Raw genomic sequence first — 57,671 nt, forward strand, 5'->3', positions numbered from 1 at the left:
TACATATCCATTCGGTGCTATCGTTTCTTTATACGTGTACTTTCCGTATGGTAGTTTAAATTTCGCTACACCTTTTTCATCCGTTTTTCCTTTTACTACTTCTTTCCCTTGTTCGTTGTAGATTGTAAATTCTGTGTTCGGCAGTTTCGTATTCCCATCCGCTACATCTACTTTCGTTATTTCTAATTCACCTTTTATATTTTCATTTTTCAACTCTAATACAGCAGTTTCACCAGTTTTCACTTCAATTTTTTTAACACTTCCGTCTAACACATATCCAGCTGGCGCTTGAATTTCTTTGACGCTATATATACCGATTGGAAGATTACCTAACTCCGCAACCCCCTTATCATTAGTCGTAACATTTTGTTTAAAGTTTTCATTAGAAACTTCAAACACCGCTCCTTTTAATAATTCCTTTTTTTCTCCTAATTTCATAATCTTTAAAGAGCCTACTGATTCCCAATTTACAACTAAATCTGTACTGATTTTCTCACTATTTCTTTGTAACAATACCGTTGTATTTTGAACCTTTTCTGATCCTTTAAAAGCTATTGCTTGTAAATTTGTTAAAGTAGACTTCACTTTCATTTTAAAATTACCACTACTCGTATCTTTAGGGATTAAGATTCTGAATTTTTCGTTAATTGATAATGTAGTTTTCTCTTCCCCTTGTTCATTTACAATTCGAATCCCTTTAGGAGCACCTTCAGGAAGAATTGTATAAGAGCCAGAAACTGAATTCGTTTGAATCGCATAAAATCCTGTTTCTAAATACTCTCCTTTTTGTGTAGCAGTTTGTGTGTCTACAGGATTAACTTTAAAGAATACATCTTGTGATCCAGTTTCTTTTTTTGAAGCCTCTACTAAACGCTTCATAAGATTATGTACTCGTTCATTTTTTGCAACTAAATCTTCTTCCGTTAATTCATTCGCTGCAATCCATACTGCTAATTGTGTAGCATAATGCGCTTCTTCCGTTGTCGCTACACCTAATTCAGATGGACTTTTTTGAGGATATCCATTTAATAAAATACGATATACGGCATCAGATGTTTTCCCCATCTCAGGCAAATCATCCCCATTGGGTGAACGTAAATCAGGCGTTAAACAATACCCAATACTACCCGAAGCCGTTTTAATTATTTCGGTCTTTATGTCACGCTGTTTCGAATTACTATAGCTCCAATCCATCTTATATGTTTCTCTGTTCATTACTTCTGCCTTTACTTGTGGCATTGCAATTCCTAATAAAATAATAAGAGCACTTAAAAAACTAAACCATTTTCCTACCATCTTTCGTTTCATTCTCTCCACCACCATATATAAATTTCTACATGAAGCAATCTTACTGTTTCATTGTACTTATAGTGAAAAAAAGAGAATAGGTGGTTTTTTTGTAGTATCTTGTCGAATTGTTGAGAAAGTTCCAAAGTAATAAGCAACTTTAAAATTATTTGTTCTCATGCTGCTATTGACAAATGAATATCACATGTTTTACATTTTCAAAAATAATAATAAGGCACTTTATAAGTGCCTTCTTAACTTACGAGAAACAAATTTCAAACGAATACATATTACTTATCTTTTTCCTCTATCTCCATCAAAAGTTCAATGATTTTCTCATTCTGCTCCACTTGTTTCTCTGAATTTTGATAGATGAAACGAACCCATCTAAGTGCAAGAATAATAAGAAACAACGGAAGCATTGAAATTAGAAGACCAATAATTGAAAAATTCGTATACATACCCATCACCTCGCTACATACAAATTCTCCACCTTTTCACTAAAACCTTCCATTTTTTACAAATAAAAAAGAACCTATCAAACGATAGATTCTTCCTTCGCAAACTGAGTAGAACGTCCTCTCGTAATCGAAAAAATTGCACAAAGCAGCGCTAATATAATAAAGCCGCCACCTACCCAAGCATTGTATATAACAGATGATTTTTCAATAACAACTCCACCTACTGTTGAACCGAGTGCGATCCCTAAGTGAAGAGCAGAGTTATTTAAACTTTGCTGAATACCAGCTGATTCTGGTGCAATTTCAATTAAATAATTTTGTTGTGCTGGCGAAATAGCCCAGCTCAGCATACTCCAAAGTCCCATCATAATAATGAAAAGCGGGAATGAGAATGTCATTAATGGCAATAGGAAGATCGCACATGCAAATACGATAATGATGGAAATAATACTTTTCTTCGATCCCCATTTATCAGCAAGAAAGCCCCCTAGGCCACCTCCAAGTACCGCCGCAATTCCGAAAATGAAGTAAAATACACTAATCCAATTCGCTTCCACATGCATCACATCTTTTAAAAATGGTGTTAAATATGCATATAGCGTTAAATGACCCGTTAAAAATAAAAATGATGTTAACTGTGCACTGACAATTTTCTTATCTTTTAACGTAGCAATTTGCTCTCTTATCGATAACACTGATGTCGGTGGTACTTTCGTTAAGAATAATGAAATACAAGAAATTTCCATAACTGTTAAGATCGAAATGAGTACAAATGGTGCACGCCATCCATATGCATTTCCGAGTACAAGACCAAGCGGTACTCCAAGTACGAGCGATCCACTGATCCCCATAAAAATGATTCCAATTGCTCGCGCACGAAAATGCGGTTCTACAACGCTAGAAGCAAGTGTTACTGACAGTGCAATAATAAGCGAACCACTCGCTGCACAAACAACCCTTGAGAACATTAACATTCCATAATTCACGCTAAATGCTGAAATGATATTTCCGATTAAGAAAATTGATAATGCCCCAACATATAATCTTTTTCTCTCAAACTTCCCTGTTAACGCTAATAAAACCGGACCTGATAAAGCAAATACTACTGAAAATATTGTTATAAGCTGACCAGCTGCACTAATAGATACTCCTAAATCATTGGCAACTAAATCAAGCGTTCCTCCTATAATTAGCTCAACCGTTCCGACTACGAAAGCCGCGATAGCTAAAATGTACACACGAAAATTCAAGTCTTTCCCCACGCTTTCTATTTTGGTTACTACGACTATAGTAACCAAAATAGAAATTGAATACAAGTACAATTTTTTTACAGTAAAAAAGGTAGGCGTATTATACGCCTACCCTTCAATCATGACACTTCATTTTTATTCTTCTTATTTAAATACCAATATACCGGAAGTCCAGTAAATACCATTCCAATGGATAAGAAACAACTTACCGGATCATTAATAATCGCACTACCAATTACAAAGAACGAACCTAAAATCGCGACGATTGGTACGATTGGGAATAACGGTACACTGTATGCACGCTCTTTATTCTTATTACGTTTTCTTAAAATGAAGACACCAATAAACGTCATTACATAGAAAATATAAATAATGAATACGGAAATCTCAGATAGCTTATTCGGATCACTAATAATCATTAAAATAATTCCTAAAATGATTTCAACAGTAATCGCATTTGCTGGTGTTTTAAATCTTGGACTTTCCTTTGCAATAAACTTAGCAAATGGGAGTTGTCCACGTTCTGCCATCGACATCGGGATACGTGGGAACGTTAAAATCTTTCCATTTAAACAACCGAAAATAGAAACGATAATACCGATACTAATAATTTTCCCACCATATTCTCCAAGTAGCATGCCCGCAGCTGTCGCTGTTGCATTTTCTCCAAGTTCTACAATTTGCGTTGCTGGTAATACATTTAATAAAGCTAAGTTAATTAACACGTAAGCAGCCGTTACAATTAAAATCCCAACTGTCATTGCTTTCGGTAATAACTTTGTTGGATTCTTCATTTCTCCGCCAATCGAAGCGAGTAAAATCCAGCCGTCATAAGCAAATAACGTTGCTAAAATTGCCATCCCGATACTTTGATTTTCTGATATCGGTACAACTACGTTAAAGATATCGCTATTTCCTTTCCAAAAACCTAACACAACAATTAATACGATTGGAATCATCTTCCCAATTGTCGTAACCGTTTGGACGATACCTCCGTATTTTGTTCCCATACTATTTACAACGCCAAGGAACACAACTGTTCCAATTGCGATTGGTAAATTCCATACTTTATCTAAATAGAAAAAATTAATCATTAAAGAACTAAAGTACAACCCTAATGTTCCAATAATAGCTGGTCCATACACAATCGTTTGCATCCAGCCTGATAAATATCCCCAAAAACTTCCGTAAATCTCCTCTAAATACGTATACAACCCACCATTTTTCGGGATTTGCGCTCCAATTTCAGCTACTGTTAAACCACTCGCTAACGTCAACAGACCACCAATTACCCAAGCAAGAATGGCCATATTAGAACTCCCTGAGTAATCTAATACGCTCCCTGGTTTCATAAACACACCAGATCCAATAATCGTTCCTACTACGATAGAAAGTGCTACCGTTAAACCAATTTTGTTTTTCTCATCATGATGCATGCTGCGTATCCTCCTTCCAATCCTAGTGTGATGCAAAAATGAAATAAAAAAACACTCCTCCCTAAAAAAGGGACGAGTGCTGTATTCGTGGTTCCACCCTTGTTTCAATTCGTAAAGTAACACACTTCACCAATTTCTCAAGTCCAAATAACGGTTTTTGCCGGCAAGCAATTACTAGATGTTCGTTCACTGCTGCAGTTCAGAGGTGGTAATCCATTTTTCCGTATTAGGAAGCTCACAGCCAAAGGCTTCCCTCTCTGAGAATCGTAAAAAATTGATCGTGTCCTCATCATCACTTCTTGATGTCGAATTTTGTAGTTATTGTTCATTATATTGAATTGTTAGAAAAAATCAATATATTTTTTTATATAACATAGGAAATATTTCTCTTCTTATATTATAACAGAAGCTGTAATATTTCTCTAACTCCCCCGTATCTTTGGAGCAGTGTAGCTGTAAAAATTATATCAGCGATTTTCAAAATATATCGACCACAACTCAAATTATATCAGCGATTTTTCAAATATATCGATTTACCAACAAAAAACGCCAACAGTAAAAGGAGGTCTTTCAAAAGAAAGCCCCCTCACGCCTGTACCTTCCGGTTGCCCACACGAAAGCTACGTAATTCAATTATTTTTCATCTTTTTTCATAAAAAACTTATGGTTCGGTAAATCAACATTCAATGCCTCTAATTGTTTCTTTTCATTGTCTAAAATCGCTTTTGCTTTTGTTTTTGTTGCCTCATCTAATCCTGCAAATATATCTTCATGCTTCTTTTTCTCTGGGAGTTTCACGCCTAACTTCGTTAATTCTTCTTCTGCTTGATCATGCGTTAATTTTCCGGATTTTTCTTGTTCAAAAATTGACTTCACTTTTTCTTTCGTCTGTTCATCTAAATTAGCAAGCATATCTTTACGCTTACCTTTCTCTGGGAATTTCACACCTAGTTTCGTTAATTCCTCTTGCGCTTGTTCACGTGTTAATTTCCCAGACTTCTCTTGCTCTAAAATGGATTTCGCTTTTTCTTTCGTTTGTTCATCTAATCCCGCAAACATTTCTTTGTGTTTACCCTTTTCCGACAACTTTAATCCTAGTTTTGTTAATTCTTCTTTTGCTTGTTCTCTTGTTAATTTACCAGAATTTTCTTGCTCTAAAATCGACTTCGCTTTCTCTTTTGTTGCTTCATCTAATCCCACAAACATTTCTTTACGTTGCTCTTTCTCAGGAAGCTTTACACCAAGTTCCTCTAACTGTTTCTTTGTATCGTTCATAATTGTTTTTACTTTTTGTTTTGTAGCGTCATCTAAATCTTTTTTCACCGTTTTTGTAGCTTGTTCAGTTGCTGGGGTATTCGTTGCCGCGAATGCCGGAATACCGACTCCTCCAATGATTCCGAATGATAAAGCACCTGCAATCGCTAAATATCCAACTGTTTTCTTCTTCATAGGAAATTTCCTCCTTCATTGTTCTAAAGCATGTACACTTCCGTATACAATGCCTATCGTAATGTTGGTTTCTTAAAATTTCCTTAACACCTTAACAAAAAAACACCGCTCATCACGAGCGGTGTTTCTCTATGCATCTTGTAATTGTAACTCTTCACGTTCCATTACTTTTCTTAATACAATTGTTTGCATCATTGTAAATAAGTTACCTGTTATCCAGTACAACACAAGTCCGGATGGCGCCGCAAATCCCATAAATAGAATCATTGCCGGCATCATAATTTGCTGTATTTTTAGCATTTGTACTTGTTCTCCAGGCGTACTATTTGATTGGAAAACTTTCATTTGAATAAATGTCGTTAGCGCTGCAATAATCGGTAATATATGATTAGGATCTGCATGTCCTAAGTTCACCCATAAAAATGAAGATGTGCGAATCTCTTCTGTTCGGCTAATCGCATAATACAAAGCAGAGAAAATCGGCATTTGTATTAATAGTGGCCAGCAACCAGCAAGTGGATTCCAACCGCCTGATTTCATTAGTTCTGACATTTCTTTTTGATACTGTTTTTGTTTTTCAAGGTCTTTGCTTACATCACCGTGTTTTTTCTTTAGCTTCTGTAATTCAGGTTGCATTTTTTTCATTTTCGCTTGGCCACGATATTGCGAAACAGCTAATGGAATCATTGCTGAACGAATAACGAGCGTCATAATAATGATGGCAATCCCGAAGCTTCCACTCGGTATATGATGAGCAACAAATTGAATCATATACGAGATTGGATATACGAAATAATGATCCCAAATCCCAGTACTATGTGCATCAATTGGGGCCGCATTACTGCAACCAGATAAAACAAAAACAAGTAATAATGATAAACTAACGAGCACAGCTCGGTATGATTTTAACATGTTCATTCCTCCAATGTTTCGTAATTATTTAGCGAAACATTGGTGTATACGGACCGACCTCGTCATTCTCTTCACTTGATTCTTGTCTGCGTACAGAACGAATCATTCCATATTTATAAAAAATTGAAAATAGCGGTACATTCCCTGCACTATCTTCACATGTATCAACTAACGCAAAAGCTCTTTGTCTACCGCTCGATGCTTGCTGACGCACAAAGCGAGAAACATTAGCGAGAAAGAAAACTTCTAATAAACAAAGTGCTGTCGTTACAAACGATATATATAGAATTGCATCCTGCAATAAAAATTCCATCGCTTCACATCCTTAATAAGGTCATTTTAGCACATTCGGCAAACATTCTCTATTTCCTTTTATCGTCAAAAAAAGCATTTTGCATATTTTCTCAAGAAAACAATAATTAAGAAACATTGTATTCGCTTTCTTTAGTATATTCACACACATCAATGAATAGGCTTGATTTATTAGAAATTTATAAAATTTTTGTATTATAATAAAACTATTGCCAGTTTTTGAAAAAACCTTTATTCTCTTCATGTAATCAAAAATGAATATGGAGATGAAACATACTATGGGTCAACTAGGAGACGCCGATTACGTTCCCGACACCGCCTTTTTATCCTTCCCAGCAGCTAAAACATTTCACTTAGAATTTATCATACAGTTGGTTGTTATTTTCGTAGCTTCTGTTTTGTATGCAATTTCTATGAATATGTTCTTTATCCCGCATAATATGATTAGCGGTGGATTCGCTGGTGTAGGGATGATTATCGGTTATTTAATGCACTACAATATCGGTGCACTTATCTTTTTACTAAACATTCCTCTTCTTATTTTAAGTCACTTTTACTTAGGAAAGAAGACAACCTTTTTAACAGCGTACTTTGTAGCTGTATCATCTTTAGCGATGAACATTATCCCGGTACACCAAGTTTCAGACGATATTTTACTTTCTTCTGTATTCGGTGGTGTCATCTGCGGAGCAGCTTCAGGAATTATATTCCGATTTGCTTCGTCAACAGGTGGTTTTGATGTCGTTGGATTGATTGTAGCAAAACATCGAGATATTTCGATTGGAGCAATCATCTTTGGATTCAACTTAATCTTACTTGTTGCAGCAGGATTTATTTTCGGATGGGATATTACGCTTTATACGTTAATTAGCCGGTTTGTAGTCAGCAAAGTAATTGATGCCGTGCATACAAAACATATTAAATTAACGATAATGACAGTTACAGAAAAAGGTGAGGAAATAAAAAGCGCACTATTACATCACGGCATACGCGGGGTGACAATGGTAGACGCTGTCGGCGGCTATACAAACCATAAGAAAAAAATGATTTACACTGTCGTGACTCGATATGAGTTAGGCGAAATGAAACGTATTATCCGTCAAGTGGATAACAAAGCATTTATGAACATTACTGAAACAGTTGAAATTGTCGGCCGTTTCAAACGCATATAAAAAAGGTTAATACATTAAAGGGCATAACATATTAGTCATATATAATATGTTATGCCCTTTGTTATTCAACTAACGCACCCTTTAGCATAATAAAATCACGAAGTTTATTACTACAAATCAGAGGATAGCATTCCATATACAAAACTATCTGTCCATTCATTTTTATTCCAAAAATCTTGTATGAAATGAGCTTCCTTTCTCATGCCTATTCGTTCACACAATTTTTTTGAAGCTGTATTACGTGCATCAAGATTAGCTTGTATACGATGTACACTACATTCATTAAATAATTTAAATACCAAACTACTTACTGCTTCTGTTGCCAAACCTCTCCCAGCTACTTCATTTGAAAAACTATAACCAATCTCAACAGTATCTTTCATATTTGTGTACCATACGGATAAATCACCAACTACTTTAGTCTTGTATATAACTGCCAAACTTAATATTGATTCTTCAGTAAGTACATTGTTTGCTAGCTTCTTATTAAATCTTTTCTGCATGTCTTCATGAGTCCACTTATTATGTAATAGGAACTTACATGTATCATCATTATTATAAATAGCAAATACATCCTGTAAATCAGTACTCTTAAAAGGTCTAATTATTAATCTTTCTGTTGTGATCTCCAAGTTAGCTCTCCTCCCTTACATTCATGCTACAAAACATTTTTTATAGTATTTAAGCCTCCTTCTTAGATCTCACCTTGATTACATATTTCATCATAATAAATTAAAATCCTTCTTCCACTAAACTGCATTGTTAGTGGTATTTCCTTGCGATTTTTATTTTTTACACTTATTACAAAATCAGATAATTCTATTATTGTGGCCCTAAATGTGTTATAATGAAAGCAGACTCACAAAAAAGTATATAGACTTGGAAGTTTCTCATATTTTCCAAACAAAAAGAAACGAGAAGTCGGGTATATTTCAATCACCATACACGTAACGGTTTAAAAGCCGATCATCTTAGTTATTCTTCACTGATCTTTTTATAAAAAGATCCTTACAACTAAAATTCACTTCAATATACTATACCTACCTTTTTGACTTCCAAATCATCTTATTACATAAGGAGATGAACATATGAATCAATATATAAGATACACAATAGCTGTCCTGTTTGCTATTATCGGCGGAACAATCTGCTTCTGGACAAACACTCAGCTTGGAGAGAATATCATTTTTAATGGAATCGAAACCCTTGTAAGCGCTTCAATTTTAGGCGGATATATTTACTTCCTCTTCAATCCAGAAGAGAATGCGCAAAAAACAATGTTATTAACAATGATCGGAATCGTTGGTGGATGTATTTCCTACTCAATGACAAACTATACATTACCACTTCAATTAAGCTCAGCTTTCTTCCACGGTCTATGGACTTGGTTCATTGCCTTCTGCCTAGCAGACGTATTCAACCTATTACAAGACAATGAAGAAGAAAACGGTCGCCAAATTGAAAGTAACTCGTAAGCTGGAAGATATTCTTCCAGCTTTTTTTATTTTGTTTTGCAGATCCGGTCACCACAATAAAAAGAAGCTACCCCCGTGGCAACCCCTTCCCCATATACCCCACTTAGTATCCACCGAAATATATCAGCGATTTTTTCATTATATCGACGGTTCGACACAACATATCGACTTACCGATATTCTTCGACAACCTATTCATCCTCTATACCCCGGCACCACAATAAAAAGAAGCTACCCTCAGGGCAACTCCTTTTCCATATACCCCATCCAGTATCCACTGGAATATATCAGCGATTTTTCAAATATATCGACGATTTCTCCACTTATATCGGCGATTTTTTCATTATATCGACGGTTCGACATAGGATATCGACTTACCGACATTCTTCGACACTCAAAACGCACAACATACCCTATCCCCCAAGCAATTTACTGCCGAACTCTACGATTAAAAAGATAATTAATAAGATCGCGAGTATTTTTAATGCTACATACGCTACTTTAAAAACAGCATAAATGAGCAAGACTATTAAAATAATTGTTAAAATTTCCATGTAGAATTCCTCCAAGCTTTGCTCTTCATATCTTATTTTACTTGTCCCAGACTTTTTATGGAACGGCATAAGACGACATAGAAAAAAGAGGATACCTCACCCATCGTAAGATACCCTCTTCTTTAGCTGCTCAAACCATTCTCCCTCCAATTGTAAATATCCCATCTCACTCTTCTCGGCACTCGTTAAGTCTTTATCAGCTTTCCTCATATAAATGTGTGAGGCTTCCATATTGCCCTCTAAATATTTAATAATTCCTTGTGTGCGATAATATCCATGTAAGTCTATTTTTGTAATGGTCTTCCCATGTTTCTTCGCTTCTTGCAAAGAAAGACTATCCATCTGATAAAGAGCTTTATATAAAAGATACCAACTATGAAAACTACTAACGAAAAATTTATTTTCCTTCGTTACAGGTATTCGAATAATTTGTTCTATATACGGTATCGCTCTTTCCATTCCCTTTTGATCAGCTCTGGCACAAAAGACGAGCATAAGTCCGCTCATTATCTCTCTTATTTCTTTATCCTCTTTTATTTTTTCCTCACTAAGTTCTATTAATCTCTCATCCCAGTCTTTCGGCCTTTTATAACTAAATAACTCACTCGATACTTGAATATTATATAAATGCTGCTTCGCCTTTTCATCATCTTTAATTAAAATAAGAAATTGCATACCATCACTCAAAAACGTTCCTTTTATCGGTACGATTGTAGCTGCAAAAATCACAAAGTGTAAAACAGAAAAATATAAAAGATATTGATAATAACTCACCATGTATATGTAACCGAAAGTAATACCAAATAGTAAACTCGTAATCGGTCCACCTAAAGTGAGCCACGCCCATTTTTTCGAAAGATTCGGTGTCTCTATAGAAGGTGGTACTAGTGTTGCAACGCCTCCAAAGTACGCCCATAATTTATTTTCTCGAATGCGTAATTTTCCTTTTTCTTTTTGAATAGTAATGGGTCCTACTGTCATAAATTTAAATGTCAAACCACCTATTACACCAAATACTACATGTCCTAGCTCATGAATGGCTAACACTAACAATGAAATTCCAACTATTGCCCATAGGTTCAAAATTACTTCTAATTTCTCAGTTCGGATTACTCCGTATAAAATGGACAAAACTAACGCCGCCGTCATAGAACCAGCCGGCCTTCTTAAAATATCCACTTTTTTCTCCCCTTAATAAATCATTTTTCTATGCATTTCGTACATGAACTTTCCGAGATGCAATATCCAAATAAATGAGATTAAGCCGATTAATACAAAATCAATATCGCTAACCGCTGTATATATAACGGCAGCCCACCATAGATATGCCAATACTTTATTCGTAAATTCATACGCTTTATATCCAGCTTCATGCACAATGTGCTTTAATCCTTCATCTGCGTTTTTCGTCCACATTTTCATCGATTCTATATACGTTACACCTTGTTCAGGATATAGCTTGTTATAACGATTTTTTGTTATAATCCCGATAACCACTACAATCGTTAAACAAACAATAGAAGCTACTAAATTCCACACTGCAAATGAAACATTTGTATCCTGCAACAGTGCACGTCTACATGTAATAACTGCATATACAAACCACGCCTGCGTAACTATATCACCTACACGTAAATATATACTTATAATGCCTAATTTCCTGCCTTGTACGCTCTCTTCTTCATCGCGTGCCTCCGCTAACATACGTGTATTCTTCCAAGTGTAATACATCATTATCATTCCAAAAATAGTACATACACCTATTAATATATTGGGTGATAATTTTCTCGGTTCATCCGAGAGTAAATCTAAAGCTATATAAGATGCAAAAAAGCCAGCTACCATACTTAATATGAGTTTGCAAAAACTAAAAAATTGTTCCCCTCGTTTACTCTTCATCATCCTCTTCCCCCTCGATTAGTGTGAATATTTCCTCCACAGGTACATTGAAAATGTGTGCGATTTTTAACGACAATACAATAGATGGTGCATAATCCCCGCGCTCAATTAAACTGATTGTTTGCCTTGATGAGCCAATCGCTTTCCCTAAATCCCCTTGTGATAAACGATGCTTTGCTCGCAATTCTCTCACTCGATTTTGCAGCTTCATGTCTTCCCTCTTTTTCATTTATTTAATTAAAATTGTAAATAATATCCTTATTTTTGTCAATTATAATTGTCATTTTGACGTTAATAATTGACAAGATACTCTATAGAGTTTTAAACAGGTAAACAAAAACTTATTAAAATAGATTGGAAAATAAAAAAGGCAGTGCGTCTGCACTGCCTCCCTAAATTCTGACATAGAATGGATTCCATATTAACTTGCGTTTTGTAATAATGCTTGTTTTAACTGTTTGCGGAAACGAACGCCTAACGTAACTGCTACGATAACGATAACTCCAATAATGATTTTACCGATATGACCTTCTAGCACTCCAAAAATATCATGTAAGTTTCCACCTAACCAGTAACCACCGATTAAGAAGAATGATACCCAAAATAGAGCACCTGAGTAAATTGTAATTGCAAAGCGACGGAATGGTAAGTTAATAATTCCTGCAAAGTACCCTGTAAAATGACGTACACCAGGAATAAAGAAACCGATAAAGATTAGGAAATAGCCATACTTATCAAACCACATTCTTGTTAAGTCGATTTTTCTTTGTGTTAAAAATACGTATTTCCCATACTTTTGAATAAAGGGCATACCTAATTTATTTCCTAAAAAGTATTGAATCGTCATTCCTACACTTGTCCCAATAAAGGATAGAATGATTAAAATCGGTAAGCTTAAATCACCCTTATGTGCTAAAAATCCCGCATATGCTAATGTTGGCTCTCCCGGAAACGGAAGTGCAATATATTCTAACAGCAAACCAACAAGTACAACATAGTACCCGTATTGCTGAAATAATTCATGAATCCATTCCATGTCATCTCTCCTTTCAATCACGTACAACTTCTTACTATTATTGTATAAAAAAATTGTCGAAATAACTATCACAATAGCTTACATTTTTATTACATTTTTGTAAGGCTCACACTAAAACTTTCTGTTCTTTATTTCCTTCTATTTACTTTCATTCAAAAACAATTCAACAAATATATACCGTACGAAACTGAGGGCTTAACATGCAGTTTTTATCCATTTTTTAACACTTAAAAATCGTTATATTTTGTTCTTAATAAAAAACCACTACAAACTCATACTAACTTCATATTAGCTTCATATACGTATTGTAAGATTATATCGGAATTTGTTGAAAAATTTAACCAATAAATGACTAAGCATTAATTTGAATAAATATGAATAGCTTTTCGAAATTGAAAAAAGGGTGAATAAGAAATGGAAGCTTATAAAATGCACGATTTTATTAATACAAATGTTGAATCTCATCAAAATGAAACCGTTTTTAATTTACACATATGTGAAACAAGTGAATTTGACGTAAGTTTAACAAAATCTACTACACTATCTTTTATCGTTTCAAAAAAGAACATTAAAATTGTCACGAAAAAATGGATTAATTCAAATCAAGAAAGCATGATTGGCAAAAGCTATATCATTCCAACGAAAGCTTTTCACTACTTCTTACCAATTATTTCTGAAACTGAAGATGAATTAAATATTCAAGTTCAAAGCTTTGGACTACATGGGGAACTTTTATTAAATGAAAGATTACTTATTGATAAAAACAACAAATACAATGCCAAAATTACTACTTTCTTTGAAACATTAGATGAAAATGTAAATAAAGTATTACGAGGATTGCAAATTCATTGTATGTAAGACTACTACAATAGTAAAAAGGAGAATATAATGAAAAAACTATTATTAAGCGCACTATTATCATTAGGATTTTTAACTATTCCATTCACAAATGCTGAGGCAGCTACAACAAATGATCAGCTTATCGTGAATACACAGTTAAATAAAATGGATTATTATCAAAACGGAAAATTCATAAAGAGTTTTACTGTCGCTACTGGAAAAGCAGCTACTCCTACACCTAAAGGTACTTTTCAAATCGTAAATAAAATTAAAAATCGTCCTTATTATACAGGCAAAATTAAAGGCGGCGATCCACGTAATCCACTTGGTGACCGTTGGCTCGGACTAAACATGGCAGGAACTTACGGAACAACTTATGCGATTCATGGTACGAACAATAATCAGGCAATTGGTAAGTGGACAACACTAGGTTGTATTCGTATGTATAACAATGATATACACTGGTTATTTGAGCGTATTCCCCAGCAAGCTACTGTCACTGTAAAATAACCTCAAAGCGCGATTTACATGTAGCCAAGAATTTTATGTCTTGGCTTATTTTATTTCTTCATTTACAGTAGCAAAACAACTGTATTTACATATATAATAGGAATAGATTGTGTTAAATAACATCCAAACATTGATAAACATGGATATTAAAATTATACAGTTATAATATTTTATAAATTTTACAATACATACTATAATAGAATTACTGTAATTCTTAAATATTCAGTTTCACTAAACAACTCCCCTTGCTACTTTCATGATTATTTTATGGCGGGGGCTTATTATATGTATAAACAATCTGAGTCATCGGAAAAATGATGAATTCGAATATTGCAGTTAAAAGCGTTATTTAGGAGGTGTTACTATGACGCATATACTGGTGATTGAAGACAACCCAGATATACAAGAACTGATTCGTGAATTTCTAATGGCACAAAATTTTACCGTTGATGTTGTTGGCGCTGGAACAGAAGGTATACTTCTTTTCCAAAAAAATTCATACGATCTTGTCCTCCTTGATGTGATGTTACCAGATATAGATGGCTATAGTATTTGTAAAATTATGCGAGGACAATCTGATGTACCAATCATTATGTTAACAGGCTTACATAATGAAGAAAGTGAAATTAAAGGATTTGAGTTAGGTATTGATGACTATATTACGAAACCGTTCCATTACACCGTATTTATTAAACGTGTAGAAGCCGTATTAAGAAGGGCAGCAACGAAGGAAGCCGAAGCTGCAACTATACTACAATTCCATGAATTGATGTTAAATTCTACAGCATATGCCGCTTATGTTCATGGTAATCAAATTGAATTGACAACAAAAGAATTTGAAATTATTTATACTTTACTGCAAAATCGAGGAAAAGTATTATCAAGAAGTGATTTGTTGAATAAGGTATGGGGCTATGAACATTATGGTGATGTAAGAGTTATAGATACACATATTAAAAATTTACGAAAAAAATTAGGAATTCCTTATATTAAAACGGTGAAAGGCATTGGCTACAAAATCGAATCGTAGCAAAGACAACATCACCAAAAATATTTTCATCAAAACCTTATTATTTTGTATTCTTTTATCACTTTGTCTTTATCAAATTATTTACTTCTTAGCTTCAGACTACGATAAAGAACGTTTTGCGAAAGAAACTGGAATGCTGACTACAGAACAAGCGGATTCAGATAAACAAAACGACCAAAGTAAAACGAATCAAAATAAAGCTGTATCACAGGGAGACATTTTTAATTTCCAATCCTCTATTATAGATTATAAATCACTCTCTACAGCTATCAATCACCTTTTGCAGCCTAGCCAAACTGCAAAAGCAAAAGAACATACTCAAAATATTTCGGGGAAAAATAGCGCTTCTGCTCCACTTACAGAAACGGAAAAGCAAGTCGCTACTAATGATGCCTTACATAAACAAAATGCAGCAAGTAAAGCAAATGATGCACAAGATAATCCAAAATTAACAGATGTACTGCAGCAATTAGCTCCACATATTGGCGCAACAATGCTTGTATTATCTCTGCTCGGATCTTTAATTTATGCAAAACTAATTGCTAAACCTTTTCAATATATGAGTGACGCTCTAAAAGATATTATGAATCTTGATTTCTCAGATAAAAAGCTGCTTAACAAAAATACTGATCAAGCAGACTTTAATTTGCAAGTAGCTGCTTCACAAGTACCAAATATTGTGAAGAATTTACATGCAAGCAATCAAGATTTAAGAAATGAACTCAAAAAGGAACAACAATTAGAACAATCTCGTAAAGAATTTATGTCTATGGTTTCCCATGAATTAAAAACACCAATCGCAGCCGTTATGGGACAACTAGATGGCATGATTCACGGAATTGGAGCTTATAAAGATAGAGATAAATATTTAAAACGTTCCTATGAAATGATGCAAGACATTAACATATTAACGGAAAAAATGTCGGAATTATCCAAAATACAAAACCCTCAATTTAAACCTGATTTAAAAGTTATCTCATTAACTAATATTATTGAGGATGTTATGAAGAAAGTAGATTATTTCGTATCTGTAAAGCAGTTAAATGTGCAATCTAACATTAAACAAGATGTACAAGTTTTAGCTGATCCTAAATTTATTCAAACTGCTATTTTTAACATTATTTCAAATGCAATTCATTACACAATTGACCATCAGCATGTATATATAAAGCTTTATGAAAAACCAAACGGTTACGCATTAGAAGTATTAAATACAGGTTCACAAATAGATGAAGATAAACTTGCCCATTTATTTGAGCCATTCTATCGCGCAAATCCTGACAAACATGGCTTAGTACAAGGTAGTGGTCTTGGGTTATACATTGTAAAACAAATACTAGATAAACATCAGTTTCCTTATGGGATACAAAACACACCTCAAGGTGTAAAATGTTCTATTGTATTCCCAAAAGCAATGTAAAAACCTACTACAATTTCATACCCCAAATTCATACTTCGTATGAGTGGCGGAATTTTGTAGAGTATCTTACTCTGTTTCGTTCGCCCGTTATCCTTATTTGGATAGCGGGCGTTTTTTATTATTTAAAAGGAGGATTTTCATGGAGAAATTTAAGTATTCATTACTCGTTTTATTCGGAGCTTGTAGCTACGGTGTACTTTCAACTATTTTCAAACTCGGATTTATTGATGGATTTTCAGCACATCAACTATTAGGAGGACAATATGTCTTCGGATGGATTGGGCTTCTTCTACTCGTTCTTTTCGTTTCACGTCATAAAGTAACAAAAAAACAATTCTTCTCCTTACTAACAGTTGGCACAACAATGAGTATGACTGGTATTTTCTACGCTATTTCTGTAGAAGAACTACCAGCATCTATCGCTGTCGTCCTACTTTTCCAGTTCACATGGATTGGTGTAGTTATTGAAGCAATTGCCAATCGAACATTTCCAAGCCGTGAAAAAGTTATATCTATCATTATTTTATTTACTGGTACATTGTTTGCAGGCGGTGTCTTTGAAGGTCTTGGACAAAACTTTTCCATGAAAGGTATTATCTCTGGTCTATTAGCCGCTGTCTCTTTTTCATTCTATGTTTTTGCAAGTGGGCGCGTTGCTACAGAAGTTCCGCCTTATACGAAAAGCTTTCTTATGACAACAAGCGCTACTCTTATCGTATGCCTATTCTTCCCACCAACCTTTTTAACAGACGGTGCCCTGCAAGCCGGTCTTTGGAAATACGCTTTCTTCCTCGGATTATTCGGTGTTGTCGTACCTGTCATTTGTTTTTCAATTGGCGTACCGAAAGTAGGAACAGGACTTAGTACAATACTAGGAGCAGCTGAATTACCAACGGCCATCATCGCTTCTATTACACTTGTACATGAAGTCGTAACATTCATGCAGTGGATTGGGATAATCTTTATACTACTTGGGATTTTCACTCCTCAGCTACTTACGGCTAGGAAAGGGAAGGAACGGAATAGTATACATACTGCATAACAAAAGACCTTTCATTCACTTGAAAGGTCTTTTTCTCTATCTCACTTTACCGCTCCATATAGTTTCTCTATCTCACACTCAATTTGTTTTACATCGATTCTTTCAAATAATGGCTGCACACTATTAATTTGATTCGGTAACGTATTTTGAGGTTCCCAATTCTTTTTAACAATCGATAATGTGTTTCTAACTCTTTCACTTGAAAATGGTAAAAACGGTTCAAGGAGATTTGCAAAATTAGCGATGAGATACACACAGTTATAAATCGTCTCTTCGCATGAAACTGGATCATCTTCTCGTTGTTTCCACGGTTGTCTCTCATCAAAATATTTATTTGCAAAACGTACTGCATCAAATATTGATTCTAGCGCTACCTTAAATTTAGTTTGCTCAATCGCCTCTCCTACATTTTTATATAATCCTTCTACTTTATCTTTCAGCTCTACATCAATACTTCCCTTTGGTACAATGCCATCATAATATTTTTCAGTAAACTTTAATGTCCGGTTTACAAAGTTCCCGTATGCACCTAACAATTCACTATTATGACTGTAAATAAATTCTCGCCATGAAAAATCAGTATCGCGATTTTCTGGTGCATTGACTGTTAAAAAGTAACGAATAGAATCTGGATTATAGCGTTCTAATATGTCAGGTACCCATACTGCCCAGTTTTTACTTGTCGATAATTTTCTTTTTTCAACTGTTAAATATTCATTCGACACGATATGACGAGGAATTGCCCCTTCTCCTATTCCAAGCAATACCGCTGGCCAAATGATAGAATGAAACGGAATATTATCCTTTCCGTGCACATAATATGTTTTCGCTTCTCTATCCCAAAACTCTTGATCATCTTTCCCTGTTCCTTCAGCCCAATGTTTACTCGCTGAATAATAGCCTGTCACCGCTTCAATCCATACGTAAATTTTTTTATCTTCGTATCCCGATACCGGAATTGGAACTCCGATTGGTAAATCACGTGACACTGCCCTATCTTGTAACCCTTCTTTTACATATCTTTCTGTTAGCTGAATTGCATTGTCACGCCATGTTCTTTTTTGTTTTGCAATTTCTACAGACTCTTTAATTTGGTGCTGAAATGTATGCAATGCGAAATAGAAATGTTCTGTTTCCTGTACTGATGGCGTACTACCACATAACTTACATTTCTTGTCTAACAAATCAAGTGGATCTAAAATAGCAGAACACGCATCACATTGATCTCCTCTCGCTGCTTCATGACAATGTGGACAAATGCCTTCTACATAACGATCAGGTAAAAACTGCGTACACGTTTCGCAATATGCTTGTTCCACTGTTTTTTTATAAATGTAGCCTTCTTCTAATAAACGTAAAAAAACTTTTTGAACCGTTTCATGATGGTGCTCACTATCTGTACGTGTATAGCAATCATACGTAAAACCTAAACCCTGAAAACATCGCTCAAATTCTTCATGATACTTATCAGCAATTTTCTTCGCCGTCACTCCTTCTTGTTTTGCCCTAATTGCAATCGGTGTTCCATTACAATCACTTCCCGAAACATACAACACATTCTCACCTTTTGCCCGGTAATAACGTGCTAAAATATCTCCAGGTAACAAGCTCGCAATATGTCCAAGATGTAACGAACCATTTGCATACGGCCAAGCGCCTCCAATAAAAATACTCATCTTATATTCCTCCTTTAAAATACAAAAAGCCCCGCCCTTATCTTAAAAAAGATAAGGGCGGGGCTGTATAAACAGTCGCGGTACCACCTTATTTCGCTAATTACTCACATAATTAGCCTTAACAAGTACGGAGCTATATGCTCTTATACTGTGGTTTTGATAACGAGTACCAACTCTCGTCGCCGCCTACTATTATCATTTGATAAGTTCAGGACGAAGCTCAAAGGCCATTGTTCAAATGAATATTCTTGCTTCTTCTCAGCTACCGAAGCTCTCTGGAAAGAATGTGTTCATCCTACTTTTCCTTTTCAACACTTTTACGTATAACATGTATTGTACGATTTAATCACAGAAAAATCAAACTTTTATCCAAGAAGAAAAGGAAATCCCATCCCCCTGCCGAATACCTATACGTTCACAAAAGGAGTGATACGATTGAATCAAAAACAACTAAGCACACGTAATGAAAAAAGCTGGAATGCAGCTGCTTATGAAGCTTGGACGAATCGCCACGGGGCGCCAGCTGATTATGCGAAAAAGCTCATAGAAAATCCTATGCGCGAGGTAGATCACTATTTACCTTACATACAATCTCCAAAAGGAAAACGTATTATTAATTTACTCGGGTCAAAAGGAAATAAAGCCGTCTCTCTTGCTCTTTTAGGGGCTGACGTAACGGTTGTTGATATTTCAGCAAGTAATGCAAAATATGCAAACGAACTTGCTGAAGCAGCCGGTGTCTCTATCCAGTATATCGTTTCTGATGTATTAAATGTCCAACTCTCCGAATCATTTGATATCGTATTGCTGGAACTTGGTGTACTCCATTACTTTCTAGATTTAAAACCGCTCTTCCAAAAAATTGCTACCTTACTTAAGCGAGATGGAATGCTTATTCTTCGTGACTATCATCCTGTTTACACTAAATTATTAGGAGTAGACCATCCCTCATTTCAGGCCAATGGGAATTATTTCGATGAAGAATTAATTGAAGATGATGTTGCTTATAGCATCCTTCTTACAGAAGCGCAGAAAGAATCGTTACCTAAAACAACCATCCGTCGTTGGACGCTAGGAGAAATTATTACAACACTTGCAGAAGAACATTTTAAAATTGAAAAACTAGTTGAAGAACACGGTTCCCATCAAAGATGGGTCTTTCCTTCTACTGCACCGGAAGGAATTGAAGAACGAATACCCGGTCTATATACATTAATTGCGACAGCATGCAAAAAAGGATCCCTTCACGGATAGGATCCTTTTTGCATGCTCACGCATATAAGTTGAGGTTGGAGATTACCATAATTCTGTAGAATAGGACACAAGATATTTCAACATTTCGTCTCTGACTTACGTCGTCAAAAAGGGGTATGACCAACATAACGAAGAGTAATGTTCATAGTTGATACTGATAATCGTTATCAACTAATTAGAAGTATACATGATGTTATTTCAAATTACAATAGTATTTCTAATTTTTATTTATGAACTTTTTGATATACAAATGTATACATTTTAAGAACATTTACTCATATCAATCTGCCATCTTCCATTATCTGCTATAATTTTCATTGAACAGATTAATAACTTCATAATGATGTTTTTATTAATTCTGCTCTTAATATTCATAAATTATAATAAACAGTTTTTAAAGGTAGGGGTAACGATGAAATATGTTAGTATTCGAAAAAAACTACTGTTCACACTCTTAAGCATTTCTTCTTTATTTAGCATCGCTCTTATTGTTATTCTTTCATTCGCCATGAGCCAAGCAAGTGAAATTGAAACGTTAAAAAATGATGTATCCAAAAGAGCAACAATTTTAAAAGAACGCGGTGATTGGTTCCAAGCACAAGTTGCTGGTTTACAAGAATATTTACTATCACATGATCAAAAAGGATTAGATAAATTCAACCGAGAAGGAAAAAAACTGGCTGATACTAGAGAAAAAGTAACAAGTGATAAAAAACTTCCAGAAGGAATGAAAGAAGCCATTTTAATGGGAGGAAAATGGCGCAGCGTCATAGATAATGAAGTCCTCCCTCTCGCTCGCGAAGGAAAATGGGAAGAAGCTTCCAAAATCGCTTTAGCTCAAACCGATTATGTAAATGACCTTTTAGGTCGTTTTACGAAATATGCAAATGAAGAAAATGATAAACGTGACACATTAATTGCTGACGTAGAGTCTTCTTCATCTCTTATTCAATATATTATTTTCTTCTCACTCATTACATGTACAATAACTTCTATCTTATTAGCATGGTGGTTCTCTGGTAAACTCGTTAAACCGATACGACAAATTGATGAGAAATTAAAAGAATTAGCTTCTCAAGATGGCGATTTAACTGCTAGATTGCACGTAACGAGTAAAGATGAAATTGGTGATATCGCCAATTCCTTTAATCAAATGCTTGCTAACTTACAACGTATAATAAAACAAGTGCAACAAACATCAACAAGTGTAAAAGAAGCGTCTGAAAATGTGTTTATCGAAACAACTTCTTCTATGGAAAACACAGCAAAAACGCAAGAAACTATGAATGCCCTTGAGCATAATATTCGTTCACAAGTCTCCAGCATCGAGGAAAGTTCAACTGCAATGGATGATATGACAACGAGTGTTCAGCGGATTGCAGAATCTGCCTCTTCTGTTGCTAGCCTAGCTGTTACAACTTCAGAAAAAGCAGATAGTGGTAATAAAGTCATTGAGAAATCTATTACACAAATGCATACCATTAACGAAGCTGTTAACGCTACATCACAAGTAGTAGAGCGGCTCATTACACATACGAATCATATTGATACTGCACTTCAATCCATTTCTAATATCGCGGAACAAACGAATTTGCTCGCTTTAAATGCTTCCATTGAAGCGGCCCGTGCTGGTGAACATGGAAAAGGATTCGCTGTTGTTGCTGATGAAGTTCGAAAACTTGCTGAACAATCCCAGCTAGCAGCAACCGATATTAACCATTTACTTTATCAAATTCAAGCAGATACAAAAATAGCAAATGAAATGATGGCGCAAGGTCAGTCAGAGGCTTCTGAAGGCATTACAGTCATTCGTACCGCTGGATCTTCATTCTCAGAAATTGTTAACCACATTAATAAAGTCTCTACACAAATGCAAGAAATGTCTGCAACTGCCGAAGAGATGGCCGCAAGTTCTGAAGAAATGAACGCTTCACTTAATAACATCGCTTCTATTTCAAATGAAGTTGCCGCCGAAACATCACAAACAGCAACTTCAGCTGGTGACCAAGTAAACAAAATGAGTGTCGTTGCTAAAAAAGCATCTGAAATGAAAACGACTGTACAAGAACTTGAAGTTCTCGTTTCTCATTTCAAAACAAACGTTTAAAGCAAAACTTTCATTTATACTTCTATGAGCTCCAAATTATTTAAAAGAGAGATTTACAGTCTCTCTTTTTTCACTTTAAAATATTTCTTTCTATCTCTCATTCCGTCTGCTATAATTCCTAAAGGAAAGAAGAAAGCTTTGTTCCAGATGGAGTAAAGCTTTCTTTCAATTTTTTAAATTTATTAATTCTAATACTAAGATTTCACAAAGGAGGCTTTTATCATATGAATTTTATTAGCATTCGAAAAAAACTTATGTTCATGATGGGAACGATTTGCGCTTTATTTGGCATCGCCTTAGCTTTTATTCTATTCTTTACCATGGATCAATCTCGTCAAACTGAAGCATTACAAAAAGAAATTTCTCCCCTTGCAACAGAATTGAAAGAGCGCGGAGATGCTTATCAAGTACAGCTCTCTGCTTTAAGAGGTTATTTATTACAACATGATCAAGTCGAATTAGACAAGTTTAATGAGATGAGTAAACGTCTGGAGGATTCAAAAGATAAACTTCTTTCTAATCCAAATATTTCTCAATCCGTGAAAGATACAATGGAATCAGGATCCACTTGGAGAAAATTTATTGAAGAAAAAGTTTTCACTCTTGCAAAAGAACAAAAGTGGGAAGAGGCTCTACAAGTAGCTTATGCAGAAAATGGTACTGTCTATAAAGTAATTGGTGACTTCACAAATTATAGTAATGAACAAGCCAAGTTACGTGATCAATCTATCAAAAAAATTGATCAATCTTCACTACAAATTGAATATGTTGTCTTCTTATCACTTGTTATTTGTATTATCGTAGCTATCATTCTTGCATGGTGGTTCTCTGGTAAACTTGTAAAACCAATTCAACAAATTGATAGTAAGCTAAAAGAATTATCATCTCAAGAAGGTGACTTAACAGCTCGCCTACAAGTAAATAGTAATGATGAACTTGGTACGATCGCAACATCCTTTAATAAAATGTTAGAAAACCTACAACATATCATCAATCGTGTGCAAAAAACATCTGTGGAAGTACAAAACGCTTCTGAAAATATGCTAGAAAAGACGAATATATCACGCGAGGCAACAATAAAAGTTCAAAGTTCGATGTCCAACTTAAATGCGAGTATTCAATCTCAAGCCTCTAGCATGGAAGAAAGCTCAACGGCAATGGACGATATGGCAGTGAGTGTTCAGCGCATTGCTGAATCTGCTTCATCTGTAACTGAGCTTGCTGTAGTTACATCTGAACAAGCTAACGACGGAAGTACTGTTATTCAAAAATCCGTTTCACAAATGACAACGATACACGACGCGGTAAATGCTACATCAGAAGTGGTCGAACGTCTAATCACTCACACGAAATATATTGATACAGCTGTACAATCTATTTCTAATATCGCAGAGCAAACAAACTTACTTGCTTTAAATGCATCTATCGAAGCAGCTCGTGCTGGCGAACAAGGAAAAGGCTTCGCTGTCGTAGCTGACGAAGTTCGAAAACTTGCTGAACAATCTAAAACAGCGGCAACAGATATTAACCAATTACTACATCAAATTCAACAAGACACTGAAACTGCAAGCTCTATGATGTCACAAGGTCGTTCTGAGGCATTTGAAGGCATTCACGTCATTCGTGAAGCTGGCAATTCTTTCACAACGATTGTGGAACAAGTAAATAAAGTATCTACTCAAATGCAAGACATCTCAGCAACTGCTGAAGAAATGGCTGCAAGCGCTGAAGAAATGAACGCTTCACTGAATAACATCGCTTCTATTTCAACTGAAGTATCTAGTGAAACAGCAGCAACAGCACAATCTGCTGAGCAAAAGGTCATTACTATGAATGAGATGACTGTAACTGCTAGACAAATGAAACAAACAGTTGAAGAATTAGATCAACTCGTATCTCATTTCAAAACTGAATAGCTCAAAAAAATATCCCTCTTCCAAAAGGGATATTTTTTTGAGCTCATTTCCTGCACATTATACACATTTCCGTTATAATGAGAATCGATATCATAAATGTGTAGGAGGTGCTATTTATGTCTCAAGAAGCATTTGAAAATAAATTATATGCCAATTTAGAAGCTGTTATTGATCCTGAACTAGGCGTTGACATTGTGAACCTTGGATTAGTTTATGACGTTACAGCAGATGAAAATAATAATGCTGTCATTACGATGACGATGACTTCTATCGGTTGTCCAATGGCTGGGCAAATTGTATCCGACGTAAAAAAAGTATTATCAACGAACGTACCTGAAGTCAATGAAATAGAAGTAAATGTCGTTTGGAATCCACCATGGTCTAAAGAGCGCATGTCACGTATGGCGAAAATCGCATTAGGTATTCGCGACTAAATCAGTGGAACTTTAACCATTCGCAAATAGCTGGATAAAGAAAAGACCTGACATTCTAGTCAGGTCTTTTTCTCTTATTATTTTACGCCTACTGCTTCATAAGCTTTCGCTACAGCTTGTACAGCTTTAGAATCTTTACCATATAAATCTTCAGCTGATTGAAGAGCAGCTTGACGCATCATCTTAAAGTCAGAGTTTGCAGTTAAATATTTCGTAAGAGCACGGTAATAAATTTTTTCTGTCGCTTCACGGCCTACTCCAGTTACTTTCACGCCGTAATGCTCTCCGCCATCAGATACTAAATAGGCAGCTTTATTGTTAATACTACTGTTAATATGAACGCCGCCATTATCAGCTGTTCCAGTGTAGCGTTTATTGTAATGATCTGGGTAACCTTCACCTGGTTTTAATGGATTTGGAATAGATGCTGGATCTTTCAGAGAACGAAGTGCATCACCAGGTTTTCCAGGTGTATAAATATCAGCACCTAAATCCCAGCTCTTCTTCTCAACCATGACACCCATAATATCAGATAACGATTCATTTAACGCACCTGACTCATTTTTATAAACAAGATTTGCTGTATGTTCCGTTACAGCATGCGTTAATTCGTGACCGATAACATCTAGTCCAGCAGATAATGGAATAAATGTTGTACCATCGCCATCACCATACATCATCTGAATACCGTTCCAGGCTGCGTTATTCCAGTTTTCACCTACGTGAACAGAGGAAATAAGTTTCGCACCTTTATCATCGAAAGAGTTACGGTTAAATGTCTTTTTGTAGTAATCATATACTTTTCCTGCATTTACATGCGCATCAACCGCTGCTTTGTCATCAAAGAATTTATTTTTACTTTCTACTTCTAGACCTGTATATCCAAACCATTGCGAGAATATGTTAAATAAATTTTCATCCATATTATCTGCATCAAATGTATGAACACCTTGTCCTCGTTTCCCATCAAATAAGTTGAATGCTCCTGTTTTCTCATCTTGAGCAATTTCAAATGATTGTCTAGCTCCTAGTACTCCGTAACCAAATCCTGTAATGTGATCTACAGCATTATATTTCTCAATCACATTTCCATTCGTTGCATCAACAAAATAATGCCAATATCCTGGAGCTGGCTTTGAAATCGACGCTTTCACTAAATATGCAAGATAGTAATTTCCATCTTTTTCATACACATATAAATCTTTTTTCACACCGTCATAATTCTTTACTTTACCAATTTCTTTCTCAATGCCTGCCTTTGCAATCGTTTCTGCTTGTTCCGCACTAATGCTTGCAAACGTAGGAATATTTTTATCCTCTAAATTCGGAATAACTTGTCCGAAGAATGCTTTTACATTATTCTCTTTATCAAGTGTAACAGTTTGATCTGAACCATACACAGGAATGTTATTATGTTTCTCAACTAACTTCACGTGTGTTGTGCCAGATTCAGCATCTTTTTCTTCCCCAACGACATTGAAATGTTTATCAATATTTCCTGCTAATTTAAACATATCTTTCTTACTCTCTAAATATTGAAAGACTGTCTCTTTTTTATCTAGTCCTTCCGGTGCTTTCCATTCTTCACCTATGTATGCAGGCGTTTTAAATTCTTGATGATATTGAATTTTTTGTTCTTCCGCTTTCGTTGTCGTTGCTCCAAATGTTCCAAATCCCCCGGCGATAACAGTTAAGGCTAATGCTGATGAAATGACTTGCTTTTTCACTATAACATTCCCCATTCCCTAAAGATTTTTGACACTTTTATACAATTCTTATTTTTTAAGCTAATACCTTTTTTCAAAATTTGAGAAAGTTTTTTCTGACAATTCCACTCAAAAAAAAGAGGACATCCTATTAGGTGTCCTCTTTTCTATAAACGTTTTATTATTTTTTCAATTCAATTGCTAAATAGTGTGATTGTTCTTTCGCTGCAATATAAATATCTTCTTCTACTGCTTCTGCCGCATCACGCATAACAAGTGTCTCACCATTTATTACACTACTTCCTTCAATTTGAACAAGGTACAATTGACGACCTTCTTTCACAGGAAAATGAATTTCTTTTCCAGCTTCTAACGATAAAGAATATAAATTCGCATCTTGGTGAATTTGAATTGATGCCTCTCCTTCTAATGGAGATACCATATGGAACCACTCGTTTTCACGCTTACTCCAATCAAATTTAAACTCACCATAGTTTGGCTTATGATCTGCACGGTCTGGTAAAATCCAAATTTGTAATAAACGCAATGTCTCATTTCCTAAATTATGCTCACTATGAAATACACCTGTGCCAGCACTCATATATTGAACATGCCCACGCTCAATTGTTCCGCGGTTCCCCATGCTATCTTCATGTGTTAAAGCACCATCTACAACGTACGAAATGATTTCCATATCGCGGTGTGGATGCATATCAAAACCAGTTTGTGCCGCTACTAAATCATCATTAATAACACGTAATGCTCCAAAGCTCATGTTATTTGAATTATAGTAATTAGCAAAGGAAAAATGAAAATGTGTATTTAACCAACCGTGATTCGCTCTTCCCATATTTTTATGATCAACTTTTCTAAACATATCCTTCACCTCATATTATCTCGAATTCAAGATTTATTTTAAAAATTTTTTCACTGTAATTTTTTTAGTAATTGTAATAATTGATTTTGTTCTTCTATATTTAAATTATGAAACTGCTCCGCTTGGAACGTTTCTTGAGGCGGGACAATTTCCTCATATAAAGCTCTTCCCTTTTCTGTTAATGAAATATATTTCGTAGTACCTTCTTGTTCACGACGAATCCACTCCATTTGCTCCATTTTATTTAAAAGCTGAGTGATATTTCCTTTCGTAACAAATAGCTTATTTCCAAGCTCTTGCTGTGTTAAACGATCATGCCCTCCAACTTGAGCTAGTACATCAAACTGAGCAGCAGATACATTCCATTTTTTCAAATGCTGATTCGTCTCACGAATACTTTTGTTATAAAAACGTGATAAACGAAACCATAATAATAATCCGAGCCTATCTTCAGTTTTCATTCTATCACCTCGCTCGTTTCATACCATTAGTTTAGAACTAAACTTTATAAAAGTCAATTACTTATTTTTAGTAAGAAACAAGGAAAGCACAGCGCTATTTCTCCACTATGCTTTACATTAACTTTCTATTTTTATATTCATCGAATTTCCTCTCCGCGAACTTCCTCGCATCTTTTTCAATCCATCTCTCTTCGTACACTTCACTTCCCACATACAACACTTCCCTCTTATGCTGCATAGCATGGCGAAATTCATGCAGTAGTGTTTTGAGCACTTGCTCATACTCTTCCCACATACAAACAAAAATTAATTGTTTTTCTTTATGATAAAAACCGCCTATTGGGAATAGAAACTCTTCCTCTTCTTCCCCTAACGATAGAAGTACATGATTCGCATCACACGTATCACAAAAAATAACTGGCGTTTTACATACTTCAATAAGTGAAAACAAATCATCTCTCAGCCTTTTGACATCCCAAGGAAGCTCCGAATCCAACACATACCAATTCTCCACCTGTTGATATACATTTTGAAACTGGAGTTCCATTTTTCTATAATCCCCTTTCCAAACTCCCTTTTCTTATATGTATGCCACAATATGGTAAATATTAAACGTATTCTTTCATCCTTGAAAAATGCCAATAAAAAAAGGGATCTATGTCGACATAGATCTCTTTTTCATAAATATCTTGTACTTTGATGTTTAAAAATTTAGCTCTTCTTCATATCCCACTTAAAGATTTTATTTAAAAATTTATATACATTCTTTGACTCTTTCGTCAGAAGTGGACCTAAGATGGATAGTATAAGCACGTATAGCGCTGAGAATGGTTTCAGTACTGACATTAAACCACCGGCGATACCGATATTGGCCATAATGATGGAGAATTCTCCCCTTGAAACGATTGTTAATCCAATATTTGTTGATGCTTTATGAGATAATCCAGCTTGTCGCCCTGCAATCATCCCAGCTACAAAGTTTCCGATGATTGTAAGAAGGACAGCACCTAACGTTAACCATATCGCTCCGCCTAATGAAAACGGATCAATACTTAATCCGAAACTGAAGAAGAAAATAGCTCCGAAAAAGTCTCTAAATGGAACAACGAGATGTTCAATTCTGTCACTATGCTCTGTCTCAGAGAAAACTAATCCTAAAAGAAGTGCTCCAATTGCTTCGGCAACGTGAATTGTTTCTGAAAAACCAGCAATGAAGAACAGTGAAGCAAATACTACAATAATAAAGATCTCATCTGAGCTAATATTGAGCAATTTATTTAATAACGGCGTCGCCTTTCTAGCTACAATAAAGAATAGAAGCATGTATCCTAAAGCAATTCCAATTGAAGTAAGAGCACCTAAGAAGGAAGCATGATCCCCTAGAACTAAACCAGAAACAACTGATAAATATACAGCAAGGAATATATCTTCAAACATAATAATTCCTAAAATTAATTCGGTCTCATTATTACCAGTTCTTCTTAAATCCACTAATACCTTTGCAACGATAGCACTAGAAGAAATCGTAATAATACCCGCAATAATTAAGATTTCTAGTAAAGGGAATCCCATTATAAATCCGTATAATAATCCAAGTGAAAAGTTAATTAAAATATAAATCGTTCCGCCAATCGCAATAGAACGTCCAGATTTAATTAGTTTTTTCATCGAAAACTCTAACCCTAGATAGAACAGAAGAAACAGAACGCCAATCCGTCCAAGGAAGGAAATTACATTTGCACTTTCAATAAACTTGAAATCGATCACACCTATTGTCGGCGCATGCGGCCCCACTAACATCCCAAGAACAATTAGAAACGGAATTACTGAGAATTTAAACTTTCCAGCAATTACTGCCGCAATTGCAACTAATACTAACGCTGTACCAACTTCAAAAATTAAAGTATCCATCTAGTCAGTCCCCCTATTCGAAAGTAACTCATTAATAATTTTTTTAATTTCTTCTCTCTCACCAGAAACTACAAGCATATCGCCTTCTTCAATTAACGTTTCTGGCCCTGGATTAAATAGCTTTTTCATATTCTTCTTCATAACTGCAATGATCGTTACGCTATAGTTTTTTCTTATTTCAAGATCACCAATTGTTTTTCCGATTGCTGGAGCTACATTCTCTACTTTAAACCACTCAATTGCTAAACCTTCAAAGACCATTTCAACATTTTCTAATGCTCTAGGCTTATACACCATTCCACCTAATATTGCTGCAATTTGTCTTGCCTCTGAGTCGCGTAATGAAATACTTGAGATACTTTCTTCATGGTCTGAATCAAAATGATACATTTCTCTACGCCCATCATCATGAATGACAATTACCATCTTTTCGTTACCTTTCGTAACGATTTGAAATTTGTAACCAATACCCGGAAGTTCACTTTCTCTAATATTCATATTTAGCTCCTCCACAACTTTTTATATTTGAATTTTCTGTTTTTCTGTCTTTTGTTCATCCAATCAACTTTAGAAATTCTAACCATTCAGGATACCTGTGATTTGGAAATCTTTTATTGTAATAATAAGTGGCTCCTAAAAAGATACTTAAAGATGTAATGATAAAAAATATATTACTTCTCATTTTTAAACTCTTAAGGCTTACTTTCAATAAAGTTTCTTCTTTCAAATTATCCCCTCTTTCTCGCTTTACATTTAGTTTTTTAAAATGTAAATAATTCTAAAAATATTATGATGTAACATAATCATAACACAAAATACATTTAAGTAACATAATTTTTTAGAAAAATTGATTCTCGTATATTTTTTGCATATAATTTTCTTATTACGAAAAAAAGGAAGTGTATTATATGGTTGATATCTTTAGCAGATTCCTTGAGGTAACGAATAATATTTTATGGTCATATATTCTTATTGCAATGCTAATCGGCTTCGGTCTTTATTTCTCTTTTAAATTGAAGTTTGTCCAAATTACTCATTTTGGTGAGATGGTCGGTTTAATTAGTAAAGGGTTTAATCGAAAAGAAAAAAAGAAAGATAGCATCTCTCCATTCCAAGCATTTTGCCTAAGTGCAGCAGCACGTATCGGTATCGGGAACTTAGCTGGTGTAGCACTAGCCATTTCAATGGGTGGACCTGGCGCAATATTTTGGATGTGGTTTATCGCTATCCTTGGAGCAGCTACTAGTTTCGTAGAATGTACGCTCGCGCAAATTTATAAAGTAAAAGATGGAAGCAGATTCCGTGGTGGTCCAGCATATTACATGGAAAAAGGATTAAATAAACGCTGGATGGGTGTTTGGTTTTCACTTCTTATTACAGTTGCGTACGGATTAATTTTCAATTCTGTACAAGCAAACACAGTAACAATAGCATTTGAAAATGCTTTTGGACTAGAGCGAACGATCGTAGGGGCTCTATTGGCTTTATTAGTTGCAGTTATTATATTCGGTGGTATCAAGAGCATTTCACGTATTACAGAAATGATTGTTCCTCCAATGGCAATTATTTATATTGGTGTGGCAATTTTTGTTGTTATTAACAACTTCACTATGTTACCAAGCATTTTCACAGAAATATTTAACAGCGCATTTGGTTTAGACCAAGCCGTCGCTGGTGGTATTGGAGCAGCAATCAAGTTCGGAATTCAGCGCGGTTTATTCGCGACAGAAGCAGGTATGGGTAGCTCTCCTAACGCAGCAGCAACATCAGATGTATCTCACCCTGTAAAACAAGGACTTGTTCAAGCATTAGGTGTTTTCGTAGATACATTCTTAGTATGTACATCAACAGCGTTCATCGTATTATGTTCTGGACTTTACAAAGGATCGAATTTAGAAGGTATTGAATTAACACAACAAGCACTAAGTTCACAAATCGGACCGTGGGCAAGCACTTTCTTAGCGATTATTATTTTCCTATTCGCGTTCAGCTCTTTACTAGGAAACTACTATTATGGTGAAACGAATATCGCATTCATTAAAGAAAACAAAACATGGTTAATGATTTATCGCGTTGCAGTTGTCGGAATGGTATTCTTCGGATCAATCGCTGCCCTTAAAACAGTTTGGAGTTTAGCTGATTTATTCATGGGACTAATGGTATTCACAAACTTAATTGCCATCTCATTCCTAAGCAAGTTCGCCTACGCAGCATTAGTAGACTATATTAAGCAAAAGAAACAAGGAAAAGACCCTGTTTTCATTGCAAGTTCTATCCCTGGCTTACAGAATACAGAGTGCTGGGATGGACAGGATGTAGAAGAAAAACAGAAGGCTGTATAATAATTAATAGCAGTAGCTATCTATCAAACAAAATCCCTATTACTTCACAGTAATAGGGATTTTTATTTACAACAGTTCATAATTTGTTCAAATTAATTCCAGCAAAAGGGTTGATTTATACGAATTACTAGATTATAATAATTATAAATTAGTAATTGATATCACATAACAACTCAAAAGGAGATTGATCATAATGAACAAACAAGTAATCGAAGTATTAAACAAACAAGTAGCAGACTGGAGCGTTTTATTCACAAAACTACACAACTTCCATTGGTACGTAAAAGGACCTCAATTCTTCACATTACACGAGAAATTCGAAGAACTTTACACAGAATCAGCTACTCACATCGACGAAATTGCAGAACGTATTTTAGCAATTGGTGGTAAACCAGTAGCAACAATGAAAGAATACCTAGAAATATCTTCTATTCAAGAAGCAGCTTACGGAGAAACTGCAGAAGGGATGGTCGAAGCAATCATGAAAGACTACCAAATGATGCTAGTCGAACTGAAAAAAGGCATGGAAATCGCTCAAGACTCTGACGACGAAATGACATCTGACCTACTATTAGGTATCTACACAGAACTAGAAAAACACGCTTGGATGCTACGTGCGTTCTTGAATCAATAATAGATTTTAAAGCGGAAGCGGCTCGTTCAGAGTCGCTTTTTTCTATGGATTGGTCACGCATGCTGTGCTGGTACATGAAATTTATATCGGCGATTTTCTAACTATATCGGCGATTTCATCAAATTTATCAGCGATTTTCTAATTATATCGGCGATTTCGGCAAATTTATCAGCGATTTTTCCAATATATCGACTTACCAACAAATCACGACAATATTAGCACTCTCCTACCCCTACTTTTATCAATATATTACAATCTCTTTTATGTTAAAATATAGGAAACACCCTTTAGCAAAATAGATCCAAAAAAGCTTTTCCATATTCATCATTTACTACTTAAATGGCGGGAGTGGTTCAGTTGAAAGACTACTTAATTAGAGCATTTTTTGCGTTAATAACAGTTGGGATTGTCTTACTTATAGCTAATATTTTCAATATACGTATCGAGGTTAAAGACTATGCTTTCCTCGTTGTCGTAGCAATTGGTGGCGGCTGGGGTGGCTGGTACCTGTATAAAAAACAAAGTAATCAAAATGATAAAGGCATTCCAAAGTAATACGGAATGCCTTCTTTTTATTGCCGTCTATAATAAATAATAAAATTCAAACCGCTAATACAACCAATCGCAATACACATATTAAAACTCTGTACATCTCCGGCTAGATTATACTCATCAACAGTCAACTACCCTCACTACGATAAAGCCTTTCAGTGGGAGCTTGAGTTCGAACGCTAGGTCTTTTCGTCTATCGCTAGACAGTTTGACGCTCTAGCATTCATGCCACCCTATGGTAACACCCCAAGTATGTTTTTGGTTGGTACTGGCAACGAACAATTATTTTCCCACTTGCACCACCCTTTCGAAAAAGAGCAGTTCTTCCTTTTGGAAGAAACCACCACTCAGATGAATCCGGCGTGTGCTACAAGCCCCGACAAGTCGAGTACACATGGATGGTTGACGCACCCACTAAGCTATGCGCGAAACAACAGCCTTACGTTTTTGTACTTCTAATAGAAGCGGCGTTTTCACTCTAAGATTGTCATCCCATTCTATAACTCTTGATTTTTGCAATGTATTCAGCGCACCATTAATATCCGCATGAATACATGTTCCTGCTTTACTTTGGTACAGACCACGCGTGATTCGTTTGCCACTAAAGCGATACTGCGTCCTATCATCCTTAGACCAAACGGGAACCGGATCTTTATCAAGAAAACTAGCTTTTGAAGTATAGCTTTCTTCTTGTTTCAAAAAACGGATGCCTTCTTTTACACATTTATTCTCAATTGCTGCAATCAGTTTATGAAATGGGATTTGCACAAATGTTTGATTACTCTTTTTCCCCATATCAGATTTTTGTTTCCAACCCGTGTTATACCCTACAACAATCGTATCTATATCGAATTCTTTCACTTTTTTGAACAACAAGCCTACCGTTTGAGAAATGTAACCATTGATTTGTTTTTCTCGTTTATGCCAAATTGCAGCCATTTGATTCGTTACAACACGTTTAGAAATTCCATTCTCCATATTTTTCTGTTGCAGATTACGTATCGTTTTGTTGAAGTATTGGTTAATGGATTTTAATTTTTTTCCATCAATTAAGAACGTATCACCTGTATTCGTTGCGCAACTTACTAATCTATCTACACCTAAATCGCAACTCAAAGCGTTACTAGTAGTCGTGGATTGTTTCTTCATTTGAGAAACGTGCATGTCATATGTGTAATGCACCTCAAAGAACCGACCTTTTTGCTTCGGTACAATCTCAATATAGGAGATTTTTTTATTTCTTAAGTTTTTAGGCATACGTATTTGAATAGAACCAAATTTTTTTCTGAATGCAACATTCATCGGAATGATCCAATATCCGTTCTCATCCACTTTTGGTACTTGATAGATTTCAATAATTCGTTTGTCAGTTGAACGAGAATAATTTGGAAACTTCGGACGACCTGTGAATTTCTCAGGATTTTTCTTCCACTGTTCCAACGCCTTAAAAAAGCTCTTCACTTCTGTAAATAAGGCTCTTCGAATCGCTTGAACAGAGTTTGATTGAACACCCCAGTAGTTCATATCAGCTTGCATGGCAGTGTCCACTTCTTTTACAGTAGCTATTTTGTTATTGTTCAAGTAACTTTGTTTAATCGTGTACAATCCAACATTTCGTAACGCTTTTGAACTATGCGACATGCGTTGCAATAAACGAAATTCTTTAGCTGTGAGGCAAGCTCGTCCGATATTCTGTTTCTGCGTGAATCGTTGTATGTTTTCTCTTTTCTTTTGTTTACGTAATACTTTCACCGCTTTCTTTCTAGCCATTGTTTTCACCACCTTTCTTAGAGAGTTCATTACAATTATTTCTTTCCTAAAATCGTTTTTTCTTAGGAAAGAAATAATTTTGTAACTGTTAATTACTTTTGACAAATCAATATTTAGAACGGAACAAAATGTGAACATGGTCTTCATCATAATTCCTTTTGGTTCAAGCAACCAAATGATTATGATTATCATTATTCAATTTCGTTTTCCTACGATATATTACCTCCTTATCTAGGGCAGATTATATAGTAAGACAAAAGAAACCAAATTGTTTCGTCTACCTGTTGACAGCAATTCATCTCCACCTGAATTGTTAGGTTTCACCCGTAACACAAATCAGATGGAGTCTTCTTGCCGAAAAGGATAAAATGACATGTGTTTCCAAAAATCTCTATACAATTGTATTATGATAGTTGCTTCCACTTCGTTCCTAAAACAGGACGCTCGTAATTTTGTATCTTATGAATGAGTGCATCTGCCGTCTCAGCTGAAACGATTAACTCTCTATTCGATGGATTCATAAACCCTTCTTCTGCTGCACGTTCAACCATTTGCAGAATTGGTCCGTAGAAATCTTTTATGTTCAATAAACCAACTGGCTTACTATGTATACCAATTTGTGACCAACATACAACTTCAAATAGCTCTTCAAAGGTTCCATATCCGCCTGGCAGTGCAATAAAAGCATCCGCAAGCTCTGCCATTTTCGCTTTACGTTCATGCATCGTTTCCACTTCAATTAATTCTGTTAATCCTGTATGAACAATTTCTCCTCGGAATAGTCCGCGCGGCATAACACCTGTCACACGACCACCTAAGCGAAGTACTTCGTTTGCTACTTCTCCCATTAATCCGACGCATGAACCTCCATATACAAGCTCATAGTCGTTCTCAACAAACATTTTACCTAATTCAATTGCCTGCTCTTTGAACTCTGGTCTCTCCCCTAAATTTGAACCTGCAAACACACAAATCTTTCTCATTCCTACACCCCGAAACTATATATTGTTATGATACAATTGTCATTGTACAACATATTGAGGAGATGAGGAAGAAATGGATATCGTCGCATTTGAAAGATGGGTTGAGGAATTTTATGAAAAACGAAGCTGGTCACAGTATAATTCCTTTATTCGCTTAAATTTCTTAACAGAGGAAGTTGGGGAAGTTTCACGCGTTGTTCGCGCTATTGAAATCGGTCGTGATCGTCCTGATGAAGACGCAAAAACAGAAGAAGAACTAAAACAAGAACTAAAAGAAGAACTTGGTGATGTACTATCTAATCTTATTATTCTTTCACAAAAATATGATTTGGATTTACAAGACATTATGGATGCACACGTCACAAAGCTTTCGAAAAGGTTTGAAACATCTAAATGAGAACATTATCAATTATGATATAATATTCTTGTCACAATACTAAGGGGGATTTTATGTTATCTAAAAAATTGCACGACGCACTAAACGATCAAATGAATTTTGAGTTTTACTCTGCCCACGCTTATATGGCAATGGCTGCTTACTGTACGGCAGAGAGCTATGATGGATTCGCTAACTTTTTCCTTGTACAAGCTGAAGAAGAGCGTTTCCACGCAATGAAGCTTTATAACTACATTAATGACCGCGGTGAGCGCGCTATTGTTACTGGATTTGATAATCCTAACAACGAATACGAATCTGTATTAAATGCTTTTGAAGTTGCACTTGAGCACGAGCGTGAAGTAACGAAACGCATTTATCACTTATCTGATATCGCTTGGGATGAGCGTGAACATGCAACAATTACATTCTTAAAATGGTTCGTTGACGAGCAAGTTGAAGAAGAAGCTTCATTTGATAGCATCATCCAAAAATTAAAACGTATTACAAGCGATTCAAACGCACTATTTATGCTAGATGCTGAATTAGAGAAACGTACATTTACGCCTCCAGCTGAGTAGTATTTCAATCACCTTAATGAATATATTAAGGTGATTTTTTATTTCTTCTCTAAGCTGAATAACCCTCGCCACATCCTTCTTATAAAGCCCTGAAACCTTTTCAACAAAGTCACTATGAGTAAAAGTCCCATCGCCTTCTTCTACTATGCTCAAATATCCATGTATCAATTTTAAAAATGCTCTAGCATCTTCTCCAGTTAATTGATCAATGTTCTCTATAATCTCATCAAACTCCCTTACACTATCCGCTTCTTTCACCCTAATTCCCCCTCTCTATATTATTTATCATACTAAAATAAAAAAAGTCGTTCATCCCTCTAAGCGAGAGATAAACGACTTCTTTACTATTTTATTAAAGCATAACCCCAACGATAATCGCTGATAATATACTTACTAACGTGGCACCGTATACAAGTTTTAGTCCGAATGATGATACAACGTTTGCTTGTTTACCATCGATACTCTTCGTTGCACCTGCGATAATTCCGATAGATGAGAAGTTCGCAAATGATACAAGGAAAATTGATAAAATACCTACTGTACGAGTTGATAAGTCGCCAGCTACTTTTCCTAAATCAAGCATCGCAACAAATTCGTTTGTTACTAATTTCGTTGCCATAATTTGTCCTGCTGCCAGCATCTCTGATGTTGGAATACCCATTACGAATGCTAATGGTGAGAAGACATATCCTAAAATACTTTGGAATGTGATTCCGAAAATTGAATCGAATACACCGTTAATTGCTGTAATTAATGCTACGAAACCGATTAGCATCGCCGCTACTGTTACAGCGATAGAGAAACCAAGCATAATATATTCGCCTAACATTTCAAAGAATGTTTGCTTCTTATCTTCTTGCAATTCTAAAATATCGTCTTCTTCTTTTACTTCATATGGATTAATGATATGAACGATAATGAATCCACTGAATAAGTTTAAGACAAGTGCTGTTACTACATATTTTGGATCAATCATTTTCATATAAGAACCAACGATTGACATCGATACTGTTGACATTGAAGATGCACAAAGTGTGTATAAACGATTTTTCGGTAATTTGCTTAGTTGATCTTTTACTGTAATGAATACTTCCCCTTGACCAACAATTGCAGCTGCTACCGCATTATATGATTCTAGTTTTCCTAAACCGTTAATTTTACTTAATAGGAAACCGACTGCACGAATGATAATCGGTAAAACTTTAATATGTTGTAAGATCCCAATTAGTACTGCTAAGAAAATAATTGGTAATAATACTGTTAAGAAGAATGGTGCTTGTCCATCATTTGCTAGACCACCAAATACGAAATTAACCCCTGCTTCCGCAAATTTTAAAATAGCGCCAAACCCATCTGCAATCCCTTTTACTAATACAAATCCGACCTTTGTATTTAGTAAGAAATACGCAAGCACCAATTGAATGACAAGCATAAGTGCAATTGGTTTATATTTAATTTTCTTACGATCTGAACTGATAAGGAACCCTAGTACAAATACTACAAGTAAACCGACTAGAAACATTACTATTTTCATATGTGAATCCTCCACTTCTCCCACGAGTTATTGGTCGTATAACGTATAACGAATGACGTCTGACCATTGATGTTAAAAAATTTAAAACCCCTAAATACTATTCAACTGTTATCTAAAATCAGTAAGCGTTTACATAAATTACAATTTATAAAAGGTAGCCTCTTCTCTCCTACCATATTTGAAAGTCTGAAATTGATACCACCTACAAATCAAATTGTAAGCGTTATCTAGACGAAATGCAATATAAATTTTAAAAGATTTTCATATGTTAATATATTCCTAATTAATTGGTTTTTTCATGCAAATTTACCATAAAAAAAATAGCCCTAGCTATGAGCTAGGGCCACCTTTTTATAGCATAACACCAACGATAATCGCTGATAGAATACTTACTAATGTCGCACCGTACACAAGGCGTAGACCGAATGATGATACAACATTTGATTGATTTTCATCGATACCTTTCGTTGCACCTGCGATAATTCCAATTGATGAGAAGTTCGCAAATGATACAAGGAATACAGAAAGGATACCAACTGTACGAGCTGATAAATCGCCAGCTACTTTTCCAAGATCAAGCATTGCAACAAACTCGTTTGATACTAATTTTGTTGCCATAATTTGTCCCGCTGTTACCATCTCTGCTTGTGGGATACCCATTACGAATGCTAATGGTGAGAAAATATATCCTAAAATAGCTTGGAATGTAATACCGAACATTGAATCAAACAAGCTATTGATTGCTGTAATTAATGCCACGAAACCAAGTAACATCGCTGCTACTGTAATCGCGATTGTGAAACCAAGCATAATATATTCACTTAACATTTCAAAGAATGACTGTTTTTTCTTATTTTCTAATTTCAGTGTATCTTCTTCTTCTGTAATATCGTACGGGTTAATAATATGAATAATAATGAAACCACTAAATAAATTTAATACAAGTGCTGTTACTACATATTTTGGTTCGATCATTTTCATGTAAGAACCGACGATTGACATTGATACTGTCGACATGGAAGATGCACATAATGTATATAAACGATGTTTTGGGATTTTACTTAATTGATCTTTTACTGTAATAAATACTTCTGCTTGCCCAACAATGGCAGCTGCTACTGCATTATATGATTCTAATTTTCCTAGACCATTTACTTTACTTAACAAAGTACCAATAGCGCGAATAAATATCGGTAAAATTTTAAAGTGTTGCAGAATTCCAATTAAAACGGCAAAGAATACGATTGGTAATAATGCTGTTAAGAAGAATGAAACCTCTCCTTTATTAACAAGGCCACCAAATACGAAAACGATTCCAGCTTCCGCATATCCAAGAAGCGCGCCAAATCCATCTGAAATTCCTTTTACTAAAATATAACCAACTTGTGTATTTAATAAGAAATAAGATAACGCTAGCTGAATAACAAGCATAATTGCGATTGGTTTGTACTTAATCTTCTTTCGATCGGCACTTATAAGAAAACCGAGTACAAATACAACGAGTAATCCTACAAGAAACATAACAAACTTCATTAATAAAATCCTCCATTTAACTCTTCATTAACGTTGAACGTCTGACCACTCAAAATAAGAAATAATCCGAACTTTCCATTTCTCCTCCAAAAGCTACAATCGGATAGGAAAGATCATAAAACCTCTTGTTTCAAAGGCATTTCCCATTCTAACATAAATCACAACTCATATCCGCACTTTTCTTAAAAAAATTACATTTTATTATAAAACATTCAAGAATGTTCGTCTTTTGCATTATAAAGTGAAGCTTTAATGAGCGGGAATTTTACTTCTCACAAATAGCTGGATAAAACAAAAAATGAGCATCAAGTTTCACTTGATGCTCACCTCATTATACCGCTTTTTCTTTATCTGCTACTTGCTCTTCCCAGCACTCTGTATTTTTCAGGCCTGGAATAGAATTTGCGTAGAAGACCGGATCTTTTCCTTGTTTCTTCTGCTTAATATAATCTGATAACGCTGCAAAAGCGTACTTAGAAAGGAATACGATCGCTACTAAGTTAATAACAGCCATAATCCCCATAAATAAATCTGCTAAATCCCAAACGATTTGAATTGTTGCTACAGACCCTAACATAACCATACCAAGTACAGCAATGCGGTATGCATTTAATAGCACTTTACTTCCATTTAAGAACTCAATATTTGTTTCACCATAGTAGTAGTTACCTACTAATGAACTGAATGCAAATAAGAAGATTGCCACCGCTACAAATACAGAAGCCCATGGGCCGATATGCTGACTTAACGCTTGTTGCGTTAATTGAATACCATTTAGATCAGCTGCATTATGCACATCTGATAAAAGAATAATAAATGCTGTACAACTACAAATTAATAATGTATCTGTAAATACCCCTAAAGTTTGAATGAAACCTTGTTTAACTGGGTGCGTTACGTTTGCAGTCGCAGCTGCGTTCGGCGCACTACCCATACCTGCTTCATTTGAGAATAATCCACGTTTTACCCCTAATAAAATCGCAGCTCCTAATCCTCCGCCTACTACTTCTTTAATTCCGAAAGCATGTAAGAAAATTTCTTTAAATACATACGGAATTGCCGTAATATTTGTTACAACAACGAATAATGCCACAGCTACATAAATAATCGCCATTACTGGAACGATCATCTCAACCGCACGAGCAATTCGTTTTACTCCGCCGAAAATAATAACTGCAAGTAAACCAGCCATTACAAGACCTACTAATCTACTATCTGTTTTGAATGCACCATCAAAAGCAGCTGCTACAGTATTAGATTGTACAGCGTTAAAAATTAATCCGAAACTTACTGTTATTAATACAGAGAAAATAGCTCCAAGCCATCGTTTATTTAATCCCTTTTCCATATAATACGCTGGACCACCACGGAACGCATTCCCATCTTTTACTTTATAAATTTGCGCTAATGTGCTCTCTACAAATGCAGAAGCACCCCCAATTACCGCAATTAACCACATCCAAAATACCGCTCCTGGTCCACCTGCTGAAATTGCGATAGCTACACCAGCTAAGTTACCAGTACCTACACGAGAAGCTGTACTCATACAAAATGCTTGGAATGATGATACGCCGCTCTTCTCTTTTTGCGCTTTTCTCGTTTTTGAGCTTGCCCCATCCCCAAGCAAACGAATCATTTCACCGAAGTAACGAACTTGGACAAATTTCACACGAAATGAAAAGTAGAGCCCTAACCCAATTAACATCGCAATAATGACATATGACCAAAGGACATTATTTATATCCCCAATTACCTTAGCTAAAAAATCCATAATTGTATTGCCCCCTCTTCCTAACAATAAGAAAATTATATTCTAAAAACTTTTAGTAATCAAGAATTTTCGACAAATTCATGTTATATTTTATAACATGACGGCGTTACATCATATGACATGAGGCTTTTTTCATAAAATAAAACTATACTCAGCTAGCGCATTTCCCTAATACCCAACCACATATTTTCGACAAATCACAGAAAAAAAGACCAAACAAAAAGAGCATCGAATTCATCTCGATGCTCTTTTTTATTACACTGCTTTTTCTTTATCTGTTACCGCTGACTTATCCCAACACTCTGTATTCGTTAAACCAGGAATAGAATCTGCACTGAAGACCGGATCTTTTCCTTGTTTCTTTTGCCTTACATAGTCTGCCAAAGCAGCATATGCAAATCGCCCAAGAAGTGTAATCGCAATTAAGTTTGTAATTACCATTAGACCCATAAATAAATCTGCCATATTCCATACGACTTGAAGCGTCGCAATAGAACCGAATAACACCATTCCAACTACCGCAATACGGTAAATCGTTAACCAAGTTTTACTTTGTTTAATGAATTCAATATTCGTTTCACCATAATAGTAATTTCCTAAAAGTGAACTGAATGCAAATAAGAAAATAATAATCGCTAAGAAACTGCTCGCCCATGGGCCAATTTGTGAACTTAATGCATTTTGCGTTAATTCAATACCTTCTAAATTCGTTGCTTTATATGCACCAGAACATAGTACGATAAATGCTGTTGATGTACATACTAAGAATGTATCTACTAAAACACCAATCGTTTGAATAAAACCTTGTTTCGCTGGATGCGTTACATCAGCTGTTGCTGCCGCGTTCGGCGCACTACCCATACCTGCTTCGTTCGCGAATAATCCACGCTGAATACCATATTTCATTGCAGCACCGATACCGCCACCTACAGCTGAATCTAAACCGAATGCACCTTTAAAGATTTCTGTAAACACATCTGGTATTAAATAGAAGTTCTTAATGACAACAAAAATAGCGACCGCAATATAAATAAGCGCCATTGGTGGAACAATCATTTCCGACATACGTGCGATACTTTTTACACCACCAAAAATAATAACCGCAACTAATGCAGCTAATGCAATCCCAACAATATAACGCTCAATACCAAAAGCATTTTTAAATGCTAATGTAACTGTATTTGCTTGTACTGAGTTAAAAATTAAACCATAACTAATTGTAATAAGGATAGAGAACCAAATTCCCATCCAACGTTTATTTAAACCTTTTTCCATATAATAAGCAGGACCACCACGGAAGCCACTGCCATCTTTTATTTTATAAATTTGTGCAAGCGTACTTTCTACGAAACTTGAAGAAGCTCCGATAATCGCAATAACCCACATCCAAAATACTGCGCCAGGTCCTCCCATAGAAATAGCTAACGCTACACCAGCTAAATTACCGATACCAATACGAGCTGCTGAACTCATACAGAACGCTTGGAAAGAAGATACACTACCTTTTTTACGCGTCTTTCCAGTTAATCCATCACTCATTAGTCGAACCATTTCCCCTAAATGAGTAATTTGTACGAATTTCAATTTAATAGAAAAATAAAGACCTAAACCAATTAACATTGCAATAAGAATATATGACCAAAGAATTGTATTCGTTGATGAAATAAATTGCTCTAAAATATTCATACAATTAACCCCTCCTTTTCTCCATAAAACGAATTATATTTAAAAAACATTTAAAAATCAACATTTTTCGACAATTTGCAATTTCCAAATATTAGCCAGGCTCGAAGTAACAATATCTTTATGACTCTCCTCCCTCTAACTGTGCATACTAAAACAAAAAATAAATCTACAAACTACCCCATTGACAAAAATACCAACCTGTAACTATAATGATTACAACAGGTTGTAACAAACCTAATTACAATACATTCATTTACTTTCAGATATACACTTTAACAAAACACTTTGGAGGGATTTATTATGAAAATCGGAATTATCGGAGCAACTGGTAAAGCAGGAAGTCGCATTTTAAAAGAAGCATTAGATCGCGGACATGAAGTAACTGCAATCGTAAGAAATGCTGCAAAAATTACAGAAGAAAATGTAAAAGTTTTAGAGAAAGATGTATTCACTCTTACATCTAACGATCTACAAGCATTCGATGTAGTTGTAAATGCATTCGGTGCTCCAGCAGGACAAGAACACCTTCACGTAGATGCAGGAAACGTACTAATTGAAGCTATGAAGGGTGCACCAAATACAAAATTACTTGTAGTTGGCGGCGCTGGAAGCTTATTTGTAGACGAAGAGAAAACAACACGTGTATTTGAGACACCAGGTTTCCCAGGCGAATACCTTGCAACAGCTCAAAACCAAGGTAAAAACTTAGAAATCTTGCAACAAACAAACGATATTACTTGGACATTCATCAGCCCTTCTGCACTATTTGCATTAGGAAAACGCACAGGCTCTTATACAGCTGGAAAAGACAATCTGCTTGTTAACGCAAAAGGTGATAGCTACGTAAGTTACGAAGACTTCGCAGTAGCAGCACTTGATGAAATTGAAAATCCAAAACACGTAAACGAACGCTTCACAGTTGTTTCTGAAGCTGAATAATAAAAAAGCTCGTAAAACGTTATGTTTTACGAGCTTTTTTATTATTATATTTGCTCTAAACCATTCGGAGTAATCTTGAAGGAAATTTCTTCAAACTTTTTCTTATCTCCTTTTCCAACGAACTCACTATTTTTGTACCAGCTTAAACGATCTGATTCGGCATGATACACTTTTACTACATCTCCATACTCGAACATCATACCATTTACTTGTTCTGCAAAATTCTTTGAAGTCTCTTGCCCTTCTGCTATTACATGCTTTTTCTCATTATTATTTTGATCATATAACGTAATTCCCATATATAATTCATTGTTAAAGTAACTATGAATTTGTTCATTTGTAGACGTTACATGTAATTTCTTATCATCATAATTTAACGTTACAATAGAACGAACAACATTACTAAGCCCTTGGTATACAATGCTGTCTCCATACGTTACTTCTACTGGCACTTCCGTCACTTTCTTATTTCCAAAGCGATCTTTCGTTTCTACCTTTACTTTTTGTTCACCGATTTTTGTCGTATCCAGATTTTCTACAAAACCGATTACTTCTCCATCTTTCACTTGAACAAATTTTTGTGCTTCTAATTTATCAGCGTTTGTTCCAATTACTACTTTTTGCGGTACAGCTGTTACTTCTTGTTGAGACTCCACTCTCTCGAAACCTTGCTCTGTCACTTTAAAGATTACTTCATGAACACCATACTGCGCATTCACTAATTCATTCTTTTTATACACTTTAAACCTATCAAACTCTTTTTGATATACCTTTACCATATCCCCATATTCAAAAGCCATTCCGTTGAATTGTTCTGCGAATCCTTTTGTGTTTTCAGATCCCTTTACTGATACTTCTTTCTTTTCTTTTCCATCTTTATCGTATACAGTCATTCCCATATATTTTTGTTCTTTAAATGATGTATGCGCCGAACCTTCTGCACCCGTTGTATTAAATTTCTTTTCTTCATGATTTAATGTTACAACTGACTTTATATTACTTCCGCCATAACTTGTACCAAAGAACATAATACTATCTCCGTAAATCACTTCCATTGGTACTTCCGTCACTTTCTTATTTCCAAAACGATCTTTCGTTTCTACTTTTACTTTTTGTTCACCAATTTTTGTTGTATTCGGTTTTTCCACAAAATCAATTACTTCTCCGTTTTTCACTTGAACGAAGTCTTTTACATTTAATTTTTCAGTGTCTGTTCCGATTACTACTTTTTGTGGTACTGCCGTTACTTCTTGCTGAGCTCCCATTCTCTCAAAGCCCTTTTCGGTTACCTTAAAGAGTAATTCTTTTTCTACTTTCGCCTTTCCTTGACCGATAAACTCATTATTTTGATACCAATTCAAGCGATCTGATTCTGCGTGATATACTTTAACAACGTCACCATACGCAAACTCTAATCCATTAATCGTTTTTGCGAATTCTTCCGCATTTTCAACGCCTTTTACAGTTACTTTCTTTTTTTCTTTTCCATTTGAACCTAGTAACGCGAATTCAAAATACGTATCTTCTTTAAAATAAGAATGCACTTGATTTGAATTAGCCATCGCACTAAACTTTTTCTGATCATGTTGCAGCGTTACAATTGATTTAACATCACCATCATCTATGTAATTAAGCCCTTTAAATACTAAGCTATCACCATAACTAACATTTGCTACAACCGGAATTAAATTCTTATTACCTTTTTCATCTATAATTTCTACTTTTACAGTTTTTTCTCCAACTTCAGGCTTACCTTGTATAATCACACCTGTTGTTTTTACATCTTTGCCTAAATTCTGTACAAGTTCTTTTGCTTTTTTCTCATCATATGTAGTACCGATTACTACATTTTGTATTTTTTCATTATTTGGCTCGCCATATGGAACTTCATATAACTCAGTTTGTTTTTCACGAATTGGATTGCTATCTGTAGATAACCATATTTCTTTTTCTAATTTTGGTAAATTTAATTTTTCAATCTTTTCTCTCGTAGCATCATTTGCAAATAATCCCCATTTATCAAAGAAAGGAATTAAATTTTGTCCTGCCACTTTTGACGTCATATAAATAAACATCTGCTTTTTCTCTTCATCAGATTTAGGCAGTTCTGTATCATGTAACAAACGATACATTTGATGTAAATTCGGATAGAATTGATCCCCATAAGCTAAATGTAACTGCCAAAACATAACTAATTTCTCAAATACATCCATCTTTTCTTGTGCATCCGGTTTACCTAAATAAGCAAATGCAGCTTCATAGCGCCCCTCTTGCTCTAACCTTGTTTTATGCCCAAATGTAGTTTGAACTGCCAAAGAATAAATATTAACGGTTACTTCTCCAAGTCCATCCCATAACCAAGTATTCTGTTGATGTTGATGTCCCACTTCATGCCAAGGCCCCCATCCATCATTAGTTAACTCTTCTAGATTTAGTACTGGACCTAAATTCCCTTTACTATAAGCTGTTCGATAATAAGTCGCATACATATAATTGTCCGTATACCAGTCTTCAACAAAATGAATGGAATGTTTACCTTGATTCGCAACACCCACACCATCTTTTGATAAACCTGATATCTTATGTTCTATATTAATTATTTCATCGTGTTTCTTTAATAACGCAGCTGGATCTTCTTGTTTTAAATGCCCCGCTACAGTCTCAGGATGCATAGTTGATAAACTATTTTCTCCCTTCATTTCTATTGCATATGGATCAGGATTCTCTGCCAACATACGTTTCCAATCTTTTGTCGTATGCTTTCCTAAAATAAATAAAGGATTTGTTGTACCACCTTTTTTCACTTTAGCGACTAATTCTCCTGTGTTGTGATAATTATAAAAGTATAATAGTCCCCCATTTGAAGAAGAAATTTTATTCTCACCAGGATTTAAATTGAATTGTTTAGGTTCTTCTTTTTCATAAGAATATGTACCAATATAAGCTTTAATCTGTTGAGTCCCTTCTACTTGAATAACTACTTCTTCACCTGGCTTTACATAAATGCCCGTTGGTTCATAAGGAGAAAAACTCATTCGACGCTGATGCAACTCACGCATCTCTTCTACATTACCTTTTGGCAGCAATTGATACACTCGCTCTTCTTGCTGCTTCTCCTTATCTTCAATCGTCATCTCTGCATACACCTTAGGTACTTCAAGTCCATATGGCGTTAATAACGTAGCTAAACAAACACCAGCCACTAATACCCTACTCGTCTTTTTCTTCGACATAATCTGTGTCCCCTGTTCCTTTATTTAGAAAAACCAACATATATTCATTTAATAAGAAATCCTATTATTTTTATAAAAAAATTTAATGAATAGACTAACACCTCGCGCACCTGTATCTATTACTACTGCATTTCCCTCCATGTATTCGCTTTCTTACATTGTAAAATTTTTATGTAATATGCCCTCCTCACTTCTCTCTATTTGTGATGAGTTCTCTTCGTACATAAAAAGAGAATAGTAAAAGATATAATTTAGTATTGTCATCTATACATCCGAAAATAAAAATAGTAATATAAACTTACATTTTCTTCATATATGACCATCTATAGGTAGTTTTTCCAACTGAATTGTACACGCTTTACACTTTGTTTGATAGACTTTCCAATTAGAATAATGTTACAATTTCGTGAATTTAATCTATTGATTGTAACGTTTAGATTTTATTATATTTTGTTATTTCCAAATAATTTTCCCAACATAAAAACAGTTTTTTATCTAGTTAATAATTATCTTGATATAATTTTAAATTTCATATATAAAAAGCATTGGTTAATACCAATGCTTTCATCCTTACCTTTTATATTGATTCGGTTTATGCGGTTCATTTGGAGTATGTGGTTTATTATTATCATGACCATTTCCTTTTTTCCAACTCACTGATAACTCCGGACTTGTTTCTTCTTCACTACGCTCAAGTAATACAACTGCATTTTGAATTGTCGGTGTACCTTTATGTGCAATCCCTTGTAGCTTCGTTAATTTCCCGATTACTTTAAAGCTAAATCCACCAGCTGGTGTTTGTTTCGGAATTAAAATGCGGAACTTTTCTCCTACATTAAATTCTGTTTTTGCTTCGCCTTTTTCATTTACAAATTTCGCTCCTGCTGGTGCACCTATTGCTTGCACTTTATACGTCCCGCTTTTTGCATTTGTTTCTACTGTATATAAACCTGTTTCAAAGAAATCATTTTTCAATACTGCTTGTTGTTCTTCCAATGGTACGACACTCATCGTAATTTCTTGTAATTCTTCACTAGCGCTTGCTTTTGCAACGATATCTTTCGTTACCTTTTCTACATTTTTATTACGGAAATCTAAATCATTAATATCGATTTGTTTTAACGCATCCCATACCGCAAGCTGCGTTGCGTAATGCGCTTCTCTCCAATCAGAAACACCTAATTCTTGTGGACTCTTTTGTGGATATCCATTCAATAGTACACGGTACACATTAATATCCACTTTACCCATTTCCGGTAAATCTTGACCGCTCGGAGATTTCAAATCTACATTTAAGCAAAATGCAATTTTTCCATCTGCCGTTTTAATAAGTTCTGTTCGAATTGGCTTCTTCTTTGACTTACTATAACTCCAATCCATTTGATACTTTGTATGGTCCATAACTTCGGCAAATGCTTTTTGAAGTGGGAATAACACAAATAACACACTTAAAAACATAGCTAGAAGTTTGAACGATTGCTTTATATTCATGTTTACAGCCCCTTATAACAAACTTAATACTAAGTAGTATTTAATTAGAAAATATTTTTATGCACAAAAAAAGAGTGCATAAAAGCACTCTTTTTTCTTTCTTACTTTAATCTTAGAAATCGAAGTTATCAGGATCTGGACCAACGCGGTGATTTTGATTTAACGCATCGATTTTTTCCATATCTTCTTTCGTTAACTCAAAGTTAAATACATCAGCGTTTGCAATGATGCGGTGTTCTTTCGTTGATTTTGGAATTGTAATTACTCCATTTTGAAGATCCCAACGTAAAATAACTTGCGCTGTTGTTTTACCGTGTTTCTCAGCAATTGCTTGTAATGTTTCGTTATCTAATAATTGACCTTGCATTAATGGTGACCATGCTTCCATTTGAATACCTTGTTCTTTACAGAAAGCTTGTAATTCTTTTTGTGTCAAACGAGGGTGGTATTCTACTTGGTTAATCATTGGCTTGATTTCTGCATCTTTCATTACATCTTGTAAGTGATGGATTTGGAAGTTACTTACACCAATTGCACGTACGCGCTCTTCTTTATAAAGTGTTTCTAACGCTCTCCATGTATCTTTATATTTTCCTTCTACAGGCCAGTGAACAAGGAATAAATCTAAATAATCTAGTTCTAATTTCTTTAAACTCTCTTCGTATGCAGCAATTGTTTCTTCATATCCTTGATCTGCATTCCACACTTTTGAAGTGATGAATAAATCTTCTCTTGAAATACCAGTTGCTTCGATACCTGCACGGATTCCTTCACCTACAGCTTTTTCATTTCCGTAAATTGCAGCTGTATCGATACTGCGGTATCCTGCTTTAATCGCTGATTTTACAGCTTCTACAAGTTCTGGTCCTTCTTCTACTTTAAATACACCTAAACCGAACCAAGGCATTTCTACACCATTATTTAATACTACTTTACTTTGTAAGTTTTTCATTTTATTTTCTCTCCTTTTATTTTGCTTGATCTCTTTTTTCTAATGTCATGCTCCACGCTGTTAAAATAACAGCAGCTACTACCATAATGCCGCCTACCCAAGCAGTATGGATTAACCCTAATGAATTCGTTACAAGGCCACCTATATAAGAACCTAAAGCGATTCCTCCGTTAAATGCGGCAATATTTATTGCTGAAGCAACATCAACCGCACTCGGAACAAAGCGCTCTGCCAATATAACTACATATACTTGCAGCCCCGGAACATTCATAAATGCGAATAGTCCCATGAAAATAATTGTGATTAATCCAGCTACTTTAAATGGCGCTGTAAATGTTAAAACAAATAATATAATCGCTTGAATCAAGAACATGTAAAATAGCGCTCGAATCGGATTATGATTCGATAACTTTCCGCCGACCATATTCCCTATCGCAATGGCAATTCCATACACTAATAAAATGATAGTAACAGTACTTGCTTCAAACCCTGTTACTTCTTGTAATAGCGGTGATAAATACGTAAATGTTACGAATGTACCGCCGTATCCAAGTGCAGTAATAATGAAAACAAGTAATAGTCTTCCATTTTTAATTAGTTTGAATTGATCACGAAACGATACAGGTACACCATTTTTCAAATTAGATGGGACTAGTATGCTGTTTGCGATAAAAGCAATAATTCCAATTACAACAATCGCCATAAATGACGCTCTCCAGCCAAATTGTTGCCCAATAAAGGTACCAATTGGCACACCTGTAATAGTCGCAACTGTTAATCCAGTAAACATAATCGCAATGGCACTAGCACGTTTATTCTCTGGTACGATTGCGGCCGCGATTGTAGATCCTATCGACATAAACACACCATGTGCAAACGCAGCTACAATCCTTGCGATAATTAATACAGTGAAGCTTGTTGCTATTGCCGCAATGCCATTACCAATAATGAAAATAACCATAATCCACATTAATAATGTCTTTCTCGACATACTAGCTGTTAACGCTGTTAAGACAGGAGCTCCTACCGCTGCCCCTAACGCATATAGGGAAACAGTTAAACCAGCTGTTGTAACCGAAACATTTAAATCTTTTGAAATGGATGGTAATAAACCGACACTAATAAATTCGGTCGTACCAATCCCAAACGCACTAATTGCTAGTGCTAATAAAGCAAACATACTTCTTCGGTTCGTCTGAACTTCGGAAGATGGTACTGTATATGAACTCAATTGAATTCCTCCTTATTACAAGAAATCCAATCATAATAGTGCGATAAAAAGGCCCTTTTATCTTCTAAAAAATATATTTAATCTCTACAAATGCTATTATGAATGGTTTCATTCTTTTTTTGAAGAACGCACTTTAAAGTACTATAGGCACCAAAAGGTAACATAGTCACTTTTCAGTACCGTACTACTCATTTGCCTCTTACATGTGCTATTATGAAACATATTTAACATGATAAAAAGTACGTACTTTAAAGTGCTATAGGTACTAAAAAGTAACATTTGTATTATTTAACACTCACACAAGGAGGGTTTCATATGAAGAAATATAATATTCCTGTAGAGGCGACCTTAGAAGTTATCGGCGGCAAATGGAAGGTTGTTATTCTTTGTCACTTAACGAAAGGTACAAAGAGAACGAGTGAACTAAAACGTTCAATGCCTGGTATTACACAAAAAATGTTAACGCAGCAATTACGTGAATTAGAAGACGACGGCGTTATTCAAAGAAAGGTATACAATCAAGTTCCACCAAAAGTAGAATATTCTCTTACTGATTACGGTTGGTCTTTAGAATCCATTCTTGATTCTCTTTGTTCTTGGGGCGAATGCCATCTTGAAAAGGAAGGTAACACATCGATGCTAATTGCGGAAGGTGAATAATAGGAAAAAGGAAAAAACGAACATAAATTTGTTCATTTTTTCCTTTTTTTCTTATTATATATGTACATTTCTAACTGAAACAAAATATTTTATACGCTTTCATACCTTGTCAGTACTACGTTATACATTCAATATCAAATAATTAGGAATCATTTTTATGTTAACATAGGTGTATATAGTATATAATATAGGATATATATTATATACACTTTCCGGTAACGGAGCTTTTCCATTATGCGGACAAGCCATATATCGGACAGTTCATAAATAATAGGTAAGACGTTATGGTTTTAGATTTATGTTTGCAGCTTACTTGCTGTCATAAATTTAAAGGCATTTTATTGTGTTTTGTGAAACTTTGTATAAAGTTTCGTAACCGTTTACTATCTTACTTATAAAAAATAAGAGTATTGCTATCGTAAAGGAGAATTGGAGATGCCAGAAACTATGACTCAAACAAAGCCAGAACAAGAAACTGTACAAATTTCTGCTAGCCAAGGACAACTTGATGTACTTGATCAGTTGTTAAAACCTGAGGTACAAGAATCATTAACAACACTAGTGGAACAGCTTCCAAAATTAACTGAGCTTGTTAACATTTTAACTAAGTCTTATGACTTCGCTCAAACTGTTGCTACTGATGAAGTATTAAAAAGCGACACTGTTGGTGCAATCACAGAGCTTGTAGAACCTGTAAAAGATACAGTGAAAAGCATGGCTGCAACTGCAATCGAAGCGAAAGATCGTGCTGACGAAAGCAACGAAGTTATTGGCCTATTCGGTCTATTAAAATTACTAAAAGATCCACAAGCACAAAAAATGTTCCGCTTTGTGAACGCATATCTTCAAATTAGTGCAGAACGTAACAATAAATAAGTTAACTTATAACAACAATTAGTAAAGACGGGGGATATCATACTATGTCAAAACAAATTGTCATCTTAGGCGCTGGTTATGGCGGTCTTCTTGCCGCTTTAAACGTACGTAAATATTACAGCAAATCAGAAGCACAAGTTACAGTGATTAACCAATACCCAACACACCAAATCATCACTGAACTACACCGCCTTGCAGCTGGTAATGTTGCTGAGCAAGCAATTGCAATGCCACTTACAAAGCTTTTCAAAGGTAAAGACATCGATCTTAAAATTGCAACAGTTGAGTCATTCTCAGTTGATAGCAAAGAAATTAAATTAGCTGGCGGCACTACTTTATCTTACGATGCACTTGTAGTTGCTTTAGGAAGTAAAACTGCTTACTTCGGTATTCCAGGACTAGAAGAAAACAGCATGGTATTAAAATCTGCTGCTGATGCAAACAAAATCTACAAACACGTTGAAGACCGTATTCGTGAATACGCGAAAACGAAAAACGAAGCTGATGCTACAATCGTAATCGGTGGTGGCGGATTAACTGGCGTTGAGCTAGTTGGTGAGCTTGCTGACATTATGCCTAAACTTGCAAAAAGCCACGGCGTAAATCCAAAAGAAGTTAAACTTCTTCTTGTTGAAGCAGGTCCAAAAATCCTTCCAGTATTACCAGACCACTTAATCGAACGTGCAACTACTAGCCTAGAAGCACGCGGCGTTACATTCTTAACTGGTCTTCCTGTAACAAACGTTGCTGGCAATGAGATCGACTTAAAAGACGGTCAAAAACTTGTTGCTAACACATTCGTTTGGACAGGCGGTGTACAAGGTAATCCACTAATCGGTGAATCAGGTCTTGAAGTTAACCGCGGACGTGCAACAGTTGATGCATACCTACAATCTACTTCTCACAAAGACGTATTCGTTGCTGGAGACAGCGCTGTTGTCTTCGCTCCAGACGGACGTCCATACCCACCAACTGCACAAATTGCTTGGCAAATGGGTGAGTTAATTGGATACAACTTATACGCAGCACTAGAAGGCAAAGCATTCGAAGAGTTCGCACCTGTAAACTCTGGAACACTTGCTAGTCTAGGACGTAAAGATGCTGTTGCTACAATCGGAGCAAGCAATACTCCACTTAAAGGCTTACCAGCATCATTAATGAAAGAAGCAAGTAACGTTCGTTACTTATCACACATTAAAGGTCTATTCAGCTTAGCTTACTAATCTGAATATAAGCCCGAATCATGCCCTGCATGGTTCGGGCTATTTTTATCCGTAATTTTCTCTAACTTATTTATTCGGCAGAAGAATAAAATAATCCTTTAAATTATCTAAATTTACTGATTATTTTATGTCTAAATTGTGTATATGAAAGAATGGAAGTATTCTTCCTACTCCCATCCTTTCACACAAATTATTCTCCTAACTTCACAAGGCTATAGTTCTTCTTCCCTTTACGGATAATAATAAATCGTCCATCAAATGAATTCTCTATAGTAACATCCGTGCCTACATCTGTTACTTTTTCACCATTCATAGAAATCGCACCATTATTAATGTCTTCGCGTGCTTGTCTTCTAGATGGTTCAATTCCTAAATCAACTAGCCATTCTACGATGTTTTTCGTCTCTTTTGAAGACTGGAATGTTGGCATTTCTTTAAAGCCTTGTTCAATTTCATCAGCTGTTAACGATTTAATATCTCCGCTAAATAACGCTGCTGTAATTTTCACAGCTTGCAGGAATGCTTCTTCTCCGTGAACGAATTTTGTCATTTCTTCCGCTAATACTTTTTGCGCTTCACGTTTATGAGGCTCTGTTTCTACCTTGACCGCTAATTCATCAATGCGCTCTTTCGTTAAGAATGTAAAGTATTTCAAGTATTTGACTACGTCACGGTCATCTGTATTTACCCAGAATTGGTAAAATTCAAACGGTGTCGTTTTTTCAGGATCAAGCCAAACAGCGCCACCTGCCGATTTACCGAACTTCGTACCATCTGATTTCAATAATAACGGAATCGTTAATCCGAATACTTTCGCTTCGTGCCCTTCTAGCTTACGAATTAAATCTAATCCACTCGTAATATTTCCCCATTGGTCACTACCACCAATTTGCAGTTGCACATCTTCTTTCGTGTATAAGTGATGGAAATCCATCGCTTGCAAGATTTGGTACGTAAATTCCGTGAAAGAAATTCCTGTATCTAAACGGCTTGCTACAATATCCTTTGCTAACATACCATTAATGCTAAAGTTTTTTCCGTAATCACGTAAAAACTCAATAATGTTTATTTCATGTGTCCAGTCGTAGTTATTTACCATCTTCACTTCGCTATTTCCGCCAAAATCAAATAGCTTTTTCATTTGTGCTGTTAACGCATCTACATTATGCTGAACTACTTCTAACGTTTGAAGTTGGCGTTCTGATTGACGTCCACTCGGATCACCAATTGTTCCTGTTGCCCCACCAATTAAAATAACTGGATGATGGCCAGCTAACTGGAATCTCTTCATCATCATAAACGGAATCAAATGTCCGATATGCATACTATCACCAGTCGGATCCACTCCGCAGTATAGTGAAATCTTTTTCTCTTCTACTAACTTACGTAAACCTTCTTCATCAGTCTGTTGATTAACGGCGCCGCGCCATTCTAATTCATCAATGATATTCATCTTTTGTCATCCCCTTTATTTTTTAAAAACAAAAAATCCCTATGTCTATGACATAGGGACGATTATTCACCGTGTTACCACCCAGTTTGTATAAATAGCATAGCTACTCATACCACTCTTAGCAATAATATCGATTGCCAATCCGCTTAGCATTACCTAAGATACTCCAGAGTGTAATTCGCAAGTTTGTTTGTGCTAGGTTCCAGCAACCCCTAGCTCTCTCGTTAACAGTGACAAACTGCTACTGGGCTCTTTCAACGTATGTTATTTGTTAAATTATTAGCCATTATATTGAATTAAAAACAAATTGTCAATAATCGCCAAATATTATTTTAAAATAATTCCCATCTTCATACGTATTCCTTTATTACTTATCTTCTCCAATAATCCTTACTTCTCGCTCTAACTTCACACCGAATTTCTCTTCAACTGTTTTTTGCACGAAATGAATTAAATCGATGTAATCTTGTGCTGTTCCGTTATCAACATTCACCATAAATCCAGCATGCTTTAGAGAAACTTCCACTCCACCAATTCGCTTACCTTGTAGTCCTGATTCTTGAATCAATTTACCAGCAAAATTATTTGGTGGGCGTTTAAATACGCTACCGCATGAAGGATATTCTAGAGGTTGTTTTGACTCACGTTTAAACGTTAAATCATCCATTTTTTCTTTAATTTCTTCACGTACACCTTCTTCAAGTTCAAATCTCGCTTCAAGAATAATGTAGTGATTGTTAGCAAATACACTCTTACGATATCCAAATTCAAATGCTTCTTTCGTTAAAGTACGTAGCTCTCCATCACCTGTCATTACGACAGCTTCTGTTAATACAAACGAAATTTCACCGCCGTAAGCACCAGCATTCATATATAATGCTCCGCCCACTGAACCTGGAATACCACAAGCGAACTCAAGGCCCGTTAAGTTATGATCTAACGCAATACGTGATACATCAATAATTGCTGCACCGCACTGTGCTACAATCGTTGTTCCATTTACAGTAACACCTGTAATATGAATTAAACTTACCGTAATCCCTCGAATACCACCGTCTTTAATAATGACATTCGAACCATTTCCTAAAAACGTAACTGGAATATTATATTGGTTCGCATATTTAATAACTTCTTGAATTTCATCATAATTCGTAGGCGCAACGAACACATCTGCTTTTCCGCCAACTTTAATATGCGTATGATTCTTTAACATTTCATCTCGTTTCACATGACCTTCAGGCAATACCGTACTTAAATATTCATAAACCTCTTGCATATTCATTTTACGATTCCTCTATTTCTATATTCTTTTTATCCCGTTATACGGGCCCATAATATCCCCACGTACATGAAAGAACCTAAAGTGGTGGATACAGTGTACCCAAAATCAATTCGAGACACCTATAAACCTCTTAATTATAAGAG

General features: G+C 35.4%; 52 protein-coding genes, 1 pseudogene and 3 other annotated features. Of the genes and pseudogenes, 20 read left to right on the forward strand and 33 right to left on the reverse strand.

What is annotated here, in order from left to right:
• From V7S50_RS20585 to V7S50_RS20615, 7 genes are all read right to left on the reverse strand, one after another.
• Positions 1-1,308 (reverse strand): SpaA isopeptide-forming pilin-related protein (locus V7S50_RS20585; protein WP_336376467.1); only part of this gene is annotated, 1,308 nt, incomplete at its 3' end.
• Positions 1,309-1,577: 269 nt separating this feature from the next.
• Complete coding sequence (locus V7S50_RS20590) at positions 1,578-1,748, reverse strand: hypothetical protein (protein ID WP_242254757.1); 171 nt, start codon at positions 1,746-1,748, stop codon at positions 1,578-1,580.
• 77 nt (positions 1,749-1,825) lie between these two features.
• The gene (locus tag V7S50_RS20595; RefSeq protein ID WP_336376468.1) at positions 1,826-3,010 is read right to left on the reverse strand and encodes an MFS transporter; all 1,185 of its coding nucleotides are present in this window, start codon (positions 3,008-3,010) and stop codon (positions 1,826-1,828) included.
• 107 nt (positions 3,011-3,117) lie between these two features.
• Positions 3,118-4,434, reverse strand: coding sequence for an APC family permease (locus V7S50_RS20600; RefSeq protein WP_063222162.1), 1,317 nt, complete (start codon positions 4,432-4,434; stop codon positions 3,118-3,120).
• 65 nt (positions 4,435-4,499) lie between these two features.
• Positions 4,500-4,736, reverse strand: a binding site (T-box leader).
• A gap of 331 nt (positions 4,737-5,067) precedes the next feature.
• Positions 5,068-5,883, reverse strand: coding sequence for a hypothetical protein (locus V7S50_RS20605; RefSeq protein WP_242254767.1), 816 nt, complete (start codon positions 5,881-5,883; stop codon positions 5,068-5,070).
• 129 nt (positions 5,884-6,012) lie between these two features.
• Positions 6,013-6,795, reverse strand: coding sequence for a membrane protein insertase YidC (yidC, locus tag V7S50_RS20610; protein ID WP_336376469.1), 783 nt, complete (start codon positions 6,793-6,795; stop codon positions 6,013-6,015).
• 28 nt (positions 6,796-6,823) lie between these two features.
• Positions 6,824-7,108: a hypothetical protein gene (locus V7S50_RS20615; RefSeq protein ID WP_000394930.1), complete on the reverse strand. Its 285-nt coding sequence runs from the start codon at positions 7,106-7,108 to the stop codon at positions 6,824-6,826.
• A 277-nt stretch (positions 7,109-7,385) separates the two neighbouring features.
• Between V7S50_RS20615 and V7S50_RS20620 the strand changes: the two genes are divergently transcribed.
• The gene (locus V7S50_RS20620; RefSeq protein ID WP_242255000.1) at positions 7,386-8,279 is read left to right on the forward strand and encodes a YitT family protein; all 894 of its coding nucleotides are present in this window, start codon (positions 7,386-7,388) and stop codon (positions 8,277-8,279) included.
• Positions 8,280-8,389: 110 nt separating this feature from the next.
• On the opposite strand, the gene V7S50_RS20625 is transcribed toward V7S50_RS20620, so the two are convergent.
• A complete protein-coding gene (locus V7S50_RS20625) occupies positions 8,390-8,911 on the reverse strand; it encodes a GNAT family N-acetyltransferase (protein WP_242254769.1) in 522 nt (173 codons plus the stop codon).
• A 456-nt stretch (positions 8,912-9,367) separates the two neighbouring features.
• Here V7S50_RS20625 and V7S50_RS20630 point away from each other — a divergent pair, with 456 nt between their 5' ends.
• Positions 9,368-9,754: a DUF3938 domain-containing protein gene (locus V7S50_RS20630; RefSeq protein WP_001077775.1), complete on the forward strand. Its 387-nt coding sequence runs from the start codon at positions 9,368-9,370 to the stop codon at positions 9,752-9,754.
• 412 nt (positions 9,755-10,166) lie between these two features.
• On the opposite strand, the gene V7S50_RS20635 is transcribed toward V7S50_RS20630, so the two are convergent.
• From V7S50_RS20635 to V7S50_RS20655, 5 genes are all read right to left on the reverse strand, one after another.
• Positions 10,167-10,307, reverse strand: a complete 141-nt coding sequence (locus V7S50_RS20635) for a DUF3985 family protein (protein ID WP_000404782.1) — start codon at positions 10,305-10,307, stop codon at positions 10,167-10,169.
• A 96-nt stretch (positions 10,308-10,403) separates the two neighbouring features.
• Positions 10,404-11,456: a hypothetical protein gene (locus V7S50_RS20640; protein ID WP_242255013.1), complete on the reverse strand. Its 1,053-nt coding sequence runs from the start codon at positions 11,454-11,456 to the stop codon at positions 10,404-10,406.
• Positions 11,457-11,498: 42 nt separating this feature from the next.
• Positions 11,499-12,206, reverse strand: a complete 708-nt coding sequence (locus tag V7S50_RS20645; protein ID WP_242254771.1) for a DUF3169 family protein — start codon at positions 12,204-12,206, stop codon at positions 11,499-11,501.
• Positions 12,196-12,417, reverse strand: coding sequence for a helix-turn-helix transcriptional regulator (locus tag V7S50_RS20650; RefSeq protein ID WP_063222167.1), 222 nt, complete (start codon positions 12,415-12,417; stop codon positions 12,196-12,198). The genes V7S50_RS20645 and V7S50_RS20650 overlap by 11 nt, the downstream gene beginning before the upstream one ends.
• A gap of 210 nt (positions 12,418-12,627) precedes the next feature.
• On the reverse strand, positions 12,628-13,242 hold the full coding sequence (locus tag V7S50_RS20655) for a DedA family protein (protein ID WP_242254772.1): 615 nt from the start codon (positions 13,240-13,242) through the stop codon (positions 12,628-12,630).
• 414 nt (positions 13,243-13,656) lie between these two features.
• Between V7S50_RS20655 and V7S50_RS20660 the strand changes: the two genes are divergently transcribed.
• The 5 genes from V7S50_RS20660 (at position 13,657) to V7S50_RS20680 (ending at position 18,084) form a co-directional block, all read left to right on the forward strand.
• Positions 13,657-14,100 carry a DUF3978 domain-containing protein gene (locus V7S50_RS20660; protein WP_000388760.1) on the forward strand — a complete coding sequence of 148 codons (444 nt, stop codon included), beginning with the start codon at positions 13,657-13,659 and terminating at the stop codon, positions 14,098-14,100.
• Positions 14,101-14,130: 30 nt separating this feature from the next.
• Positions 14,131-14,592 carry a L,D-transpeptidase gene (locus V7S50_RS20665; RefSeq protein ID WP_000735052.1) on the forward strand — a complete coding sequence of 154 codons (462 nt, stop codon included), beginning with the start codon at positions 14,131-14,133 and terminating at the stop codon, positions 14,590-14,592.
• A 364-nt stretch (positions 14,593-14,956) separates the two neighbouring features.
• Positions 14,957-15,622 (forward strand): response regulator transcription factor, encoded by a 666-nt coding sequence (locus V7S50_RS20670; RefSeq protein WP_000148833.1) that lies wholly within the window; start codon positions 14,957-14,959, stop codon positions 15,620-15,622.
• Entirely contained in the window at positions 15,600-17,042 is a 1,443-nt protein-coding gene (locus tag V7S50_RS20675; RefSeq protein WP_242254774.1) for a sensor histidine kinase, read from the forward strand. Before V7S50_RS20670 ends, V7S50_RS20675 begins: the two co-directional genes overlap by 23 nt.
• A 139-nt stretch (positions 17,043-17,181) precedes the next feature.
• The gene (locus tag V7S50_RS20680; protein ID WP_242254776.1) at positions 17,182-18,084 is read left to right on the forward strand and encodes an EamA family transporter; all 903 of its coding nucleotides are present in this window, start codon (positions 17,182-17,184) and stop codon (positions 18,082-18,084) included.
• A 41-nt stretch (positions 18,085-18,125) separates the two neighbouring features.
• Here V7S50_RS20680 and metG read toward each other — a convergent pair whose 3' ends face one another.
• Positions 18,126-19,760, reverse strand: coding sequence for a methionine--tRNA ligase (gene metG / locus V7S50_RS20685; protein WP_242254778.1), 1,635 nt, complete (start codon positions 19,758-19,760; stop codon positions 18,126-18,128).
• A gap of 50 nt (positions 19,761-19,810) precedes the next feature.
• Positions 19,811-20,081, reverse strand: a binding site (T-box leader).
• A gap of 114 nt (positions 20,082-20,195) precedes the next feature.
• On the opposite strand from metG, the gene V7S50_RS20690 reads away from it, so the two are divergent.
• From V7S50_RS20690 to V7S50_RS20705, 4 genes are all read left to right on the forward strand, one after another.
• Positions 20,196-21,014, forward strand: coding sequence for a class I SAM-dependent methyltransferase (locus V7S50_RS20690; protein ID WP_063222174.1), 819 nt, complete (start codon positions 20,196-20,198; stop codon positions 21,012-21,014).
• A 412-nt stretch (positions 21,015-21,426) separates the two neighbouring features.
• Positions 21,427-23,121, forward strand: a complete 1,695-nt coding sequence (locus V7S50_RS20695; RefSeq protein WP_242254780.1) for a methyl-accepting chemotaxis protein — start codon at positions 21,427-21,429, stop codon at positions 23,119-23,121.
• Positions 23,122-23,345: 224 nt separating this feature from the next.
• Entirely contained in the window at positions 23,346-25,037 is a 1,692-nt protein-coding gene (locus tag V7S50_RS20700) for a methyl-accepting chemotaxis protein (RefSeq protein WP_242254782.1), read from the forward strand.
• Positions 25,038-25,153: 116 nt separating this feature from the next.
• Positions 25,154-25,471, forward strand: a complete 318-nt coding sequence (locus V7S50_RS20705) for a metal-sulfur cluster assembly factor (RefSeq protein WP_000076427.1) — start codon at positions 25,154-25,156, stop codon at positions 25,469-25,471.
• Between the two features lie 77 nt (positions 25,472-25,548).
• Here the strand turns inward: V7S50_RS20705 and nprB are convergent, their stop codons facing one another.
• From nprB to V7S50_RS20735, 6 genes are all read right to left on the reverse strand, one after another.
• Positions 25,549-27,198 carry a neutral protease NprB gene (gene nprB, locus V7S50_RS20710; RefSeq protein WP_242254784.1) on the reverse strand — a complete coding sequence of 550 codons (1,650 nt, stop codon included), beginning with the start codon at positions 27,196-27,198 and terminating at the stop codon, positions 25,549-25,551.
• Between the two features lie 160 nt (positions 27,199-27,358).
• Entirely contained in the window at positions 27,359-28,054 is a 696-nt protein-coding gene (locus V7S50_RS20715; protein ID WP_242254786.1) for a pirin family protein, read from the reverse strand.
• 50 nt (positions 28,055-28,104) lie between these two features.
• A complete protein-coding gene (locus tag V7S50_RS20720; RefSeq protein ID WP_048528236.1) occupies positions 28,105-28,515 on the reverse strand; it encodes a MarR family winged helix-turn-helix transcriptional regulator in 411 nt (136 codons plus the stop codon).
• Between the two features lie 112 nt (positions 28,516-28,627).
• Positions 28,628-29,062: a DUF3920 family protein gene (locus tag V7S50_RS20725; RefSeq protein ID WP_063222179.1), complete on the reverse strand. Its 435-nt coding sequence runs from the start codon at positions 29,060-29,062 to the stop codon at positions 28,628-28,630.
• Positions 29,063-29,226: 164 nt separating this feature from the next.
• Positions 29,227-30,426, reverse strand: coding sequence for a cation:proton antiporter (locus V7S50_RS20730; RefSeq protein ID WP_242254788.1), 1,200 nt, complete (start codon positions 30,424-30,426; stop codon positions 29,227-29,229).
• The gene (locus V7S50_RS20735) at positions 30,427-30,924 is read right to left on the reverse strand and encodes a cation:proton antiporter regulatory subunit (RefSeq protein WP_242254789.1); all 498 of its coding nucleotides are present in this window, start codon (positions 30,922-30,924) and stop codon (positions 30,427-30,429) included.
• 410 nt (positions 30,925-31,334) lie between these two features.
• Between V7S50_RS20735 and V7S50_RS20740 the strand changes: the two genes are divergently transcribed.
• The 3 genes from V7S50_RS20740 (at position 31,335) to V7S50_RS20750 (ending at position 33,957) form a co-directional block, all read left to right on the forward strand.
• Complete coding sequence (locus V7S50_RS20740) at positions 31,335-32,768, forward strand: alanine/glycine:cation symporter family protein (protein WP_242254791.1); 1,434 nt, start codon at positions 31,335-31,337, stop codon at positions 32,766-32,768.
• Positions 32,769-32,961: 193 nt separating this feature from the next.
• Positions 32,962-33,402, forward strand: coding sequence for a Dps family protein (locus V7S50_RS20745; protein ID WP_001041891.1), 441 nt, complete (start codon positions 32,962-32,964; stop codon positions 33,400-33,402).
• A 357-nt stretch (positions 33,403-33,759) separates the two neighbouring features.
• Entirely contained in the window at positions 33,760-33,957 is a 198-nt protein-coding gene (locus V7S50_RS20750) for a hypothetical protein (protein WP_000656322.1), read from the forward strand.
• A 411-nt stretch (positions 33,958-34,368) separates the two neighbouring features.
• On the opposite strand, the gene V7S50_RS20755 is transcribed toward V7S50_RS20750, so the two are convergent.
• Together V7S50_RS20755 and V7S50_RS20760 are read right to left on the reverse strand one after the other, a co-directional pair.
• Positions 34,369-35,724: an RNA-guided endonuclease TnpB family protein gene (locus V7S50_RS20755; protein WP_242254793.1), complete on the reverse strand. Its 1,356-nt coding sequence runs from the start codon at positions 35,722-35,724 to the stop codon at positions 34,369-34,371.
• Positions 35,725-36,128: 404 nt separating this feature from the next.
• Positions 36,129-36,692, reverse strand: coding sequence for a TIGR00730 family Rossman fold protein (locus tag V7S50_RS20760; RefSeq protein ID WP_242255017.1), 564 nt, complete (start codon positions 36,690-36,692; stop codon positions 36,129-36,131).
• An 88-nt stretch (positions 36,693-36,780) separates the two neighbouring features.
• Between V7S50_RS20760 and V7S50_RS20765 the strand changes: the two genes are divergently transcribed.
• Both V7S50_RS20765 and V7S50_RS20770 read left to right on the forward strand, forming a co-directional pair.
• Positions 36,781-37,104 (forward strand): MazG nucleotide pyrophosphohydrolase domain-containing protein, encoded by a 324-nt coding sequence (locus V7S50_RS20765; protein WP_063222185.1) that lies wholly within the window; start codon positions 36,781-36,783, stop codon positions 37,102-37,104.
• A gap of 53 nt (positions 37,105-37,157) precedes the next feature.
• Positions 37,158-37,664: a ferritin gene (locus V7S50_RS20770; RefSeq protein WP_063222186.1), complete on the forward strand. Its 507-nt coding sequence runs from the start codon at positions 37,158-37,160 to the stop codon at positions 37,662-37,664.
• 36 nt (positions 37,665-37,700) lie between these two features.
• Here the strand turns inward: V7S50_RS20770 and V7S50_RS20775 are convergent.
• The 5 genes and pseudogenes from V7S50_RS20775 to V7S50_RS20795 all read right to left on the reverse strand — a co-directional run.
• A pseudogene (locus V7S50_RS20775) lies at positions 37,701-37,922 on the reverse strand (hypothetical protein); the annotation flags it as partial.
• 94 nt (positions 37,923-38,016) lie between these two features.
• Positions 38,017-39,198 carry a NupC/NupG family nucleoside CNT transporter gene (locus V7S50_RS20780; protein ID WP_063222188.1) on the reverse strand — a complete coding sequence of 394 codons (1,182 nt, stop codon included), beginning with the start codon at positions 39,196-39,198 and terminating at the stop codon, positions 38,017-38,019.
• Positions 39,199-39,549: 351 nt separating this feature from the next.
• Complete coding sequence (locus V7S50_RS20785) at positions 39,550-40,731, reverse strand: NupC/NupG family nucleoside CNT transporter (protein ID WP_000673852.1); 1,182 nt, start codon at positions 40,729-40,731, stop codon at positions 39,550-39,552.
• 331 nt (positions 40,732-41,062) lie between these two features.
• A complete protein-coding gene (locus V7S50_RS20790; protein WP_063222189.1) occupies positions 41,063-42,502 on the reverse strand; it encodes an alanine/glycine:cation symporter family protein in 1,440 nt (479 codons plus the stop codon).
• Between the two features lie 255 nt (positions 42,503-42,757).
• Positions 42,758-44,188, reverse strand: coding sequence for an alanine/glycine:cation symporter family protein (locus V7S50_RS20795; RefSeq protein ID WP_001022921.1), 1,431 nt, complete (start codon positions 44,186-44,188; stop codon positions 42,758-42,760).
• Positions 44,189-44,488: 300 nt separating this feature from the next.
• Between V7S50_RS20795 and V7S50_RS20800 the strand changes: the two genes are divergently transcribed.
• On the forward strand, positions 44,489-45,127 hold the full coding sequence (locus tag V7S50_RS20800) for an NAD(P)-dependent oxidoreductase (RefSeq protein ID WP_242254797.1): 639 nt from the start codon (positions 44,489-44,491) through the stop codon (positions 45,125-45,127).
• A 44-nt stretch (positions 45,128-45,171) separates the two neighbouring features.
• Here V7S50_RS20800 and V7S50_RS20805 read toward each other — a convergent pair whose 3' ends face one another.
• The 4 genes from V7S50_RS20805 to V7S50_RS20820 all read right to left on the reverse strand — a co-directional run bounded on the left by V7S50_RS20805 (position 45,172) and on the right by V7S50_RS20820 (position 51,983).
• The gene (locus V7S50_RS20805; RefSeq protein WP_242254799.1) at positions 45,172-48,360 is read right to left on the reverse strand and encodes a M60 family metallopeptidase; all 3,189 of its coding nucleotides are present in this window, start codon (positions 48,358-48,360) and stop codon (positions 45,172-45,174) included.
• A gap of 570 nt (positions 48,361-48,930) precedes the next feature.
• Positions 48,931-49,851 (reverse strand): thioester domain-containing protein, encoded by a 921-nt coding sequence (locus V7S50_RS20810; protein WP_242254801.1) that lies wholly within the window; start codon positions 49,849-49,851, stop codon positions 48,931-48,933.
• A gap of 112 nt (positions 49,852-49,963) precedes the next feature.
• The gene (locus V7S50_RS20815) at positions 49,964-50,803 is read right to left on the reverse strand and encodes an aldo/keto reductase (protein ID WP_242254803.1); all 840 of its coding nucleotides are present in this window, start codon (positions 50,801-50,803) and stop codon (positions 49,964-49,966) included.
• 16 nt (positions 50,804-50,819) lie between these two features.
• Positions 50,820-51,983, reverse strand: coding sequence for an MFS transporter (locus tag V7S50_RS20820; RefSeq protein WP_166688331.1), 1,164 nt, complete (start codon positions 51,981-51,983; stop codon positions 50,820-50,822).
• Positions 51,984-52,349: 366 nt separating this feature from the next.
• On the opposite strand from V7S50_RS20820, the gene V7S50_RS20825 reads away from it, so the two are divergent.
• The 3 genes from V7S50_RS20825 to V7S50_RS20835 all read left to right on the forward strand — a co-directional run bounded on the left by V7S50_RS20825 (position 52,350) and on the right by V7S50_RS20835 (position 54,793).
• Positions 52,350-52,694 (forward strand): winged helix-turn-helix transcriptional regulator, encoded by a 345-nt coding sequence (locus V7S50_RS20825; protein ID WP_000760481.1) that lies wholly within the window; start codon positions 52,350-52,352, stop codon positions 52,692-52,694.
• A 435-nt stretch (positions 52,695-53,129) separates the two neighbouring features.
• Positions 53,130-53,570 (forward strand): DUF1641 domain-containing protein, encoded by a 441-nt coding sequence (locus V7S50_RS20830; protein ID WP_001115309.1) that lies wholly within the window; start codon positions 53,130-53,132, stop codon positions 53,568-53,570.
• A gap of 44 nt (positions 53,571-53,614) precedes the next feature.
• Complete coding sequence (locus tag V7S50_RS20835) at positions 53,615-54,793, forward strand: NAD(P)/FAD-dependent oxidoreductase (protein ID WP_000043194.1); 1,179 nt, start codon at positions 53,615-53,617, stop codon at positions 54,791-54,793.
• A 190-nt stretch (positions 54,794-54,983) separates the two neighbouring features.
• Here V7S50_RS20835 and tyrS read toward each other — a convergent pair whose 3' ends face one another.
• Together tyrS and murB are read right to left on the reverse strand one after the other, a co-directional pair.
• Positions 54,984-56,246, reverse strand: a complete 1,263-nt coding sequence (tyrS, locus tag V7S50_RS20840) for a tyrosine--tRNA ligase (RefSeq protein WP_242254805.1) — start codon at positions 56,244-56,246, stop codon at positions 54,984-54,986.
• A 51-nt stretch (positions 56,247-56,297) separates the two neighbouring features.
• Positions 56,298-56,513 (reverse strand) — a binding site (T-box leader).
• 100 nt (positions 56,514-56,613) lie between these two features.
• Positions 56,614-57,528, reverse strand: coding sequence for a UDP-N-acetylmuramate dehydrogenase (murB, locus tag V7S50_RS20845; RefSeq protein ID WP_242254808.1), 915 nt, complete (start codon positions 57,526-57,528; stop codon positions 56,614-56,616).
• Positions 57,529-57,671 lie beyond the last annotated feature (143 nt).

It is taken from the genome of Bacillus sp. CCNWLW194, from assembly GCF_037120585.1.
GTDB classification, from domain to species: Bacteria; Bacillota; Bacilli; order Bacillales; family Bacillaceae_G; genus Bacillus_A; species Bacillus_A basilensis.

What these genes read in the sequence shown, in the direction of transcription:
- V7S50_RS20590 (WP_242254757.1), bottom strand. Translation starts at nt 1,748, where the DNA reads ATGTATACGAATTTTTCAATTATTGGTCTTCTAATTTCAATGCTTCCG.
- V7S50_RS20600 (WP_063222162.1), bottom strand. Translation starts at nt 4,434, where the DNA reads ATGCATCATGATGAGAAAAACAAAATTGGTTTAACGGTAGCACTTTCT.
- V7S50_RS20605 (WP_242254767.1), bottom strand. Translation starts at nt 5,883, where the DNA reads ATGAAGAAGAAAACAGTTGGATATTTAGCGATTGCAGGTGCTTTATCA.
- yidC (WP_336376469.1), bottom strand. Translation starts at nt 6,795, where the DNA reads ATGTTAAAATCATACCGAGCTGTGCTCGTTAGTTTATCATTATTACTT.
- V7S50_RS20615 (WP_000394930.1), bottom strand. Translation starts at nt 7,108, where the DNA reads ATGGAATTTTTATTGCAGGATGCAATTCTATATATATCGTTTGTAACG.
- V7S50_RS20620 (WP_242255000.1), top strand. Translation starts at nt 7,386, where the DNA reads ATGGGTCAACTAGGAGACGCCGATTACGTTCCCGACACCGCCTTTTTA.
- V7S50_RS20630 (WP_001077775.1), top strand. Translation starts at nt 9,368, where the DNA reads ATGAATCAATATATAAGATACACAATAGCTGTCCTGTTTGCTATTATC.
- V7S50_RS20635 (WP_000404782.1), bottom strand. Translation starts at nt 10,307, where the DNA reads ATGGAAATTTTAACAATTATTTTAATAGTCTTGCTCATTTATGCTGTT.
- V7S50_RS20640 (WP_242255013.1), bottom strand. Translation starts at nt 11,456, where the DNA reads ATGACGGCGGCGTTAGTTTTGTCCATTTTATACGGAGTAATCCGAACT.
- V7S50_RS20645 (WP_242254771.1), bottom strand. Translation starts at nt 12,206, where the DNA reads ATGAAGAGTAAACGAGGGGAACAATTTTTTAGTTTTTGCAAACTCATA.
- V7S50_RS20650 (WP_063222167.1), bottom strand. Translation starts at nt 12,417, where the DNA reads ATGAAGCTGCAAAATCGAGTGAGAGAATTGCGAGCAAAGCATCGTTTA.
- V7S50_RS20655 (WP_242254772.1), bottom strand. Translation starts at nt 13,242, where the DNA reads ATGGAATGGATTCATGAATTATTTCAGCAATACGGGTACTATGTTGTA.
- V7S50_RS20660 (WP_000388760.1), top strand. Translation starts at nt 13,657, where the DNA reads ATGGAAGCTTATAAAATGCACGATTTTATTAATACAAATGTTGAATCT.
- V7S50_RS20665 (WP_000735052.1), top strand. Translation starts at nt 14,131, where the DNA reads ATGAAAAAACTATTATTAAGCGCACTATTATCATTAGGATTTTTAACT.
- V7S50_RS20670 (WP_000148833.1), top strand. Translation starts at nt 14,957, where the DNA reads ATGACGCATATACTGGTGATTGAAGACAACCCAGATATACAAGAACTG.
- V7S50_RS20680 (WP_242254776.1), top strand. Translation starts at nt 17,182, where the DNA reads ATGGAGAAATTTAAGTATTCATTACTCGTTTTATTCGGAGCTTGTAGC.
- metG (WP_242254778.1), bottom strand. Translation starts at nt 19,760, where the DNA reads ATGAGTATTTTTATTGGAGGCGCTTGGCCGTATGCAAATGGTTCGTTA.
- V7S50_RS20695 (WP_242254780.1), top strand. Translation starts at nt 21,427, where the DNA reads ATGAAATATGTTAGTATTCGAAAAAAACTACTGTTCACACTCTTAAGC.
- V7S50_RS20700 (WP_242254782.1), top strand. Translation starts at nt 23,346, where the DNA reads ATGAATTTTATTAGCATTCGAAAAAAACTTATGTTCATGATGGGAACG.
- V7S50_RS20705 (WP_000076427.1), top strand. Translation starts at nt 25,154, where the DNA reads ATGTCTCAAGAAGCATTTGAAAATAAATTATATGCCAATTTAGAAGCT.
- V7S50_RS20715 (WP_242254786.1), bottom strand. Translation starts at nt 28,054, where the DNA reads ATGTTTAGAAAAGTTGATCATAAAAATATGGGAAGAGCGAATCACGGT.
- V7S50_RS20720 (WP_048528236.1), bottom strand. Translation starts at nt 28,515, where the DNA reads ATGAAAACTGAAGATAGGCTCGGATTATTATTATGGTTTCGTTTATCA.
- V7S50_RS20725 (WP_063222179.1), bottom strand. Translation starts at nt 29,062, where the DNA reads ATGGAACTCCAGTTTCAAAATGTATATCAACAGGTGGAGAATTGGTAT.
- V7S50_RS20730 (WP_242254788.1), bottom strand. Translation starts at nt 30,426, where the DNA reads ATGGATACTTTAATTTTTGAAGTTGGTACAGCGTTAGTATTAGTTGCA.
- V7S50_RS20735 (WP_242254789.1), bottom strand. Translation starts at nt 30,924, where the DNA reads ATGAATATTAGAGAAAGTGAACTTCCGGGTATTGGTTACAAATTTCAA.
- V7S50_RS20740 (WP_242254791.1), top strand. Translation starts at nt 31,335, where the DNA reads ATGGTTGATATCTTTAGCAGATTCCTTGAGGTAACGAATAATATTTTA.
- V7S50_RS20745 (WP_001041891.1), top strand. Translation starts at nt 32,962, where the DNA reads ATGAACAAACAAGTAATCGAAGTATTAAACAAACAAGTAGCAGACTGG.
- V7S50_RS20755 (WP_242254793.1), bottom strand. Translation starts at nt 35,724, where the DNA reads ATGGCTAGAAAGAAAGCGGTGAAAGTATTACGTAAACAAAAGAAAAGA.
- V7S50_RS20765 (WP_063222185.1), top strand. Translation starts at nt 36,781, where the DNA reads ATGGATATCGTCGCATTTGAAAGATGGGTTGAGGAATTTTATGAAAAA.
- V7S50_RS20770 (WP_063222186.1), top strand. Translation starts at nt 37,158, where the DNA reads ATGTTATCTAAAAAATTGCACGACGCACTAAACGATCAAATGAATTTT.
- V7S50_RS20780 (WP_063222188.1), bottom strand. Translation starts at nt 39,198, where the DNA reads ATGAAAATAGTAATGTTTCTAGTCGGTTTACTTGTAGTATTTGTACTA.
- V7S50_RS20785 (WP_000673852.1), bottom strand. Translation starts at nt 40,731, where the DNA reads ATGAAGTTTGTTATGTTTCTTGTAGGATTACTCGTTGTATTTGTACTC.
- V7S50_RS20790 (WP_063222189.1), bottom strand. Translation starts at nt 42,502, where the DNA reads ATGGATTTTTTAGCTAAGGTAATTGGGGATATAAATAATGTCCTTTGG.
- V7S50_RS20795 (WP_001022921.1), bottom strand. Translation starts at nt 44,188, where the DNA reads ATGAATATTTTAGAGCAATTTATTTCATCAACGAATACAATTCTTTGG.
- V7S50_RS20800 (WP_242254797.1), top strand. Translation starts at nt 44,489, where the DNA reads ATGAAAATCGGAATTATCGGAGCAACTGGTAAAGCAGGAAGTCGCATT.
- V7S50_RS20805 (WP_242254799.1), bottom strand. Translation starts at nt 48,360, where the DNA reads ATGTCGAAGAAAAAGACGAGTAGGGTATTAGTGGCTGGTGTTTGTTTA.
- V7S50_RS20810 (WP_242254801.1), bottom strand. Translation starts at nt 49,851, where the DNA reads ATGAATATAAAGCAATCGTTCAAACTTCTAGCTATGTTTTTAAGTGTG.
- V7S50_RS20815 (WP_242254803.1), bottom strand. Translation starts at nt 50,803, where the DNA reads ATGAAAAACTTACAAAGTAAAGTAGTATTAAATAATGGTGTAGAAATG.
- V7S50_RS20820 (WP_166688331.1), bottom strand. Translation starts at nt 51,983, where the DNA reads ATGTTTGCTTTATTAGCACTAGCAATTAGTGCGTTTGGGATTGGTACG.
- V7S50_RS20825 (WP_000760481.1), top strand. Translation starts at nt 52,350, where the DNA reads ATGAAGAAATATAATATTCCTGTAGAGGCGACCTTAGAAGTTATCGGC.
- V7S50_RS20830 (WP_001115309.1), top strand. Translation starts at nt 53,130, where the DNA reads ATGCCAGAAACTATGACTCAAACAAAGCCAGAACAAGAAACTGTACAA.
- V7S50_RS20835 (WP_000043194.1), top strand. Translation starts at nt 53,615, where the DNA reads ATGTCAAAACAAATTGTCATCTTAGGCGCTGGTTATGGCGGTCTTCTT.
- tyrS (WP_242254805.1), bottom strand. Translation starts at nt 56,246, where the DNA reads ATGAATATCATTGATGAATTAGAATGGCGCGGCGCCGTTAATCAACAG.
- murB (WP_242254808.1), bottom strand. Translation starts at nt 57,528, where the DNA reads ATGAATATGCAAGAGGTTTATGAATATTTAAGTACGGTATTGCCTGAA.